Genomic DNA, 57,671 nt, shown 5'->3' with positions numbered 1-57,671 from the left:
CGCCGAACGCCGCCGCCACATCAACCTGATCCTGCTGCTGCGGATGACCTGCGAACTGACCGCCACCGTGCTGGTCACCGTCGACATCCTCCGCTGGATCCAGCCGCTGTGGCTCGCCATCGTCGTCGCCGCCGGCGTGATGGTCGTGGTGAGTTACGTGCTCATCGGGGTCGGCCCGCGCACCCTCGGCCGCCAGCACCCGTACCGGATCGGCCTGGTCGTCGCGGGCCCGGTCCGCATCCTCGGTTCGGTACTCGGCCCGCTCAGCAGGCTGCTGATCGTCTTCGGTAACGCCATCACCCCCGGCCGTGGCTTCCGCGAAGGCCCCTTCACCTCCGAAGTCGAACTCCGCGAACTGGTCGACCTCGCCCAGGAACGCGGCGTCGTCGAGGAATCCGAACGCGAGATGATCCACTCGGTGTTCGAACTCGGTGACACCGTCGCGCGCGAGGTCATGGTGCCGCGGACGGAGATCGTCTGGATCGAGCACGACAAGACCGTGCGCCAGGCGCTCGCGCTGGCCCTGCGCACCGGGTTCACCCGGCTGCCGGTGATCGGCGAATCCGTCGACGACGTCGCGGGCGTGGTCAACATCAAGGACCTCATGCCCGCGTACATGGCCGAGGGCGGCCCGCAGCGGCGCGTCGAGGAGCTGATGAACCCGGCGAGCTTCGTGCCGGACTCGAAGCGGCTCGACGACCTGCTCAAGGAGATGCAGGTGTCGCACAATCACATGGCGATCGCGGTCGACGAGTACGGCGGCACCGCGGGCCTGCTCACCATCGAGGACGTCCTCGAGGAGATCGTCGGCGAGATCACCGACGAATCCGACACCGACGAACGCCCCGAGGTGGAGGAACTCGATAGTGGCGCGGTCCGCGTCTCGTCCCGGCTTTCGATCGACGACCTTGGCGAACTGTTCGGGATCGACCTCGAAGGCCACGACGTGGAGACCGTGGGCGGGCTGCTCGCGGAGCGACTGGGTAGGGTCCCGCTGCCGGGGGCCGAAGCCGAGGTCGCCGGACTTCGGCTGTTCGCCGAAGGCGGTAAGGACCGGCGCGGGCGGATGCGGATCACCTCGGTGGTCGTCCACCCCGCCGACGCGGACGCGGTGAACGACGCGGCACAGGGCAGGCGTCGTACCCGGGTCCCGCAGCCCGATGAAAGTGACAGGAGTGTCGAACATGCCTGAGCTGGACGCCGAGGACGAGAAGCTGGTGACGCTGGCCAGGTCCGCGCGAGCCCGCACCCAGGCCGAGGAAGGCGCCGCGCTCCGCGACACCGACGGCCGCACCTACGCGGCGGGCACGGTCGACCAGCCGTCGTTCAAGCTCACCGCGTTGCAGGCCGCCGTCGCCGCCGCCGTTTCGAGTGGGGCCGAAGGAATCGAGGCGGCCGTCGTGGTCACCGCCGAAGGCCTGCTCAAGGAGGCGTCCGTGCACGCGGTACGCGACATCGCCGAAAAGGCGCCCATTTATCTCGCCGATCCCAGTGGCAAGGTGCGGAACTGATGGCCGAACCGCATCGCTCGGGCTTCGCCTGTTTCGTCGGACGGCCGAACGCGGGCAAGTCCACGCTGACGAACGCGCTCGTCGGCAGCAAGGTGGCGATCACCTCCAGCAAACCGCAGACCACCCGGCACGCCATCCGCGGCATCGTCCACCGCGACGACGCCCAGCTGGTGATCATCGACACGCCGGGGCTGCACCGGCCGAGGACTCTGCTCGGCGAGCGGCTCAACGACATCGTCCACTCGACATGGTCCGAAGTGGACGTCGTCGGGCTTTGCGTGCCCGCCAACGAAAAGGTCGGTCCCGGTGACCGGTTCATCGCCGCCGAACTCAAGAAGATCGCCAAGCGCACACCCGTGATCGGGGTCGTCACCAAGACGGATCTGGTGAAACCCGAACAGGTCGCCGAGCAGCTGCTCGCCCTGCAAGAGGTCATGGAGTTCACCGATCTCATCCCGGTGTCCGCTGTGGACGGTTTCCAGGTCGGTTCGCTCGCGGACCTGCTGGTGCGGCACCTTCCGGAAGGCCCGCAGCTGTATCCGGGCGGGGAACTCACCGACGAGCCCGAGCAGACCCTGGTCGCCGAGCTGATCCGCGAGGCCGCGCTGGAGGGTGTCCGGGACGAACTCCCGCACTCGATCGCCGTCACCGTCGAGGAAATGCTGCCGCACGAGGGCAGGGACGACATGATCGACGTGCACGCGTTCCTTTATGTGGAACGACCGAGCCAGAAGGGCATCATCCTCGGGCACAAGGGTGAGCGCCTCAAGGACGTCGGCGCGCGCGCCCGGCAGCAGATCGAGGGGCTCCTCGGCACGAAGGTCTACCTCGACCTGCACATCAAGGTTGCCAAGGAGTGGCAGCGCGACCCCCGTCAGTTGCGACGGCTGGGCTTCTGACTGCTTTTGCCTGAACGGAATGTCTCGATTCGGTCGCGGAGACCGGTTGATGATGTGGAACCGGACGGGTGACCCTAGAGTCTCACTCCTCGACTCCGGTGATCGCCGATCGGGCGGCGCGTCCGAGTCCTGTTCGACATTTCATTCGTGAAGGGAAAGCGGTAAATGACCGACAACCAGGGCCTGCCCAACTACTCCGGCGACCCTCAGGGCGGTGGCGGCTTCAACAACCCGGGCCCGCCGCCCAACAACAACCTGGTGTGGGCGATCCTCACCACGATCCTGTGCTGCCTGCCCTTCGGTATCGTCTCGATCGTCAAAGCGAACCAGGTGAACACCCTCTGGGCACAGGGCCAGCCCGCCGCCGCGCAGGAAGCGGCCGACGCCGCCAAGAAGTGGGCCATCATCGCCGCCATCGTCGGCGTCGTGGTCGGCATCCTCTACTTCGTCCTGGTGGTCGCCCTCGGCGTCTTCTCGGCCGATATGAACAACTACCGCTGATCAGGGCGATAGAGGGGGAGATTTCATGACCGACCAGTACCCGAACTACCCGCCTCCTGGCGGGCCTCCGCCGCAGCAGCCGTATTACGGTGGCATGCCGAACTACGGTCCGCCGCCGGACAACAACCTGGTGTGGGCCATTCTCTGCACCGTGCTGTGCTGCTTGCCGCTGGGTATCGTGGCGATCGTGAAGTCGAGCCAGGTGCAGACGTTGTGGTCACAGGGTTTCCACGCGGAAGCCCAGAAGGCCGCCGACGACGCGAAGAAGTGGTCCATGTGGGGCGCGATCGCCACCGGCGGTCTCTTCCTGCTGTACATCATCTTCATCGTGGTGATGGTCATCATCGGCGCGTCGGCGGGAAGCTTCACGCCGTGACGACGTCCGTCTACACGGGATTCCCGGCGCGCGGGTTCAAAGCACGGGCCCGCGCGCTGGGGCCGCCCCTGGCCATCGCCGCCGGCGCCGGTCTCGGCTGCGTCGTCCTCTGGCTTGGCGATCCCACCACTCCCGGCGGGCCGCTTCCGGTCTGTCCCACCAAGTCACTGCTGGGCATCGCCTGCCCGGGCTGCGGTGGCATGCGCATGGTCTACAGCGCGCTGCACGGGGACATCCCCGCCGCGCTGCACTACAACGCGGTGTCCTTTGTGGTCGTTCTCCTGCTGATCTGGAGCACCGCGGCCTGGACGGTCGGCAGGCTCCGCGGCCGGGCGGTCGACAGCTGGCTGCACTGGCGCTGGACGCCGCTCGCGTTCGGCGTCGTGTTCGTCGTCTGGTTCGTCATCCGTAACCTGCCTTTTGCCCCGTTCACCTCGCTGTACGTCTGAGTGCCGGGCCGAACCCCGGATCGTCGGTGGTACCGAGTACGCTCCCGCGCACCGGTCTGCTCGGCGTGTACCCATGCCGTACATTCAGCCCGGGTCGCCGCACGAGGCCCGTGCGGCAGGGGCGAGGAACCAGCGAGGGGATTTCGATGACCACTCCCTACGGCCAGCAGCCGCCGGGACAGCAGCCGTCGGGTGACCAGCCTTCGCCGTTCGGCCAGCAGCCCCCGCCGCCTCCCCAGGGTGACCAGCCTTCGCCATTCGGCCAGCAAGCGCCTGGTGAACAGCAGTCCTCGCCCTTCGGGCAGCAGCCACCGGCCCAGCAGCAGTCGCCTTTCGGTCAGCAGCCGCAGCAGCCGCAGCAGCCGTTCGGCGCGCAGCAGCAATCACCGTTCGGTCAGCAACAACAGCAGCAGTCGTCGCCGTTCGGGCAGCCGCAGCCCGGCCAGCCTTCCCCGTTCGGCCAGCAGCCCGGCCAGCAGGCACCGTTCGGCCAGGCGACCCAGTTCGGTCCGCAGCAGGATTACGCCCACTGGGGTCTGCGAGCGGGCGCGACCCTCATCGACTTCGGGCCGATCGTCGTGCTCCCGATCATCGGCACCATCATCTCCGCGACGGGGTCGTACACCGTCGGCATGATCATCGCCGGTCTCGGGTACCTCGCGGGACTCGGCTGGACCATCTACAACCGGTGGATCCAAATGGGGACCACGGGCCAGTCCCTCGGCAAGAAGGTCCTGAAGATCAAGCTCGTCCGCGATGCCGACGGGCAGCCGATCGGCCCGCTGATGGCCTTCGTCCGGGACCTGTGCCACAACCTGGACGGCTGGGTCTGCGGTCTCGGTTACCTCTGGCCACTGTGGGACCAGAAGAAGCAGACGTTCGCCGACAAGATCCTCAGCACCGTCGTCGTCCCGGCGGAAGCCGCCGCGCCCGCGTCGGCGCCGTTCGGTCAGGCCCAGGGGTTCCCCGCGCAGCCCTCGCCGTTCGGCCAGCCGCAGCCGCCGCAGCAGCCGTTCGGAGCGCCGCCGCAGCCGCAGTCGCCGTTCGGCCAGCCGCCTCAGCAACCCCAGCAGTCGCAGCCGTTCGGTCAGCAGCCGCCCCAGCCGTTCGGCCAGCCGCAGGGAACCGCGGCGCCGTCCCCGGAGTCCCAGACTGAACCGGGCTTCGGCGAGGCCGAGCCGACACAGGTTCTCCACCCTGGCCAGCAGCCCCAGCAGGCGCCGTCCGGGTTCGACGAAGCCGAGCCGACGCAGAAGATCACGCCGGAACAGCTGAGGCAGCAGCTGCCCGGCGCGGACGGGCCGAACGGGCCCGGAACACCGCAGCAGTAAGGAATGACCGGCGGGATCCACCCGCCGGGAAGCACGACAAAAGTGGGGAACCCGATGACGAACCCGTACGGCCAGCAGCCCGGCTACGGCCAGCAGCAGCCCTATGGCCAGCAGCCTCAGCCCGGATACGGACCGCCGTCGGGCGCGACGCCCGCGCCGTACGGCCAGCCGTCCGGCGCCACGCCCGCACCTTATGGTCAGCCTTCGGGGGCGAACCCGATGCCGTACGGCCAGCCTTCGCCGTACGGTCAGCCTTCGCCGTATGGCCAGCCCGCGCCCTACGGCGCTCCGGGCGGCATGCCCGGTGGCGGTGACATCAACTCGATCCCCGACTACAAGGGCTGGGCGATCGGCTGCATCTTCCTCTGTTGGATCATCGCGATCTTCGCGATCATGAAGTCCAACGAGGTCAACACGTACAAGATGCAGGGGAACTACGCCGCGGCCATGGACGCGTCGAAGTCGACGAAGACCATGTGCATGATCGCTTCGATCATCGGTGGCGTCGGCTGCCTGTTCTCCCTGCTGTGGATCATCGTGGTCGCTGCGTCGTTCTAAACCGGAAAACAAACGAGGAAACACTTCACATGACCAACCCTTACGGCCAGCAACAGCCCTACGGCCAGCAGCAGCCTGGCTACGGACCCCCGTCCGGTGGCATGCCCGCTCCCTACGGCCAGCCGGCCCCGTACGGCCAGCCCGCTCCTTACGGCGCTCCGGGCGGTATGCCCCCCGGTGGCGACATCAACGCCATCAAGGACTACAAGGGCTGGGCGATCGGCTGCATCTTCCTCTTCTGGATTCTCGCGATCTTCGCGATCATGAAGTCCAACGAGGTCAACACGTACAAGATGCAGGGCAACTACGCCGCGGCCATGGACGCGTCGAAGTCGACGAAGACCATGTGCCTGATCGCCACCATCATCGGTGGCGTCGGCTGCCTGCTTTCGATCGTGTGGATCATCTTCGCCGTCGTCCTGGCGACGAGCGCGTCGACCTACAGCTGCTACGGCAGCTACTGCTGATTCCAGGGCGCACCACCCCGATGTCGGTCCCAGGTGGGACGATGTCGGGGTGGTGAACCTTTATCGCGACACCGGAGTGGTGTTGCGGACGCACAAACTGGGTGAGGCCGACCGGATCATCACCCTGCTCACGCGGCGGCACGGCAAGGTCCGTGCGGTCGCGAAAGGCGTGCGTCGGACGTCGTCGCGCTTCGGGGCACGCCTGGAGCCATTCGGGCACGTCGACGTCCAGTTCTACACCGGCCGGTCCCTCGACGTGATCACCCAGGTCGAGACGGTCGATGCCTTCGCGTTGCCGCTGGTGGCCGACTACCAGCGCTACACCGCCGCGAGCGCCATCGCCGAGACGGCGGACCGGTTGTCCGCCGAAGAGGGCGAGCCGGTGCTCAAACTCTACATGCTCGTCGTCGGGGCCCTGCGCGCGCTGGCCGGCGGTGAACGCGACAGTTCCCTCATCCTCGACGCCTTCTTCCTGCGGGCCATGGCCTACGCGGGGTGGGCGCCCGCGATCACCGAATGCGCCCGGTGCGGTCTGCCGGGGCCGCACAAGGCGTTCAGCGTGTCGGCGGGCGGCTCGATGTGCCCGGATTGCCGGGTTCCCGGCTGTGTCCACCCCTCCCATGAGGTGCTGACCCTGCTCGCGGCGCTCCTGCACGGGGAGTGGCCGGTGGCCGAAGCGTCGCAGCCGGTGCCGAGGCGGGACGCGTCCGGCCTGGTCGCGGCGCATCTCCAGTGGCATCTGGAGCGTCAGTTGCGGTCGCTGCCGCTGGTCGAGAGGCGTGCGCGGGAGGGCGTCACTCCGGCGCAGTAGGGTCGCAGGCACAGGTTCACTCGATCAGGAGGCTCGAAGGTGCTGCGCAGGGGACGCGAGAACAAGGCGTCACAATTCGAACTTCGCGCGCCGGAGCCGCATCCGTCCGGTGCCCGGCCGCCGGAGATCCCCAAGGAACTCCTCCCGAAGCATGTGGCGCTGGTGATGGACGGCAACGGTCGCTGGGCGAACCAGCGGGGACTGCCCCGGATCGAGGGCCACAAGCGCGGGGAAGCGGTGATGATCGACGTCGCCAGCGGTGCCGTGGAACTGGGCGTCAAATGGCTGTCGGTGTACGCGTTCTCCACCGAGAACTGGAAGCGGAGCCCGGAAGAGGTCCGCTTCCTGATGGGCTTCAACCGCGACACCATCCGCCGCCAGGTCGACTACCTCGGCTCGATCGGCGTCCGCATCCGCTGGGCTGGCCGTCGCCCGAAGCTGTGGGCGAGCGTCATCAAGGAACTGCAGGTCGCCGAAGAGAAGACCAAGAACAACACGGCGCTGAACATGACCATGTGCGTCAACTACGGCGGCCGTGCCGAACTCGGTGACGCGATGCGCCGGATCGCGCAGGACGTGGCCGACGGGAAGCTGAACCCGGACAAGGTCACCGAGAAGACCATCGGGAAGTACCTGTACCAGCCCGACATGCCGGATGTGGACCTGTTCCTGCGGCCGTCCGGGGAGCAGCGGACGTCGAACTTCCTGCTCTGGCAGTCGGCCTATGCCGAGATGGTTTACCAGGACACGCTCTTCCCGGACTTCGACCGCACCCACCTCTGGCGGGCGTGCCTCGAGTTCGCGAAACGGGACCGCCGCTTCGGCGGCGCCATCGACAAGGCTTCCGAAGGGACCGCATGACCACCGAAGCAGCGGATACGGCGGCCTTGCTGACGTCCGCACGGGAAGCCCTCGAGCGCTACCTCGAAGTCCACGTCGACGACGACGGCGCGCTGACCTTCTCGCACGCCGACGTCCCCTGCGTCATCCAGGCGACCCGACTGGCCGAAGGGCTGACCGTGCTGAGCCTGACCTGCGTCGTCGCCTGGGATCTGCCGGACGATCCGGCGATCGCGGCTTCGGCGGCGGAACGCGCCGGGCAGGGGCTGTTCGGGACGCTCGGCGTGGTGCGCTCGGAGAAGGGCATCGACATCACGCTGAGGTACGCGTTCCCGGCCGAGGGCATGGACGCTTCGCCGCTCGGGACGCTGCTCATGCTGGTCGTGTCGACCGCTTCGCAGCTGCGAAGCGATCTGCTGGGCCCAGTCCCCGGGGACTGACCTCCTCCACACAGGGTCACCTGGCATCATTCCGCGCATGGAAACCATTTCCAGGAGCGCCCCGGAGAAGAAGCCGGCCCGGCGGTTCAAGATCACCTCGATCGAGGTGCTCTGTGCGATCCTGCTGATCGCGATCCTCGGGCAGACCTGGCTCCAGCAGGTGTTCGACGTGCCCGCGCTGCGGACCGGCTCGACGGTGTTCGTCGCAGTCTGCGTGCAGGCCCTCCCGTTCCTGGTGCTCGGGGTGCTGATCAGCGGCGCGATCGCGGCGTTCGTCCCCGCGCGGGTGCTGGAAAAGGTCCTCCCTCGCCGAGCCGGCGCGGCCGTCGGCGTCGCGGGGCTGGCCGGTGTCGCCCTGCCGGGCTGTGAATGTGCTTCGGTACCGGTGGCGCGACGGCTGATCGGCCAGGGTGTCGCACCCGCGGCCGCGCTGACGTTCCTGCTCGCCGCGCCCGCGGTGAACCCGGTGGTGCTGGTCGCCACGGCGGTGGCGTTCCCCGGGAACCCGGAGATGGTGTTCGCCCGGTTCGCCGGTTCGCTCGCCACCGCGATGGTGATGGGCTGGCTGTGGGCGAAGTGGGGCAAGCTCGACTGGATCGCGGAGCGCGCACGGCGGCGGCTGCCCGAAGTCCAGCACGGTTCACGCTGGAGGACTTTCGCCGAGACGGCGCGCGGGGACCTGGTCGAGGCAGGTGGGTTCCTCGTGCTCGGTGCGATGATCGCCGCCGCGATGAACGTGCTGGTGCCCGCCAAATGGTTCGGTGTGCTGGGGGAGCAGATCGTGCTCGGGGTACTGGTGATGGCCGTGCTCGCCGTCGTGCTGGCGCTGTGCAGTGAGGCCGACGCCTTCGTCGCCGCGTCGCTGACCGCGATGCCGCTGCTGCCGAAACTGGTGTTCCTCGTGGTCGGCCCGGCCATCGACGTCAAGCTGTTCGCCTTGCAGACCGGCACCTTCGGCAAATCCTTCGCGCTGCGGTTCGCGCCGGTGACGTTCGTCGTCGCGCTGTCCTGCGCCGTCGTCTCGGGCGTGCTCATCCTCGGAGGTGGGGCGTGAAACGCGAGACCCAGAACATCCTTCTGATCCTGCTCGGCGGGGCACTGCTCAAGATCACGATCAACGGTGACTACCTGCGCTACGTCAAACCCGCGCAGCAGCCGTGGATCATCGCGGGCGGCGCGGTGATGGTCGCGCTGGGCGCGGTCGCGATCGTCCGCGACCTGCTGGCCGCGCGGGCCGCCGCCGCTGTCTCGGGCGACGTCCACGCGCACGACCACAACACACGTTCGGCGTGGCTGCTGATGCTGCCGGTACTGGCCGTCTTCCTGGTCGCGCCGCCCGCGCTCGGCGCCGACTCGGTGACCCGGACCGAGGCCAGAGCGCCGCAAAGCGCCTCGGCGAGCAACGCGGCCGCCTTCCCGCCCCTGCCGGCCGGGGACGTGGTGCCGCTGGAGGTCAACGACTTCGTCAGCCGCGCGGGCTGGGACAAGAGCGGGACCCTGAACGGGCGGACGGTGCGGCTGTCCGGGTTCGTCGTGCACAACGAGGGCAACACGATGCTGGCCAGGATGGTCATCGGCTGCTGTGCCGCCGACGCCTTCCCGATCACCGTGCGGCTGGTGGGCGAGGGCGCGTCGGGCTTCGGCGACGACACCTGGCTGGAGGTGACCGGGACGGTCGTGCCGGGGACGGCGGTGCGGGAGAACAGCTACATGCCGGACTTGACGCTGGCCTCGGTGCGGCAGGTGCCGGCGCCGAAGGACCCTTACGAGTACTGAGCCGGATGAGATGAACGGGACTTTCATTGCAAAATTTGCAATGAAAGTCCCGTTCATAACACGACTGATCAGTGGTTCGAGCCCGCGGCCACGTGACCGAAGTTCCGCCAGCGGACGCCGACGCCGGTTCGCGTGAAGGCCCCCTTCCCTCGGCTCAGCCGAGGGAAGGGGGCCTTCACGCGAGAAACCGGATGTCAGTGGTTCGAGCAGGTCCCGACGATCTCCACGGTGTGGCTGATGTCGGAGAAGCCGTGCTCCGAAGCGATCTTCTCGGCCCAGCGCTCGACGGCCGGTCCCTCCACCTCGACGGTGCTGCCGCAGAGACGGCACACCAGGTGATGGTGGTGGTGCGACGAGCAGCGCCGGTAGATGGCCTCGCCGGTATCGGTGCGCAGGACGTCGATCTCGCCCGCCTCCGACAGCGACTGCAACGTCCGGTACACCGTGGTGAGCCCGATGCCGTCACCGCGTTTGCGCAGCTCGTCGTGCAGTTCCTGGGCGGAACGGAAGTCGTCGATCTCCTTGAGCAGGTCGACGACGGCGGCCCGCTGTTTCGTCGACCGGCGTCCCGGCACCGGCGCGGAACTGTTGGCCGTCGTGGGACTCATGCTCACTTCCCCTCCTGAACGTGGGCTACGGCGTCCACCACGATATGCGCAAGGTGATCGTCGACCAGCCGGTACACCACCTCACGGCCGCGTCGCTCACCCTGTACGACACCCGCCGTCTTCAGTACCCGCAGGTGCTGGCTGATCAGCGGCTGCGCGACATCGAGGGTGTCCACCAGTTCGTGCACGCACCGGTCCGCGTTACGCAACTGCAGGACGATGGCGATCCGCACCGGCGCGGCGAGCGCCCTGAGCAGGTCGCCGGCGTCCGCGAGCGCGGCGGCCGAGGCCGACGTGGCGGGTTCGGCGGGGGGACGGGCCGCCGAATGCGGTCCGGGGTCCTCCGTGAAGCCCGGGGCGGCCGAGTCCGGGGTCACCGTAGCCATCGCCGCCTCCATCAATCATGATTTCCGAAGTCATTGCCAGTAACAGTCCAGCCCATCTTAGTGTTCCCCGTCCCCGGTGGTCTGTTCGCCGACCGGGCGACCGGTCGGCGGCGCCGTTACTGCTCCATTCGGGTGGCTTCGCAAAGAAATGACCATTCCACTTCGCATGTGGTCGCTAACGGTGCAAGGTTGTCGCGGAGCGTTTCGTCGCTTCTCGTACGCTGACGACCGCGCTCGGAGGGCCCGGAGAGGCAGTGGGGAGACATGACTCGTTTCGTGACGAAGCTGGCCGCCGCGACGGCGGCCTTCGCTTTGGCGTCGGTTCCGGGGCTCGCCTCGGCGCAGACGACGCAGGCCGTCGACGAGAAGACCGGCCCCGTGTCGTTCGCGAACGTGGCGTCGGTGCGCATCGGGAACCCGGGGTCGCTGATCACCGAGACCCAGCGTTCGCCGCTGACGCCCGGCCAGTCGAAACTCTCCCCGGATCGCACCGTCGTCCCCCGCGACGATGGCGAGCGGACCACCTTCGGCAAGAAATGGGACATCAACCTGGGTCGCTACGGGGCGCAGAGCCCGTACCCGGCAGGCATCGCCAGCCGCGACCACAACGTGCTCGCCGCGCTGCAGCAGACCACGGTCCCGACAGCGGTCGCGGAGAGCAACTACGCCCTGATCGACAACGGGCACGGCGGCGCGAAGCCCGCCGACAACACCGTGCTGGTGCTCGAAGGCGCGAAGAGTGCCGTCGACTGCTCCTCGCCGAGCAAGGCGACGTCGTCGACGAGCGTGGCCAAGATCTGGGTGCGGGACGAAACCGGTGCGCTGAAACCGTCCGGCGCTTCGGGCGTCGACGTCAAGGGGCTCAAGCTCGGCCCGCCGTCGATCGTCCAGAACGAGAACGTCAGCAAGGACAAGACCACCTCCGACCTGACCGTGTCCCGCGTGACCGCCTTCGACCAGCTCATCCGACAGGACGGCTGGCGCAGCGGTGACGTGACCAAGGCGGCGGGCTGGAAACTGGACATCGTCACGCACGTGCGTGACGCGGCGGGCAAGGACCTGCGCGAGGCCCGCACGTCGATCGTGCTCGGCGGCGTGAGCTGCGCGATCCCGAGGAACTTCGTGGCGAAGCCCGCCGGCGGCACGGGACCGGGCGCGGCGCCCGAGCAGCCGTCGGTGCCGGGGACGGTGCCCGCGGGCGGTATCCCGCCGCAGGCCGCCGACTCGACGCGGACCGTGGTCGGGCTCGGACTGCTGGGCGGCGGCATCGTGATCGGCGCCGCGGCCATGCTGCTCTACCGCCGTCGCAAGCCCGTTCCGGTGCGGGAGAAGTAGCGGTCCCGTGCGGACCTGGCTGGCGGGACTTTCCGCCGTCGTCTCCGCGCTCGCCATCTCAGCGGGCGTGATCGTGCTGACCTGGATCCCGCCGGAACCGGCGGTCTCGTTCGCGGAACCCGCGGTCATGCCGGGCGAAGACGGCGCTCCGTTGGCGTTGCCCGCGGACAGTTCGACGCGCGGGCAGCGGCCCGGCACCATCCGCCTGCCCGAGGGTGGATCGGCGAAGCTCGTCCGGTCCGAGGTCAACTCCGACGGCGTCCTCCCGATCCCGCGTGGTCTCGGTGACGCGGCGTGGTGGGGCGCGCGGCTCGGCGCCGAAGCCGGCACGGCGCTGATCTCCGGGCACGTCAACTGGGGCGGTGCCAAGGGGCCGTTCGACGAACTGTGGCGGATGCGGGACGGCCAGGAGGTGGCCGTCAGCGACGCGGCCGGCGGGATCTGGGTCTATCGCGTGCGTGAGGTCGTCACCGTGCACAAGGACGACCTGCCCGCGCAGGCGGCGAAGCTGTTCGCGCAGAGCGGGCCGCATCGGCTGGTCCTGGTCACCTGCGGCGGCGACTACCTCGGCGGGACCGATGGCTATCGGGACAACCGGGTCGTCGTCGCGACCCCCGTCTCCGGCCCGCCCGCCTGACTCGTGCCTGACCCCTGCCGCATTTCGTCACCTACTTGCGTTCCTTGGGCGTGCGACTCCCGCGACTAGGTGACTAATTGCGGGGAAGTCGATGCAACCGACGTCAGCTCGCGTCGCGTGTCTAGCGACACCGGCCGCTTCGGCGGCTTGACGCGAGCAAGGAGTAATACCCGATGGTGGGACAGTTCGACGACGGGGCGGCGGGCGAGGAGCAGCCGAAAAAGCGCTCAGCCCTGGGATGGATCCTCGCCTGCGCCGGGATCTTCGTGGTGGCGGCCGTGGTCGCGGTGTTCGTCTTCACTGGAAAGAGTGACTCTGGCGTCGCGGCGGCTCAGGACCAGGCGAGCACGTCGGCGGTGCAGCAGCAGTCCGAGGTCGCGGCGGACACGGGCCAGGCGCCCGGAACGGTCAAACTGCCCGGTGGCGGCACGGCGAAACTGATCCGCAAGGAACTGACCGCCGACGGGACCCTCCCCATCCCCGAGGGTCTCGACGAAGCCACCTGGTGGGGCTCGAAACTGGGCGCCGACCAGGGCGCGTCCCTGCTTTCCGGGCACGTGAACTGGAAGGGCAAGAAGGGCCCGTTCGACGAACTGTGGCGGCTCAAGACCGGCCAGGAGGTCAACGTCGTCGACACCGACGGCGGCAAGTGGGTCTACAAGATCGGCGAGGTCGTCACCGTGCACAAGACGAAGCTGGCCGAGCAGGCGGAGAAGCTGTTCGGACCGGACGGTCCGCACCGGCTGGTGCTGGTCACCTGTGGTGGCGAGTACGTCGGCGGGACCGACGGCTACGAGGACAACCGCATCGTCACCGCCTCCTTGGTCAGCCGCCCCTGACCCGTTCCAACCTCGCCGGAGGTCGTGCGGGGACGGGCGGTTAGTCTTGTCGTTCTAGTCCGATACCCGTCCCCGCATGCTTCGGAGCGTGGAGTGCCCGCCAACACCATTGAGACCGTCGTCAGCCTGTGTAAGCGTCGAGGCTTCGTTTTCCCGTGTGGAGAGATCTACGGCGGTACCAAGTCGGCGTGGGACTACGGGCCCCTCGGTGTCGAACTCAAGGACAACATCAAGCGCCAGTGGTGGAAGACCGTCGTGCAGAGCCGGGACGACGTCGTCGGCCTCGACTCCTCGGTGATCCTGCCGCGCCAGGTCTGGGTCGCGTCGGGTCACCTCGACGTCTTCACCGACCCGCTGATCGAATGTCTCTCCTGTCACAAGCGTTTCCGCGCCGACCAGCTCGCCGAGGACTTCTCCGCGCGTACGGGCAAGGAGGTGACCGAGGACGACCTGTCCGAGGTCCCGTGCCCGAACTGCGGCACCCGGGGCGAGTACACCGCGCCGCGTGACTTCAACATGATGCTGAAGACCTACCTCGGCCCGGTCGAGTCCGAGGAGGGCGTGCACTACCTCCGTCCGGAGACCGCGCAGGGCATCTTCATCAACTTCCTCAACGTGCAGACCACCGCGCGGAAGAAGCCGCCGTTCGGCATCGGCCAGATCGGCAAGTCGTTCCGGAACGAGATCACCCCGGGCAACTTCATCTTCCGCACGCGCGAATTCGAGCAGATGGAGATGGAGTTCTTCGTCGAGCCGGGCGAGGACGAGACCTGGCACCAGTACTGGATCGACGCGCGCACCGACTGGTACAAGGACCTCGGCATCAAGCCGGAGAACCTGCGCCTTTACGAGCACCCGAAGGAAAAGCTCTCCCACTACTCGAAGCGCACCGTCGACATCGAGTACCGGTTCGCGTTCAACGCGGGCCAGGAGTGGGGCGAGCTCGAGGGCATCGCGAACCGCACCGACTACGACCTGACGACGCACTCGAACCACTCCGGCGTCGACCTGTCGTTCTTCGACCAGGCCTCGAAGCAGCGGTTCCGCCCGTTCGTCATCGAACCCGCGGCCGGTGTCGGCCGCTCGATGATGGCGTTCCTGGTCGACGCGTACCACGAGGACGAGGTCCCCAACGCCAAGGGCGGCGTCGACAAACGCGCCGTGCTGAAACTGGACTACCGCCTCGCGCCCTACAAGGTCGCCGTGCTTCCGTTGTCCCGCAACGCCGATCTCACGCCGAAGGCGCGCGACGTCGCGGCGACCCTGCGGAAGCACTGGAACGTCGACTTCGACGACGCCGGCTCGATCGGCAAACGCTACCGGCGCCAGGAAGAGATCGGGACGCCGTTCTGCGTCACCGTCGACTTCGACACGCTCGACGACCTCGCGGTGACCGTGCGGGAGCGCGACACCATGGCGCAGGAGCGGGTCGCGATCGACAAGCTGGAGGCTTACCTGGCGGGGCGCCTGATCGGCTGCTGACCCCGCTCGCAGATGTTATGAACGGTCCGTTCATTACAAAATTTTGTAATGAACGGACCGTTCATAACATTGGGGGCGGGTGTTGTGAGCGGTGGGCGCGGATCTCGCCAAGAGTGTTCCCAATGTCGCATTTGAGACGCTGAAGGTCTCAAATGCGACATTGGGAACACTCTTGGCGTCGAAGCGGGGAGCGCACCACCTGGAACGTCACCTTTGGCCTCAGCCACCCCATCAGCCACAAAGACGGCGCGTGAAGGACCCCTTCCCTCGGCTCAGCCGAAGAAACTCGGCCTTCACACCTGCCCAAGTACAGGAAGGCCCCCTTCCTTGCGCCAGGCGCAAGGAAGGGGGCCTTCCTGTACTTGGCCGCGACCCACCCCTGACAACTGTCACCCCCAGGTCGTGACGCGCGGCCCAAGTCCGGAACGTCCACGCGCGACAAGCTCTGGGCATGGGAGAACAAGACATCACCGCGGGGGCGGCAGTACGACTTTCCGGCCTGCGTAAGCATTACGGCGACGTCCACGCCGTCGACGGCCTCGACCTCACGATCGCGCCGGGTGAGGTGGTCGCGCTGCTCGGCCCCAACGGCGCGGGCAAGTCCACCACGGTCGACATGATCCTGGGCCTCACCGTGCCCGGCAGCGGCACCGTGACCGTCTTCGGGCGCGAGCCGGGGGACGCGGTCGGCGACGGGATGATCGGCGCGATGCTCCAGGGTGGGGCGCTCGTCGAGGATCTCACGGTCGCCGAGACCGTCGGCATGGTCGCGGCACTGCATCGCAAGCCGATGCCGGTGCGGGAGGCGTTGCGCCGGGCCGGGGTGGAGGATATCGCGAATCGGCGTTCCACCAAGCTTTCCGGCGGCCAGAAGCAGCGCGTGCGGTTCGCGGTCGCGCTGGTGAGTGACCCCGATCTGCTGATCCTCGACGAGCCGACCGCCGCGATGGACGTCGGCACGCGCCGCGAGTTCTGGAAGTCCATGTACGAGTTCACGAACTCCGGCCGCACGGTCCTGTTCGCGACCCATTATCTCGAAGAGGCCGAAGAGTTCGCCGACCGTGTCGTGCTGATGCGGTCGGGGCGGATCGTCGCGGACGGTTCGGTCGCGCAGGTCCGTGCGCTGGCAGGGGGACGCACGGTCCGCGCGGCGGTGCCCGCGGCGGCGGAGCCGGTGATCGCGGGGCTGCCCGCGGTCACCGGTTTCGAACTCCGCGGCGGCCGTGTCGCCATCTCCAGTTCCGATTCCGACGCCACGCTGCGGGCCCTACTGACCTACGTGCCCGAAGCGCACGACATCGAGATCAACGCCGTCGGCCTCGAAGGCGCCTTCCTTTCCCTGACGACCGACAACACCGAGGAAGCCATCCGATGAACCCGACCTTTCTCAAGACCGAGATCGTCCGCACCTTCCGTTCGACGCGGTTCGTGCTCTTCGCGGTCGCTTTCCCGGTGCTAATGTTCCTGTTACAGGCCAACGTTTTTGCCTCCGGCAACGCGAACATCTCCGGCGTGATCATGGTCAACATGATGGCCTTCGGCACCTTCTCCGCCGCGATGACGAGCGGCGCGAAATTGGCCATCGAGCGGTCCACGGGCTGGCAGCGCCAGCTGCGGCTGACCCCGTTGACCGGCGCCGGTTACCTCGGCGGCAAGGCGCTCTCGGCGATGCTCGTCGCGCTTCCGTCGCTGCTCGTCGTCCCGCTGGTCGGCGTCCTGTTCCAGGGAGTGCACCTGGACGCCGCGGGCTGGCTGCGGCTGGTGCTCGGCATCTGGCTCGGCGCGATCCCGCTGGTGCTGCTCGGCCTGCTGCTGGGCCAGTTCGGCACGCCGGAGTCGATGCAGCCGATGAATATGATCGTCATGATGGGCATGGGTTTCCTGGGTGGCCTGTGGATCCCGATCGACGGCATGCCGTCGTGGATGGCCGACCTCGCCCAGGTGACGCCGACGTACTGGCTGATCCAGCTGGTCCGCCCGGTCGTCACCGACCATCTCACGGTGAGCCTCCCCGCCGCGCTCGGTGTGCTGGCGGCGTGGACCGCGGTCCTCGGGGTGCTGGTGATCAGGCGTTACCGTAAAGACAGTGCGCGGGTCTGAGAAAAGGGTGAACCGGTGAACGACTACCCGGGCAGGGTCAAGACGGGCTTGAACAGCCGTGAGAACTGGTGGTCGGACATGCCACCGCGGACCGGCCGGGGACCCCGGCCGAGACGGTGGGCCGTACTCGGCCTCGCCTTCATCCTGCCCACCCTCGTCCCCGCGGCGGTGGACCTGTGCACCGACGGGGTGACCGGGAAAGAGCTGGTGATCGCCGCTCTCCTGATCTTCTACGGCGCCTGCTACGTACTGTTCCCGCTCAGCCTGCGGTCTTCCCGGCGGAAGACGACCTACGTCTTCTCGGTGCTGATGCTGCTCATCGGCCTCGCCCTGGTGTTCCTGCACGACAACAATCCGTACGTTCTGATCTACGCGACGGCGGTGCTGGCCTTCACCCTGCCGCCGGCGTGGGCGCTGATCCTGGACGGCGGGGCGCTGCTGCTGGTGCTGGGCGTTCACCTGATCGTCGGGAGGGACGATTTCGGTGACCTCATCGCCGTCACCTCGATCACGGCGGCGATGTTCTTCATGGCGAACCTGGTCCGAGCGGTGCGGAAACTGGAGGCGGCGAACCGGGAGATCGCGACACTCGCGGTGGCGGGCGAACGCGAGCGCCTGGCGCGCGATCTGCACGACATCCTCGGCCACAGCCTCACCACCATCACGGTCAAGGCCGGGCTTGCCCGCCGGATCCTGGAGAGCGGCAAGGACGACAGCCGCGCGCTGCGGGAGATCAGCGAGGTCGAGAGCCTGACCCGCAGCGCGCTGTCGGACATCCGCGCCACGGTCTCCGAGTATCGCGAGGTATCGCTCTCGGCGGAGGTCGCCGGGGCGCGGGCGGCGCTGCGGGCGGCCGAGATCGACGCGGATCTGCCGCACGCGGTGGACAACGTCGACCCCGCCCTGCAACGGACCTTCGGCTATGTGCTGCGGGAGGCGGTCACCAACGTCCTCCGGCATTCCGAGGCGAAGCGGGTCAAAGTCCGCTTCGGCAAGACCTGGCTCGAAGTCGAGGACGACGGCGAAGGCGGCGAGGTGACGGTGGGGAACGGCCTGCGGGGACTCACCGAACGGCTGGACGCGGTCGGCGGGACCTTGACCGCCACGGCGCCTTCTGCGGGAGGATGGCTCGTCCGCGCGGAGGTACCGGAATCCGCCGTGCGGGGTGGCGCGCGTGCGCCGCTCACCGAACCCGCTGGAGGCTGCGCGTGATCCGGGTCCTGCTCGCCGACGACCAGGCCATGGTGCGTGGGGCGCTGGCCACCGTGCTCGGCCTCGAAACCGACATCGAGGTGGTTGCCCAGGTCGGTTCGGGCGATGAGGTGCTCCAGCGGGCGAAGGAAACCGCCCCGGACGTCGCGCTGCTCGACGTCCAGATGCCGGGCAAGGACGGCCTGGAAGCCGCCGCCGAGCTGCACGGCGCGCTGCCGTCGTGCCGGATCATCATCTGCACCACCTTCGGCAGACCCGGTTACCTCGCGCGGGCGATGGCGGCGGGCGCCGCGGGTTTCGTGGTCAAGGACGCTCCGCCGGAGCAGCTCGTCGACGCCGTCCGCCGTGTCCACAGTGGACTCCGGGTGGTCGATCCCGCGCTCGCCGCCGAATCGCTCGCCACCGGCGCGAGCCCGCTCACTGGACGCGAGCACGACGTCCTCAAAGCGGCCGAGGACGGCAGCACGGTGGCCGACATCGCCCGTGCACTGCACCTTTCCGAAGGCACCGTCCGCAACCATCTTTCGGCCGCGATGGGCAAGACCGGCGCGAGGACGAGGGCCGAAGCGGTGCGGCTCGCGGAAGAACGCGGCTGGCTCTGAGACCCGGGCGCCGCTCTGCGAGAATCACCCCCGTGAGTACCGCCGAACGGACCAAACCCACTCGCGCGAACTGGGTGCGCCGGATCGTGGCCGGTGCGCTGCTGGTCGTCGTCGCGGTGATCGGCGGGACGGCGTTCCGGGTCTGGCAGGTCGCCAGGGAAGACGTGCGCGATCAGGCCGACGTCATCGTGGTGCTCGGCGCGGCCCAGTACAACGGCAGGCCGTCGGAGATCTTCCAGGCCCGGCTGGCCAAGGCGAAGGCGCTCTACGACCAGGGCGTCGCCAAGACGATCGTCACCGCGGGCGGCAAGAAGGCGGACGACAACTACACCGAGGCCCACGCGGGCGCCCAGTGGCTGCGCAAACGCGGTGTGCCCGCGTCGGCGACGCTGCCGGTCGGGGAGGGCAGCGACACCCTGCGCAGCCTCCGCGCGGTCGCCGAGCAGGTGCAGAAGCGGGGCTGGAAGACCGCGGTGCTGGTCAGCGACCCGTGGCACTCGTTCCGCGCCAGGGTCATGGCCGACGACCTCGGCCTGGAGTCCTGGACCTCGCCCACCCACCACGGCCCGGTCGTGCAGACCCGCGAGACGCAGGCGCGCTACATCGTCCGCGAGACCGGCGCGCTGCTGTATTACCGCCTAACGAAGTCCCCGGTCGATGCTTTGTAAGTGGCATTACCGGCTCACGAAGTCCCCGGTCGACGCCCTGTAAGTGTCGGTGGTCGGAACTAAGCTGGGCTGGTGAGCGACACCTACACCGCGGCCGACACGGCGCGCCTGCTGCCCGAGCGGCCCAAAGGCGCGGCGCTGGAAGGCGCCGAAGACGGGCGGACCGCTTTCGCCCGTGATCGAGCGCGGGTGCTGCACTCGGCGGCCCTGCGGCGGCTTGCCGGGAAGACCCAGGTGGTCGGCCCCGGCGAAGGTGCCGAGGTCAGCGGTGTGCCGCGCACCCGGCTGACGCATTCGCTGGAGGTCGCGCAGATCGGCAGGGGGATCGCGGACGAACTGGGCGCCGATCCCGATCTGGTGGACACCGCCGGGCTCGCGCACGACATCGGGCATCCCCCGTTCGGGCACAACGGTGAGCGCGCGCTGAACGAGGTCTCGCAGCCGTGCGGAGGCTTCGAGGGCAACGCGCAGACGTTGCGGATCCTGACCAGGCTGGAGCCCAAGGTCCTGCTCGAAGACGGGTCCGTCGGCGGGCTGAACCTCACCCGCGCCTGCCTCGACGCCTCGACGAAGTACCCGTGGCAGCGTGAAGAGGGCAATCCGAAGTACGGCGTCTACGACGACGACGCCGAGGTGTTCGCGTGGATCCGCGCGGGGGCGCCGGACCGCCGCACCTGCCTGGAAGCGCAGATCATGGACTGGTCCGACGACGTCGCGTACTCCGTGCACGACGTCGAAGACGGCGTCCTCGCGGGCCGGATCTCCTTGCGGGTACTGGCCGATGCCGAGGAACGCGCGGCGGTCGCCGAGGCGGCACGGCGGTTCTCGGACCAGTCGCAGTCCACTTTGGAGGGTGCGGCGAAAGAACTGCTCGACCTGCCCGTGGTCGCGGAACTCACCGGGGAGAGGCTCGACGGATCGCTCAAGGCGCAGGTCGCGTTGAAACGGCTGACGAGCGAACTGGTCGGCCGGTTCGCGACGGCGGTCGTCGGCGCGACGCGGGCGGTGTACGGAGAGGGCCCGCTGAACCGCTACACCGCGCAACTGGTCGTCCCGGAGCAGGTCGCGGCCGAGGTCGCGTTGTTCAAGGCGCTCGCGCTGCGGTACGTGATGAGCGACAGGCGGCGCCTCGCGATGCAGGACGGCCAGCGCCAGACGGTCGCCGAACTGGTCGGGGCGCTGTGCCGCCGCGCGCCGGACGCGCTGGACGGGTTGTTCCTGCCCGCCTGGGAGGCCGCCCCGGACGACGCGGCCCGCCTGCGCGTGGTCGTCGACCAGGTGGCGTCGCTCACGGACGCGCAGGCCTACGCGTGGCATGCCTGGCACACCGGCCGCCACGGCTGAGTCGTGGGTGGCGGCCCCGATCGGTGTCGCGAAAGCCACTTTCGGGACATCAGAGGTCGCGAAAGTGGCTTTCGCGACACGCGACCCGTGCCCACCTCCCGGACAAGGCGGAACTTTCGGACAGGAGACGGACGGGGCCGTCCACGGTACGGTCTGCGGCATGGGCGCTGTCGAAAGCCACCTCCGGTTTGGTCTGGACCTCTACCGAGTGCTGGCGAGCCGCGCGGAGAACGCGTGCTTCTCGCCGTACTCGATCGCGAGCGCGCTCGGCCTGGTGACGCAGGCCGCCAAGGGGAAGACCAGAGAAGAACTGATCGCGCTGCTCGGTGACCCGGACGAGCTCGCCGACCTGCTGGGCAAGGCCTCGTCGCTGCTCGACGACGGCCCCGAACTCGCGGTCGCGAACACGCTCTGGGCCTGGGACCAGCTCCCGATCGAGGACTCCTTCCGCGAGGAACTGGCGACGTGGCCTGGCGGCAAGGTCGCGAGCGCCCCGTTCCGCGCCGATCCGGAGGCCGCGCGGCAGCTGATCAACGCCGACGTCGCCGAGGCCACCCGGAACCTGATCCCCGAACTGCTGAAGCCCGGGACTGTCGCATCGGACACCGTCGCCGCGATCGTCAACGCGCTGTATCTCAAAACCGCGTGGACCAACCCGTTCTCGCGTGACAACACCGCGCCCGCGGACTTCCACGCGCCGTCCGGTACCCGTACGGTGCCGACGATGTGGCTCGAAAAACAGCTCGACCACACCCACGAGGACGGCTGGCAGGTCGTCCGCCTCGGCGCCGAGGGCGGGGTGGAGGCGATCGTCCTGCTGCCCGACGGCGACCTCGACGAGGCCGAACTCGACGCGGACAAGCTGGCGCACCTGGTGGAGAACGCCCGCTCGAAGACGCTCAGTCTGTCGTTGCCCAAGCTGAAGCTCGACGTCGCCAGCCCGCTGACGGAGAAACTCCAGGAACTCGGTGTGCGGACGATGTTCACCGGCGCCGCCGATCTCACCGGGCTCGCCGACGACGACCGGCTCGAAGTGTCGGAGGTCGTCCACCAGTCCGTGCTCCGCATCGACGAACAGGGCCTCGAAGGCGCCGCCGCGACAGCGGTGCTGATGCGGCTGACGTCGCTCATCGTCGACGAACCCCTCGAGGTCGCCGTCGATCGCCCGTTCCTTCTACTCGTGAGGCACGCCTCGACGGGTGTGATCTACTTTCTCGCCCGCGTTGTCGAGCCGTGAGGATGGTCAGTGAGTCTTTTCCAGGCTGAGGCGGCGGCCGTGAAGGCCGAGGAGACTCCCACGAGACCCCGCCGGTTCGCCGCCGCCGACGCCGCCATCATGGGCGGCTTCCTGCTGTTCGCTTTCCTGCTCTACAACGGGTTGTGGCTCGACCTGAAAGAGGGCTACCTCTGGAACAGCGCGTCGGACCAGAACCTGTGGGAGTGGTTCTTCTCCGTCACCGCGGACAACGTGCTGCACCTGAACAACCCGCTCACCTCGCACTTCCAGAACCACCCGCTCGGTGTGAACCTGATGGCCAATACGGCCATGCTCGGCATCGGCATCCCGCTGGCGCCGGTCACTCTCACCTTCGGCCCGACGGTCACTTGGGCCATCGCGCTCACCGGCGGTCTCGCCGGCACGGCCGCGGCCTGGTACTGGGTCTTCTCGCGGCATCTGGTCACCAATCGGGTGGGCGCGGCCATCGGCGGCGCGTTCGTCGGGTTCGCCCCGCCGATGATCTCGCACGGCAACGCGCATCCGAACTTCGTCGCGTGGTTCGTCCTGCCGTTCATCGCGCTGCTGGTCTTCAAGATCGCGCGCGGCGAACGGCCGGTCCGCAACGGGATCTTCCTCGGCCTGCTCGCGGCGTATCAGATCTTCCTCGGTGAAGAGCCGCTGCTGATCTTCGCGATGGCGTTCGCGATCTTCGCCATCGCCTACTTCGCGACGAACTACCGCGAGTTCCCGCCGATGGCGAAGCCACTGGGGATCGGGGTCGGCATCGGCGTCCTCGTGGCGCTGGTGCTGTGCGCTTTCCCGCTGTGGTGGCAGTTCTTCGGCCCGCAGAGCTATCAGGCGATCGAACACGGCCCCGTCGGCAACGACACGGCCGCGTTCACCCGGTTCGCCACGCAGTCGGTCGCCGGGCAGCCGCAGGCCGCGGCGGACGTGTCGATGAACCGCACCGAGGAGAACGCCTTCTTCGGCTGGCCGCTGATCGTGCTGATGGTCGTCATCACCGTGTGGCTGTGGCGCGAGGTGTTCGCGCGGGCGCTGGCGATCTCGATGTTCGTGATGGCCTGGCTTTCCCTTGGTGTGCAACTCATCGTGGTGCACGAGGAGACCGGTATCCCCGGCCCGTGGAAGCTGCTGTCGGAACTGCCGCTGTTCGAATCGCTGCTGGAATCGCGGCTCGCGATGGGCTGCATCCCGCTCATCGGCGCCCTGCTGGCGCTGGCGACCGAGCGCGTCTGCACGGTCGCGTCGAAACTGCCCGAAGTGCCGGGAGAGCGGCGATTCCCGTTGCGGCTGGTGTGGATCGGCGTCGTCATCGCGGTCCTGCTGCCGATCGCGCCGACGCAACTGATCGTGAAGGACCGGCCGCCGACACCGAAGTTCCTCGCCGACGGCACCTGGCGGAGCTACGTCGCGCCCGGTGGCACCGTGGTGCCCGTGCCGTTGCCGAGTTCCGGCGAATCCGAGCCGCTGCACTGGCAGATCGACGCCGGACTCGGCTACTCGATGCCGGAGGGCTACTTCGTCGGCCCGAGCGGCCCGGACGACAAACGCGGCCGCTACGGCGCCATCCAGCGGCCGACGTCGATCATCTTCGACCAGATCAAGCAGACCGGTATCCCGGCGACCGTCACCGAGTCGCAACGGGTGCAGGCGCTGGAGGATCTGCGGTACTGGAACGCCGACGTGCTCGTGCTGATCCCGCGTGAACACCAGGACGCGTTCCGGGCGACGGTGGACCTGCTGCTGCGGAAGCCAGCCGAGTTCGTCGACGGCGTCTGGGTGTGGGACGTGCGGACGATCACCCCCTGACTCTCCTGCGCAACCAGGGGACTAATTGCGGGGGCGGTGCACGACGAACGGTTCCGTGTTGCCCTCGATGCCCCAAGAGCCGCCCAGCCCGCCCAGCCCGCTCTGCCGCGAGCCCGCGAAGGGCTTGCCGAAAGGCAGAGCCAGATGCTCGTTGACCCATACCGTCCCGCATTCGAGCCGCCTCGCGACTTCGGCGGCGCGCTCCTCGTCGGTGCTCCACACCGACCCGCGCGAACCCGGCGACCGGTCGTTCGCCAGTCCGACGGCTTCGTCCACTGTGGAGCATCGGACGATCGGCAGCACCGGGCCGAACTGTTCCTCGCTCACCACTCGCATCCCGTCGTGCGCCTCGGCGAGGATCGCCGGGGCGAAGAAGTACCCGGGCCCGTCGAGCCGTCCGCCGGTGACGACCCGCGCGCCGTCCGCCCGCGCTTCCTCGGTGAGAGCGATGACGTGGTCGTACCGTGGCTTGTTGTTCACCGGGCCCAGTTGCGTTCCGGGTGTCCGCCCGTCGGCCACCACGACCTTCTCCGCCAAGTCCGCGAGTGCCTCGACGACGCCGTCATACGCGGACCCGACGGCGTAGACCCGTTTGACCGCCATGCCGATCTGCCCGCAGTTGGCGAACGCGCTCCAGAACAGGCTTTTCGCGATCACCGCGGGATCGGTGCCGGGAAGGACGATCGCGGGACCGTTGCCGCCCAGCTCCAGTGTCAGCCGTTTCAAGGCGGCCGCGGCAGCGGTGGCCACCTGCCTCCCGGCGGGGACCGAGCCGGTGAAGGTGATCTGCCGGATCCCGGGGTGCGAGACCAGATACTCGCCGAGGGGGTCCTGTCCGGTGAGCACGGTCAGCACGCCCGGTGGCAGCACCTCCGCCAGCATCCTGCCCAGATGCAGGGTGGTGAGCGGGGTGCGCGGCGACGGCTTGAGCACCACCGTGTTCCCCGCGGCGAGGGCTGGCGCGAGTTTCGCGGCGGCCAGCTGTACGGGGAGATGCCATGGCGTGATCGCGGCGACCGGGCCCAGCGGGCGGCGGTGCACCTCGACCCGGCCGTCGCCCGCGACCTGAGGTTCGAGCCTCAGCCGGGCGAAGTACCGGAACCGCGCCGCGGCCTTCGCGAATTCGGCTTCGGCTTCCCGAAGCGGTTTCCCCTGCTCCTCGGTCAGCACAGGGGCCAGCACCGCCGCGGCCTCCTCGACGACGACCGCGCACGACATCAGCGCCGTGTGCCGGTCCGTGGTGCGCCAGGCGGGCCAGGCGACGGCGGCGGCGCGTACCGCTTTGTCGACATCGGCGGGCCCGGCGTCCGGGACGCTCGTGATCCGTTGCCCGGTCGCGGGATCCTCGACGGCGAGCATCAGCCGGCGCCGATGACGAGATGGTCCATGTGTTTCCTCCGGTGGGGGAGTGCGGAGGGATCGCCGAAGAGACCGATGTGTCGGCATCGGTTGGTGCGGAAGGAATTACGGAGAGCCAGTTTACCCTCGATGATCGAATGAGGGTTCCGGCGAAAAGGCTAATCGATTCCTGTCGTGTGGCTCGCGTCACCGGAGCGGCTGTCACGTCCGCGCGGGCCGCCTCGTCCACCTTCTGATCGCAACCGCACGAGGAGGACGTCATGCCGCGCATTCCCGCCGTCAAAACCGCCGAAGCCGGTTTTCTGCTGAACCTGGCCTACAAGTTCGCCGGTAAACGCTTCGGTGCCGTGCCCGAGCCGATGGCGGTCGCCGCGCACCACCCGGCGCTGTTCCGCGCCAGCGGACTGCACGAAGTGCTGGTCGAGAAGGCCAGCAAGGTGCTGCCGCCGAACGTGCGCGAGCTGGCCGTGTACCGGGTCGCGACCCAGCTGGGCTGCGCGTGGTGCATCGACTTCGGGACCATGTTGCAGGTGCACGAAGGGCTCGACATCGAACGGCTGAAGAAGATCGACGACTACGCGAAGTCGCCCGCCTTCACCGGCCAGGAGCAGCTCGCGCTCGCGTACGCCGACGCGATGACCGCGAGCCCGGTGACCGTCACCGACGAGCAGGTCGCCGAACTGGAACGCGAGTTCGGCCGCAAGGGCGTCATCGAGCTGACCTACCAGATCGCGCTCGAGAACATGCGTGCCCGGATGAACAGCGCGCTCGACATCACCGCGCAGGGCTTCACTTCGGGCGACGCCTGCCGGATCCCGCTTCCCTAACCCGCGCGTTCCCTGACCCTCGCAATTCGTCACCTGCTTGCGGTGCTCGAACCACCGCAAGCAGGTGACGAATTGCGTCAGGCGTCGACGCGGGAGCGGGCGGAGGTGAGCTTGTCCGGGTTCGCCATGTCGTAGATCGCGACGATCTTCCCGTCGCGGATGACGAACGCGTCGACGTGCTCGTCGAGCGCCCGGTACCCCTCCGAGGCGGCCTGCGGCGGGATGTAGAACCCGAGGTCGCCGTTGACCAGCGCGATCCTGGCCTTCTCGATCCCCGCCGGGTCGTACATCCGCATGAGCCCCTGGAACAGCCGGGTGACCTTGTCGAACCCGCTGACCGTGTGCACCGCCGTGCGCGCCTTGCCGCCGCCGTCGCCGACGAGGACGACGTCCGGGTGCAGGACCTCGGCCACCGCCTTGATGTCGCCGGTGAGCATCGCGGTCATGAACTTCTCGATGATCCGCTGCTGCTCGGCCAGTGCCGTCCTCGGCGGCGGGTCGGCGTCGACGAGCGCGCGGCGGCCGCGGGAACCGTGCTGGCGCGCGGCCTCCGTGGTGCAGCCCAGGATCTCGGCGATCTCGCCGAACGGCACCGAAAACGCGTCGTGCAGGACGAACGCGACGCGCTGCTCTGGCGTCAACCGGTCGAGGACAACCATGGCCGCCATCCGCATCCCGTCGTCGCGGACGGCGACGGCCAGCGGGTCCTCCGACGACGGCGTGCCCAGCGGGCCGAGGACCGGCTCGGGCAGCCATTCCCCGACGTACCGTTCGCGGCGCACCACCGCCGACCGCAGGCGGTCAAGACAGATCCGGCTGACGACGGTGGTCAGCCAGCCCTTGTGGTCCTCGATGGCCGACCGGCGGCTCTCGTCCAGGCCGCTCAGCCGCAGCCAGGACTCCTGGACCGCGTCCTCGGCGTCGGACAGCGCGCCGGTGAGCCGGTAGGCCACCGACACCAGATGGGGGCGCAGCACGGCGAACTTCCCGGCGAGTTCATCCAGGGCGATGCTCATTCCCCGAGTGTGCCGCACAGCGCTCCGCGAGCGGGAACTAGACTGAGGATGTGGCAGGACGGATTCGGGATAGCGACATCGCGGAAGTACGCGACCGCAACCGGATCGACGAGGTCATCGGCGATTACGTGGCCCTCCGCAGCGCCGGCGGCGGCAGCCTGAAAGGGCTTTGCCCGTTCCACAACGAGAAGACCCCGTCGTTCAACGTGCGTCCCAGCCACGGCACCTTCCACTGCTTCGGCTGTGGCGAGGGCGGCGACGTGATCAAGTTCATCCAGAAGATGGACCTGATCTCCTTCGTGGAGGCCGTCGAGCGGCTCGCGGATCGCGCGGGGTTCCGGCTGACCTACGAAGGCGGCGGCGGGAGCGTCCAGCGCGATCGCGGCACCCGCGCCCGGCTGATCGAAGCGCATCGCGCGGCTCAGGAGTTCTACGCCGAGCAGCTGCTCACCCCGGACGCGCGCACGGCGCGGGACTTCCTGTCCGAGCGAGGCTTCGACGCCGCCGCCGCGCAGACGTTCGGCTGCGGGTACGCGCCGGCGGGCTGGGACAAACTCACCAAGCACCTGCTCACCCGCGGGTTCGAGGTCAAGGAACTGCTCACGGCCGGGCTGGCCAAGGAAGGGCAGCGCGGGCCGATGGACCGGTTCAACCGGCGGCTGCTCTGGCCCATCCGCGACGTCGGCAACGAGGTCGTCGGGTTCGGCGCGCGGCGCCTGTACGACGACGACCGCGTTTCGGCGAAGTACCTGAACACCGCGGAATCGCCGATCTACAAGAAGTCGCAGGTGATGTTCGGCCTCGATCTGGCCAAACGCGAGATCGCGAAACGACACCAGGTCGTCGTGGTCGAGGGCTACACCGACGTGATGGCGATGCACGCCGCCGGGGTGCCGACGGCCGTCGCGTCGTCGGGGACGGCGTTCGGCGAGGACCACATGAAGGTCCTCCGGCGGCTGATGATGGACGACGACGCCTTCCGCGGTGAAGTGATCTTCACTTTCGATGGCGACGAAGCCGGTCAGAAGGCGGCGCTGAAGGCTTTCGAGGGCGACCAGACCTTCGCCGGGCAGACGTACATCGCGGTCGCCCCCGACGGCATGGACCCTTGTGAACTGCGGCTCGCGAAGGGCGACACCGCGGTGCGCGATCTGGTCGCGCGGCGGATCCCGCTGTTCGAGTTCGCGATCAAGAGCATGCTCAAGGGCTTCGACCTCGACTCCGTCGACGGTCAGGTCGCGGCGCTGCAGAAGACCGTCCCGATGGTCGCGGGCATCAAGGACCGTGCCAGCCGCGACGGCTACGCGTCGAAACTCGCCTGGTGGGTCGGCTGGCAGGACGCGGCGCAGGTGGTGAACCGGGTCCGCGGCAGCGCGGGCGCCTCGGCGAAACGCTCCGCCACCGTCGAAGCCCGGCGGCCCGCCGCGACGGCCACCGCCACCGTGGAGGACGACCTGCCGAGGCCCGCGCCCGGAGATCAGCGGTTCATGGCGCAGCGGGAAGCGCTCAAGGCGGCGCTGCAACAGCCGATGCTCGCCGGGCCGGAGTACGACGCGCTCCCCGAGGACGCGTTCACCCATCCGGTTTACATCGCCATCCACAAGGCGCTGCTGTCCGCCGGGGGAGCGGGTTCCGGCCTGACCGGGCCGGCCCTGCTCGACGCCGCCACCCCGCACTGTCCACAGGGGACGGTGCGGCGAGTGCTCAGCGAACTTTCGGTGGAACCGTTGCGTGCCAAGGGCGAGGTCGACTCGCGCTACATCTCCGCGCAGCTCGCGGCGGTGCAGGAGAGCCTGGTCGGCCGCCAGATCAACGAGATCAAGTCGAAGCTCCAGCGGCTTTCCCCGGTCGAGGCGCCGGACGACTATCGCGCGCTGTTCGGCGACCTCGTCGCGCTCGAGCAGTACCGGAAGGCGCTGAAGGAACAGGCCATCGGCGGATTGGACTGAGCATGGGCTGGCTGCGTCACCTGCTGGGTGACCGTGTCCCGGCGGATTTCGCAGGCACGCTGGACGACGGCGAGCACGTCGTCGGGAGCGCTCCGGTCGAGGGCGGCGGGTATCTGCTCGTCACGCAACTCGGCCTGTGGATCCCCGCCGAAGGAGGGCCGCGCCGGGTCGGCTGGCATCTGGTCGGCAAGGCGGCGTGGGCCGACGGGGTGATCACCCTGACCGAATCCGAGGAGACCGGGACCGCGGGGAAGGCCGTGCTGCTGGCCGACAAGGCCCCGGTCCGGTTCAAGCTCGCGCGGCCGGGCAAGGTCCCGATCCTGCTGCGGCAGCGTGTCGACGGTTCGGTGCGGGGACGGCATCGCAAGGACCTCGGCACCGGGGGAGCGTGGTTCGTCGAGCGCAAGATCCCCGGCCGGGACGGCACGGTGCTGCAGGTGCGGCCCGATCCGGGCACCGAGGTCGACGTGATCAAGGCGATCGCCGAGGAAGCGGCGGAGAAACTGGCCAAGCCCCACGGCTAGCAGTACGCTCGTACTGTATCGCTGGGAGGCGCCATGTGGGATCCGGTCAAATACCTCGACTACGCCGGCCTGCGGGCCCGGCCGTTCCACGACCTCGTCGGGCGGATACCGGCCGCGAAGCCCCGCCGGGTCGCCGACCTCGGCTGCGGACCCGGGAACCTGACCGCCGGCCTGGCGGAACGCTGGCCGGACGCGATCATCGAGGCGAGCGACAGCTCCCCGGAGATGGTCGAGGCCGCTCGCGCACGAGGTGTCGACGCGCGGGTCCTGGACGTCAACGACTGGGTGCCCGAGCCGGACACCGACGTGGTCATCTCCAACGCCGTGCTCCAGTGGGTCCCCGAGCACCGTGTCCTGCTCCGCCGCTGGGTGGACCGCCTGCCGTCCGGGGCGACGCTCGCGTTCCAGGTCCCCGGCAACTTCGACTCCCCGTCGCACGCCCTGGTCCGCGCCCTCGCGCGCACCGAGGAGTGGGCTCCGCGCCTCGCCGACGTCGTCCTGCGGGAGAACGAGGCCGTCGACAGTCCGCTCGGCTACGGGAACCTGCTCGCCGACGAGGGATGCGCCGTCGACGCCTGGGAGACGACGTATCTCCAGCGGCTGACCGGGGAGGACGCGGTGCTCGAATGGATCACCGGCACCTCGCTGCGGCCGGTCAAGGAGGCGCTGCCGGGCGCCGATTGGGATCACTTCCGGGCCCAGATCGCCCGAAAACTGGATGAGGCCTACCCGCCGCGCTCCGATGGGACCACCTGGTTCGAGTTCCGGCGCGTCTTCGTGGTCGCCGTCGTCCCCTGAACGAGCTGAAGGGGACTTTCCCAGCGTCAGACGTGGTGAAGGGTCCCTTCGCCGCGTGAGATACGGCGAAGGGAGCCTTCAGCTCGGTTCGGGTCAGCGCTGGGGCCGCCCGAACCTCTCACCGACCTTGGCGCGAGCGACCCCGGCGGCGCCCTGCACCATGGGGTGGTCAGCGATCTTGCGGTAGGTCCGCACGATCTGCTCGTACCGTCCCCGGCCGGCCTTCGCGCCCAATACATAGCCCGCGGCCGCACCCAGCAGGAACATCTTCATCCGAGTCAACGCCTCCCGTTCGATCTTGCTCCGGCTGTCATTGTCCCTCAAAACGCGAGCTTGACGAGGTGACGGCCGAAAGTGGGGGGTGGGTGAGCGGCCGCCGGGGCCCGTGGGCTAAAGTTCTCTCATCGGTCGGAGCGATCCGGCCGGTACGGAGCACGATCCCCTGTAGCTCAACTGGCAGAGCATTCGGCTGTTAACCGGAGGGTTCTTGGTTCGAGTCCAAGCGGGGGAGCACAAGCCCAGGCCACGCGGCCTGGGCTTCTTCGTGTTTGGGCTCTTGGGGCGATCTAGTGTCGATTTGACGCTCGTCCAGTGTGCGGCCGTCGCACCGCTTGCGTGACTTCTCGGCGCCCAATGTCGCGCTCCTGACCTTGGCGGCACGTCCGCCTGTCTAACACTTCGGGCCAAGACGTGTCACAGTGGACATGGGGCCTGACACGGTTTGACGGCGGGCGGTCATCGCAACGTCCTTTTGCCGATGCTCGCGGGCGCCGATCGGCCGACGTCTTGTCGTCCTCCCCGCATCTCCTCGTATGCCACAGCCGGTTCTGGCCGGTCCGACTCACTCCACAGGAGATCCTCCATCAGCGTTCCAGTCGTTCTACCGCACGCCGTCAGCGCTCCTCGTTCTCTCACCGATGTGTACGGTCCGGACATCGCCATGTGCGCGCGGCCCGAACTCGACGCCGCCCAGCCGGCGAACAGGCACCGCCGCAGCCGCGACGTGGTTTCCGCGCGACCGATCGCTGTCGCGGCCGACATGCCGGTGATCTGCAGTGCTGGTGGCACGGACCCGGATTTGCTGGCACACCTGCGTGACAGCGGCCTGCCGGTCGGCACGGACCTGCGCGAGTTCCGAAGCGAAAGGGAATTCGCCGCCCGCGTGGCCGAAGCGCTGTCCGAGGGCCTGCTGATGTCGATGGAGTACCCGCAGCCGACCACGCTGTGCCCGGACGAACGCGCGCTCAAAAGCGCGCAACTCGTCGGCTACTTGAACAACAAAGCCAGCATCACCACGTTGGTCGATCCACGTTTCCAAGCGCACCGCAGCGTCGTGACCCGCGGGCAACTCGCGGAGGCGGCGCCGACGGAGAAGTCGTGGGTGCTCAAAGCCGCGACCAACGACGCGCACGGCGGCAGCCTCGATGTGTATCTGCACCGGGCCCACGAGCAGATCACGCTGCCGGCGTTCACCGAGGTGCTCACCGAGTTCGTCGTCGAGGAGTACCTGCAGATCCTGCGTAACTGGGGCCTGCAGTTCTACGTGGGAGCGGACGCACGGGCCCGCCTGCTGGCAGTGACCGAACAGCGCGTCGACGCGATCGGGGTCTATGCCGGCGGGAGATTCGGCGCGGTCACCACTCCTCCCGCCGAACTGCTCGCCGAATGCCTGGCGATCACCCAGCGCGCCGCCGATGTCGGCTACCGCGGCCTGTGCAGCCTTGACTGCGCCCAAACCCAGGACGGCCAGCAGGTCGTGCTCGACCTGAACTTCCGGATCACCAGTGGCTCGATCCCGTTGCTGGCGATGCAGTCCGTCCGCCCCGACGCCCTCGACCGCCCCGCCGAGTCCGTGACGCTCACCTTCGCCGGCGCACTCACCGACCTGCTCGCCGAGGTACGCCCGGCCTTGGCCGCCGGTGGCCTGCTCATCGTGGCCGGTCATGACACCGGCCACACGGACAATCCGATCAGGCAAAGCAGTTTGCAACTGCTGGTCCTCGGGGACGACCCCGACGAGGTGGCCGCTCGACGTCGTACGCTGGAAGAGAAAAACGGCCGCTGACCTGGAACCGCTCAGTGTCGCCGTGTTTCAGGTAGCGGGTGAGTCTTGGGCGGATAGCTCTTCGGCCAGTTCCATACAGCGCAGGCGGGCTGGGGAGAAGTCGTAGGGCATCTTGCCGACGGCCTCGAGCACGCTCATGGAGTCGGCCTCGTCATCGGCGGTAGCAGGGTGCAAAGTGTCCCAGGCGTCGAAGAGGGAATCGTCGTCCTTATCCAGGCCGGACTCCTCGATGACGGCATGCAGGGCGCTTTCGAAGGCGTGGCGCTCGGCGGCCACTTGAGCCACCCGCGGATCATCGACGGCGACGCTGTCATCGAGTGCCTCCTCGGCGTCGTCGATGCGGTCGGATTCCTTCCGCAGAGTGGGATGCGTGGCCAGGACGATGAAGCGGGTGGCCTGGACGGCCGCGCCGAGCGGGCCGAAGATCCGCTCAGTGACCAGCAGACTGTCCAGGTCCGCCTGACGCAGGGAGCCCTCAGGCAGGCTCTCGAGGCGTTCGGTGACGAAGCCGGAGAGCAGCCCCATCCGGCTGCCTTCGGTGCGCATCCGCTGCACGGCGGTCCGTTGCCGCCGCAATTCCGTCTCCTGCTCGGCGAGGGTTTTCTCCAACCGCTCCAGGATGCCCGCGATTTCGTCTCCGCTGTCCGCACCGGCTGAAGCCGTGCCGGTGGTGAAGGCGTCACGGATGTCGTCCAGGGCGATCCCGGCGTCGGCCATCTTGCGAATCCACAGCAGACGGATCATGTCCTCGTACCCGTAGCGGCGGCGCCCATCGCCGCCCCGTTCAGGCTCGGGGAGCAGGCCGATCTCGTGGTAATGGCGGATCGCCCGTGGCGTGCTGCCGGCGAAGGCCGCCGCGTCACCGATCTTGACCTGGCGGGGCGGTATGAAATGCATGAGCAGGGACCTTCCTCAAGGATCGGGACGTAGGTCCACCAGACCACATGCCGCTACGGAAGGTGCAACCCTATGGGTCCGTGAAGGCCTCCTTGAGGGACCCAGGGTCCCTCAAGGAGGCCTTCACGGCGACGTTGTCTTACCCCCCCCCAATAGATGGATCAGTACGGCAGGACGTACGCATGGCTCATGTCGGAGTCGTGCGTGGTTGTCGAGCCGCGTGAGTCAGTGAGCCCGACGGCCGTGCCCTGGATGCCGGCGGTCTCGCCGCCGAGCCATTCAGCTTTGACGTAGGCGTTGAACCGGGGGACGCAGCCCGGCGCCTTGCTCACGGTGAAGTCCGCCTTGTTGAGTGGCACGTATTTGTGGTGCACCCAGTACGGCACGTCGTGCGTGGCCTGGATGCTGCTGTCGGTTTTACAGAGTGTGCCGTCGGACTTCCATTGGTTGACGAAGAGGGTGAACTTCACCTGCGCCGTCTTGTATTTGTCACATGGCGTGTTCGGCCAGCAGATCATCAGCTCGACATCGCCGACCACGTTGAGGCCCTGCACGGTCGAAGGGAGGGTGAAATAGTCGAGCGCGGGTAGCCGCACCACCGGGGCGCCGGAGTTGAGGCCATGCACTCCCGCGCTGACGCTGGATTGCACCGGTTGGCCGTCGGTGGCGTTGGTGACCGAGGTGTCGGCGAACGTGATGTACCCGCTGTCCAGCCGGTAGGTGGCGTCGTTGGCGTTGAGCGAGTTGCCCCGCACGTTCGCGGTGCAGGTGACCGTGCCGGCGACACCGGGGTGGACGAGGAAGCGGGTGTAGAGCGTCACGTCCTGCTCGGGAGAGCCCGAGTTCTTGTCGTAGACGTTCTGCCCGATCACCATGTTCTTGCTCCAGCCGCCCGGACCCCGGCAGACGACCTCATTGTCGAAAAGGCTGCGGATGGTGGCGTTGTTGACCCGCATCTTCGAGACCACGTACGCCGTCTGCGTGGCGGTCATGTTCAGCGAGATGGTGCCTACGGGAGTGACGTTCTGGTCGACCCCGCCACCAGCCGGAAGCCCGGGCGCCAGGATCGTTTGCGGGGTGAAGGTAACGGATGTCGCCGCCTGCGCGGGTGTGGCGGCCAGCAGACAGGCGATCAGTGCGAGCACCGCCGTCGTGGCCAGGGAGCGTGCTTTCAAGTCGGACTCCTCAGTGACAATTTCTCCTGCGGACCGGCCGATGCGCTGCCAGAGCACGCCGGTTCCCTTTCCTTGTCGATACGGCCTCACCGACATTTGCGGGTGATCGACCGGAACCGCGGCAGCTCATGCGCTTCCCCGAAAGCGCACAAAGGATCGCGAAAGCCCCCTAGTGACGCCCGAGGGTCAGGCGGTCACTCCATACTGGGTGGTGTCCTATTACCGAACTATCCGCCGTTCGGGTGGGATAGGAACCGGTCAGCCGCGATAGCAGGCAAAGTATTCAAGGCCGTCGTAGGGGTCTCCGCTGGTCATCCAGACATTGACCCCGTTGGCGCCGCCGTCGACGCCGACCGCGGCCACGGCCGCACCGACCTTTCTCGCTCGGCTCTTCGCCTCGTTGTGTCCTTCAGTGTCACCATGACGATCACTCCCGGGTTCATCGAGTAAGGGGGTGCACGAGCGACGTATTACCGCGGGCGGAGGCGACCGCCTCAGATTCGGCGGTGAACGTTGCCGCCGTTGTTCGGCATCACCACTCAACCGCGTGCGGGCCTTGCGCCGGAAAGGATTCGAGCTCGCTCGAATCCGCCGGGACACTGTTACCGTGGGCGTGGTGCTCACGTTGCGGGTAGACGCAGACACGGTGTCCAGGACGCGGTTGTCGCCTTCCCCCGCTTCGGAGTCCATGGCGTGGCTGAAACTCACCGCCGCGTCGGGGCGGCACCCGGTGTTCGGAGATCCCGGACCACTCGCGCGAGCGTCACTTGCCCATCCTGACGTCGCCCTGCTCGCGGACCTGTTGCCGCGGAACGGCGACACCTACACGCCCGATTTGCTCACCCCGCAACCAGGGACGGGCGGGCGGCGCCGTGACCTGCTCGATGAGCAGATCGCGCAGATCGAGGCGGCAGCGCAGGACGACCTCGAAAACCAGGTCTTCACCTACACCCGGACCCACTGGAGCAGGCCGCTGCGGGACACGACCCGCCGGATCGCGGAGTCGGGGCGGATGCAGCGACGTCTCGCCAACGGTCTCGCCCGGTTCTGGCGGGACACCCTTTCCGACGGCTGGCCCGAACTGCGCTCGATCATCGATCAGGACATCGCCCATCGCGCGACGGCCATCGCCACCCATGGCGTCGGCCGGATGCTCGGAACACTCCACCCTGACATCGAGTGGGCAGGCGACGCGGTCACCATCGCCAAGCCGTGGGACGGCGAGATCGATGTCATCGGCCGGGATCTGGTCCTCGCCCCCAGCGTGCTCAGTTGGCCCGACGTCATCATCCAGGTCGATACGCCCGGGCAGTTCGTCCTCTATCACCCCGCGCAGCGGGTCGGAGCCGGCCGGGGCCAGCGGGCCGGAAGCATCGCGCAAGTCGTTGGCAACGCCCGAGCGGCCCTGCTGGCGGACCTCGAAACCGCCAGGTCCACCGCGGAACTCGCCACCAGGATCGGATACGCCCCTGGCACCGTCTCCTACCACCTCAGCGCACTGCACCGCGCAGGCCTCGTCACCAAAGTCAGGGCCGGACGCTCCGTGCTGTACCGGCGGACCGCACAGGCGGCAAGCCTGCTGGAAGAAGCGCATATCGCGCATTGATCGGAAACAGAATATGTGCGAGTTGATCAATCGTGTGTGCGTATTCTAGTGGCGAGCATCAACGAAGACTACTTCCGTTATGCTCGGTTGGCGACGGGATGGATAGGCCGCACCGCGTAGATGTTATCACCCGATCGGCGCAGTCTCTCTCAGCCGATCGGCGGTTGCCCTGCCGCCGAATGGAGGGGTTGTCGGGTTTGGAAGATTGTTAGTGTGTTATTGTCTTAATACGTAGGGTAATAGGCTTGCGGTGACCATTGCCGCCCTCAATGACGCCTGATATGTTGGCGACAGCTATTGCTGTAGGGGTCAGGGGGCTGGGGGCAATGGACGAACGATCGGAGCAAGTCGTCGAGCGTGTCATCGTGTCGATGCAGGAAAATCTCGGCGAACATCTTACGGTAACCGACATGGCGCGGTGTGCCATGTTCAGTAAATTCCACTTTACCAGAGTTTTCCGGCGTGTTACCGGCGTTTCGCCGGGACGCTTTTTGTCGGCTATGCGTATCCAGGAAGCGAAACGATTACTGGTTTCCACGACATCCACTGTGGCTGACATCAGTTACCTGGTCGGCTATAACAGTCCTGGAACCTTCAGTTCGCGGTTCAAGGAGAGCGTGGGGGTTTCCCCGATTGTTTACCGTCAGTTGCGTGGTCATGCGCCTGTTCTGACTCGGCGGCATGGTTCGGATTTCGAGCGCCCGGTAGCGACGCTTCGGGGCACTATGCGGATACTTGGCGAGGGGCAGCGCGGCCTGACCTTTGTCGGCTTGTTTCGGGACCCTATTCCGCAAGGAAGCCCGGTCAGTTGCAGTGTGCTGTCCGCGCCGGGGAGTTTTTTGCTGGAGAAGGTGCCGGAAGGGACATGGCACCTGCTCGCCCAGTCGGTCGCGCCGGGTGCCGAAGCGACCGTGACCGGTTCGATCGGTCCGGATGACGCACCGTTCGTCGGTTCGTTCGGCCCGGTCGTCGTGCGCCAGGACGTCCCGGTGATCGACGTGGACCTGGACCTGCGGCCGGCCAGGGCGCTGGACCCGCCGGTGCTGCTCGCGCTGCTCGACGTGCGTACCGCCGCACTGCAAGAACGTACCGGTTGATCTCCCTGCCGCTCACCTCGGTGCCTCGCGGACAATTCAGCGCGACAACTTGGGCGGCGCTCATCGAAGGGAACCCAGTGTCGATATTTGACAGGTCCGTTTCATGAGCCCGCGCAAGTCGGACCCGAAGGCGAAGTGGGCGTTGCTGGAAATCGGGGCGAGGCTCCTGGCGGAGGAAGGGCCGGGAGCGTTATCGGCCCGCCGTTTGGCCGCCGAGGCGGGAAGTTCGACAATGGGGGTCTACACCCATTTCGGCGGTATGAGTGGCCTTGTCCGTGAGATCGTTTACGAGGGCTTCGCCCGGTTGCAGCGACATATGACGAGTGTGCGCAAAAGTGCCGACCCGGTGGCCGATATGGCTCTGCTCGGCCGCGCCTACCGGTATAACGCCTTGGCGAATCCGCATCTGTACGCGGTGATGTTCGGCGGTGCCTCGCTCGCCGGTTTCACGTTGTCCGAAAAAGATCGGCAACATGGCCGGTATACTTTGTCGAACGTTGTCGAATGCGCGAGCAGATGCGTTTCCGCCGGCCGCTTCTGCCCGGCTGACGCGGGTTTGGTCGCGCATCAGATGTGGATTGCCACACATGGGTTGGTGACTCTCGAACTCGGCGATTATCTGGTCGGCCCGTGGGACGCGGATAATTGTTTCGAGGTGCAGCTCGTTGGTTTGATGGTCGGCGCCGGTGACGGTAAGGAAGAGGCGACTCGATCCGTTGCCGGATCACGGGTGCGCATGCAGAACGAGTTCCCGGCGTGGACGGGATCGGGGTCGAGCAGAGCGAGCGCCGCGGCCGCGCCGACGCTCACCGGTTGTCTCTGCGGCACCTGACACGGGCAGCGGCTACAGCGGGATGTTGCCGTGCTTGCGCCGAGCCGGTTGCCGCTGCTTGTCTTTCAGCATCTCCAGTCCCGCGGCCACGGCGGCCCTGGTCCGCGCTGGATCGATGACGTCGTCCACCAGGCCGCGCTCGGCCGCGTAATAGGGGTGGACCAGCTCGCCAAGGTACTCGTCCATCAAGGTCGTGCGCAGTGCCGCCGGGTCGGCGGAGGCGGCGAGCTCCTTGCGGAACAAGACGTTCACCGCTCCCTCCGCCCCCATCACCGCGATCTCGTTGGTCGGCCACGCCAGCGACAGATCGGTACCGATGGACCGCGAGTCCATCACGATGTACGCGCCGCCGTAGGCCTTGCGCAGGATGACCTGGATCCGTGGCACAGTCGCCTCGCAGTAGGCGTAGAGCAGCTTCGCGCCGTGCCGGATCACCCCGGCGTGCTCCTGGTCGGTGCCGGGCAGGAAACCCGGTACGTCGACCAGCGTGACCAGCGGGATCCCGAACGTGTCGCAGAACCGGACGAACCGGGCGGCCTTCTGGGCCGCCTCGATGTCCAGTACCCCGGCCAGCACCAGGGGCTGGTTGCCGACCAGCCCGACGACCCCGCCGTCGATGCGGGCGAACACGCAGACGATGTTGGCCGCCCAGCTCTCGTGCAGTTCCAGGAACTCGCCGTCGTCGACCAGCTCGGTGATCACCGACCGTATGTCGTAGGGCTTGTTGGGCTCGGCCGGGACGATTTCGGCCAGTCGCGGGCGGACATCGTGCCGCGCGTCCCGCGGCTGGGCGCGGGGCGGCAGGTCGAGATTGTTGGCTGGCAGCATCGACACCAGATACCGCACGTCGTCCAGGCAACTCTCCTCGTCGTCGTGGACGAAGGTGGCCACACCGGAGCGCTTTCCGTGCACCTCGGCGCCGCCGAGCTCGTCATGGCCGACCCGCTCGCCGGTCACCGCCTCGACCACGTCCGGGCCGGTGAGATAGAGCTTCGCGGTGTCGCGGACCATGAACGTGAAGTCGGCCAGCGCGGGGGAGTAGGCCGCGCCGCCGGCACACGGCCCGAGCACCACGTTGATCTGCGGGATGATCCCCGAGGCGGCCACCTGCCTGCGGAAGATCCCGCCGTATCCGTCGAGCGCCAGCACGCCTTCCTGGATTCGTGCGCCGCCGCTGTCGTTGATCCCGATGATCGGCGAGCCGGTCGACAGGGCGAGATCCATCACCTTGTGGATCTTCGCGGCGTGCGCGGCGCCGAGCGAGCCGCCGAAGATCGTGAAGTCCTGGGCGTACACGAACACCCGCCGACCGTCGATGGTGCCCGAACCCGCGACCACACCGTCGGTATGCGGCCGGTTCTCGCCGATCCTGAAACCTCTCGCGTGATTACGCCGGTAGGGCTCGATCTCGGTGAACGACCCGGGGTCGAGCAGCAGGTCGAGCCGTTCGCGTGCGGTGCCCTTACCGAGGGCGTGCTGCCGGTCCACGCCCTTGTCATCGCCCGCTGTCGTCCGCTCGTGGAGTGCGTCGCGCTGCTCGCGCAGCAGGCTCATGGTCCGTTCGGGAAGCGGAGCCGCGGCAGGGGCGGGCTGGGCGCGGCGGTGCCCGTTGACCGGGCGAGGTGGATGGGGCACGGGGACGAAGTCGAACTCCGCGGTACTCATGCCACCGCCTTCGCGATCCGGCCGGACTGCCGGTCGGCGAGCAGACCACGCTCGTGGAGCCAGCGCACCGTGTCGCGCAGGGAATCGGCCGCCGGCCGCGCGGTCACGCCCCCGGTGTGCTCCTCGGGCGCCACCCTGGTGGCACACCCGCACAGGTAGATCGCGCCGTACTCGGCCGGGATGTGCCACGGCCACACGCGCTGGAGCGCGCTGGTCAGGCGCCCCACCGGCGTCATCGCCGGTGCGGGCAGGAAGATCGCGGGCAGGGCCCGATCGGTCACCTCGCGCAGGAACCGGACATAGTCCCGGGTGGACAAATAGGTGCCAGGGCCGAAGAAACGGTTTCCCGGGAGGACGCCGTCGTCCATCAAACGCGCGTGCAGCTTCGCTGTGTCACGGACATCTCCCATCGGAAACCCGCCGGAGGGCCAGATCGGCATGAGCCCGCGTAACGCGTTGCGCAGGCGGGCGTTCTGGTCGCCGAGATAGGGATCGTGGGGTCCGATGAGCGCGGGCGGATAGGTGATCACGACGGGCGCTCCTTCCGCCTGGTGACGCCGCGCGATCCTCTCGGCGGCGGCTTTGCTCGCGAGATACGGCTCGCGTGCGGTACCGACCGGCGAGTCCGCCCGCAGGATGTCGCCCGCGGCGGGCAGCATGGCCGCGACAGTGGACACATGCACGATCCGGCTCACGCCCGCTCGCCGTGCGGCCCCGAGGACGACCTCGGTGCCGATCTCGTTGGTGCGCCGCATGATCCGTCTTTTCCTGCTGTCGAAGGAGTACACGGCAGCCGCGTGCAGCACGGCGTCGGCGCCGCGCACCAGCGCCGCGACACCGCGTTCGTCGGTCACGTCCCCGGTGATCACCTCGACCGCGCTCGCGTCGATGCCGAGCGGTGTCAGCGATCTGTCCACAGTAGACTCGTCGCGGACGAGGAGGCGCACGGTGTGGCCTGCCATGGCGATCGCGGCCACCGAGTGGGAGCCGAGGAATCCGGTCCCGCCGGTCACGCTTACCAACATCGAGCGTCTCCGTTTCTCCGGTCAGGCCACGTGATGAAAGGCGCCGCCGTAGAACACCAGCGCCTTCTGGTCGGGTATCCGTCGCGAATCCAGCACCCGGCCGAGGAAAATGGAGTGATCGCCGCCGTCGTAGGACTCGGTCAGCTCGCATTCCAGCCAGGCGAGCGAACCGGACAACAGCGGAGCACCCGTGCGCGGGCCCGGCACCCAGTCCACCGTGTCGAACTGGGCCACCCCGTCCGGACGGCGCCGGTCGGCGAAGTACCGGGCCAGATGTTCCTGATCGGCGCCCAGCATGGACACCGCGAACGTGCGTGCGGACACGATCGCGGAATGCATCCGAGCCGTGCGGCTGATACAGCACAGCACCAGTGGCGGCTCGAGCGACACCGAACTGAACGCGTTGGCGGTCATCCCGTGGCAGCGCTCGCCGGGAGCGGTCACGACGGTGAGCCCGGTGGCGAACTGGGCCATCGCCTCTCGCAACGACACCGGCGTCGGATCGGCTGCCGGCCGGAGACCGGCGGTTGGCATCGGCGCTGACTGCCCGTTGCTGGTCATGTCATCCTCCCGCGGCTGTCATGAGCGCCGTGCGAGCGACGGCCGACGATTCGGCGTACGGGGCCAGTGCGGCCCGCAGCTCTTCCGGCACTCTGGCCGGGCTGGTGTTGGCGTTGGGTCCACGCATGCAGGCGACCCGCTGCCGTCCCTTGGCCACCACCGACTCGACGCCGTCCTTGAGGTGCACGTAGTCGAAGCTGAACTGGATCTGGGTCTGGGTCAGTTCTTCGAGCCGCATGCGCACCGACAGGTCGTCGAACGCGGTGATCTCGGCGTAGAACTCGCACTCGACTTTGAGCGTGAACAGCTTCAGGTCGTCCTGGAGTTCGGCGAGCACGCCCGGCGCCCGGTCCCGCAGGAACATCTCCCGGCAACGGCCCTGCCAGCTGAGGTAGTTGACGTAGTACACGTTTCCGACGATGTTCGTCTCCTCGAACCCGACGGTGTGCCGGATCTCGTAGTAGCCGGGCATCAGCGCCCCTCCTTGCCAGTCAGTGCCGCGAACACGACCGGATCGGGTGAGCCCTCGAGCCGGGTCACCCACGTGGCGATCACCGCGTCTCCGGTGGACAGCGACACCCACCGGTCGGCGTGGATTTTGTCGACGGTGAGCGCCTGGGTCGTCGCGCCCGCCTTGCGCAGGCATTCCAGCGCGGCCCAGATCCGGGTACCCGCCACGGCGTTCTCGTCGCCGAGCAGGTCCATGGCCGCCAGTTGCCGCTCGCCGAGCAGATCGGCCCAGTCCTGCCTGGAACGGGGGAGTGCCACCTCGACGTCACAGCTGAGCCTGCCGGTGCCCGCCAGGGCAAGCGTGAGGCCCGCGCCGTGCGACGCGGATACCGCGGCGCCCTCGACCTCGGGCTTGCCGTCGGGTCGGTAGCGCACGGTGACCGGCCTGTTCAGCGCCCTGCTCAGGGCGAGCGCGGTCTGCGCGCGCCGCTCGGGCGCCGTCCCAGAGGGGTCGGGTTCGACCACGACCGCCCTGCTGCCGCCGAGCACCCGCTCCAAGGAACGCTCCAGATACCCGCTCAGCATGGGCGCGACCCACGGCCCGGCGCCGTCGTTCTTGCGGACCGCCCGCAGGGTCAGGCCTTCCCAGCGCTCCAGCAGCGTGCCGTCGGGTGTGGACAGATCGATGTCGTAGATGTAGCTGTCGCCGTCCTGCGTGCGCTCCTTCGCGTCGAGCACGACATAGTCGGGCACCTCGTCCGGCGGCGCGAGGTGGAGCCGCTCGATCCGTTCGGGCAGCAAGGTGGCGTCCGGGACGCAACATTGCAGCGCGTGCATCGCCGTGTCCCGCGTCCCCGGATCGGCGAGCAGCAGCTCCTGCGGCAGGAACGTGCCGAACCAACCGGCCTGACGACGGGCGTCGATCTCCGCCACGGCGTGCCGCGCGCCGGCCCGTCGGTAGGCGAGCAGTCGCTGGAAACGCTTGCCCTGGAACATGATCCCGCCGTAGAGCTCGGCGGCGGGATCCACCGGGACCGCGGGCAACCCGGTCGCGGCGGCCACCGGTTCACCGGACAGGTCCGGACGCGGCCAGCGCAGTGTCGCGCGGAAGTGGTCGGCGCCGAAGCCGGTCTCCTCGCTGCGGATCACCACGTCGACGGTGTCGCCGTCGATGGCGAGCGCGGCGAGGCGGACCGTGGTCGAACTGTCCGGTCGCACCACGATCGGCCGGAGGAACTCGACGTTCTCCAGCACCGGCGGCCCGTCGTTCCTGGAGAGGACGCTGGCGGCCTGTGCCATCGCCTCCATTCCGATCACCGCAGGGAACAGCAGGTCACCGTCGAGCAGGTGGTCGGCGAGGTAGGGGTCGCTGCCCCCGGACAGGTCGGCCTCGGTGATCAGCTCGATGCCCGGGTAGTGCACCAGAGCGCGGTCCAGGAAGCGTCGCAGTGGAAGTGCCGGACGTTGCAGGGCCAGCGTCGGCAGCCCACCGGTACGTCCGCTCACCACCACCACCGGACCCAGCTCCGGGTCGCCGAGCACCTGGCGCAGCACCGCGAGGCCGTTCTCCGTGGAGATGGCGGTGATGCCGTCCCGCTGGAGCGCTTCGACCACACCCAGCCGTTCGCCCATGCCCGCACCGGACCAGACCGACCACTCCAGTGCGACCGCCCGCGCCCCTGGGTGGTCCGCCTGGAAGCGGACGGCCAGCTCGGTCATCCAGTCATTGGCGGTGGCGTAGTGCGCTTCGCCGCGCAGTCCTGCCCGGCCGATGATGCTGCCGAACGTGACGAGCAGCTTGATCCGGTCCTGATCGACGGCGGCCAGCACCGTGCGCAGCCCCTCGACCTTGGGTGCCAGTGTCGCGCGGAACTTCTCCTCGGTGAGGCTGTACAGCGAGTCCGGTTCGTTGCGGCCCGCGCCGTGCAGGATCGCGGTCACCGGGCCCAGTTCCGCCTCGGCGGCCACCACCGCGGCGGTGACCTGGTCGGCGGAGGTGACGTCGGCGCGTTGATAGGAGTACCGCACGCCGGCGGTCTCGAACCGCTCCAGATTGGCCGCGAGCTCACGGTCTTCCGCCGGATCGCCGCGACCGAGCAGAGCGAGCCCCGCGCCCGTGTCCTTGGCGATGGCCAGCGCGCTCTCCGCGGTGATTCCCTTGCCACCACCGGTCACCAGCAGGACGTCGGTGTCGCCAAGGACCGAGGGCTCGGGGGCGAGTGGGGGCTTCGGCCGCATCACCGGGACCAATCGCGTGCCGCTCGCGTCGTAGCGCACCTCTGCGAAATCGGTCGTGCCCGCGGCTTCGGACACCACCCGCGCCACCGCCAGCCGCACCTCGTCCGGGTCGATCGGCAGGACGTCGGCGAGCTCCACGATCGTGGTCGGTGCCGAGGGGTCCTCCAGATGCAGCGTCTTGGCCAAGCCGGAGGCGCCGAGCCCCTGCTGGACGACGACGAACCGGGTGCCGTTCTGCCGGGATATCGCGGCGCGGCCCGCCTCCAGGAACAACCCGACCTGGTGCTCGTCGCAGTCCGGCGGCAGGCACAGCAGCACCCCCTCGCCGATGCCCGCGGTGGCCAGTGCCGCCCGCAGCGGCTCCGCCAGCGGATGCCCATCGGGTGCGAACACCGCCCAGTCACTGGTCGTAGTGCCGGCGTACGGGTCGGCGACGGCGCGCGGATGCTCGGTCCAGGTGACCGTGAACGGACGCACCCAGGACGCCACTCCCGGGGCCTCGCCCGGTGACTGGCCGCCGTCGTGCGCGGTGTCCGCGAGCTGGTCGATGATCTCGGCCAGTTCACCGAACCGTGCCGTGGCGAAGTTCGGTGTCGCGGTGAGCGGCGGCCTGCCGAGCTCCCGGGTGACCTCGTTGACGATCTGGCCGACGGTGATCGAACTCAGGTGCAGGTCGTCGAGCGGATGGGTTTCCGGGCCGATGGCGTCCAGCGGCAACTCGACCCGGTCGGCCGCCAGCCTTCGCAGCAACTCCAGGGTGGAGGCCCGCGTGTCCGCGCCATCGGTGACGGTGCCCGCCGGATGCTGCCCGTTGACGGCGTCGGCGGCGGCGAGCAGGTCCGCACTGAGGTCCGGGGCCGTTTCGCAAGGGCTGGCCAGGAAGCCGAACTCGGTGTCCGGCGGCAACGGTTTCACCCCGCGTCCGGCGAACAGGACGGTGGTGTCGATCGAGGCGCCCGCCGTGTACGCGGCACCGACCACGGCCAGCAGTGGAGCCAGCGAGGTGTTGTCGGTGTCCATCGACAACACCGGGGTGTCCGGGGAGATCCGGTCCAGAAGGCCGGCGAGTACCCGGCCGGGCCCGACCTCGATCGCGAGATCCGCGCCCTCGACGGCCTTGGCGGCGGCGGCATGGAACCGCACCGGCTCGAGCACCTGCTCGCGGAGCAGCTTTCGCAGGTCGGCGTCCGGGGCGAGGACGTCGCCGGTCACCGTGGACACGACGTTCCCGGTCAGCGGGCGGAAGCTCATCTCGGCGAGCCGTTCGGCCATGGCGCCGGCCGCCGGGGTGACGAACGGCGAGTGGAACGCGTGGGAGACGTTGATCCTGGTCGCGTTGATGCCCTCGCTGACAGCCTTCTTGCAGACCAGCTCGACCGACTCCACCGCGCCCGAGATGACCGTCTGGTCCGGGCCGTTGTATCCGGCGATGACCACTCCGAGCCCGTTGGCGAGTTGCAGTGCCTTCTCCGGGCCGGTGCCGAGCCCCGCCATCGTGCCGCCACCACGGCTGGCACCGGCCATGACCTTGCCGCGGATCGCCGCGAGCTTGAGCAGCTTCGCCGCATCCATCGCCCCGCCCCAGGACAGCGCGGTGAGTTCACCGAGGCTGTGCCCGACGGCGGCGCTCGCCACGATGCCGAGGCTGTCCAGTACCCGTAGTGCGGCGACCGATCCGGCCACGATCCGGGGCTGTGCGACCTCGGTGGCCACCTGGTCGCCGTCGGCAGGCACGTCGGCCTCGCGGAAGACGCCTTCGGCGATCGGGAACCGGCGCCGGATCGCGCCGATCGCGCCGCGACCGGAACCCTGACCGGGGAACAGGAAAGTGATCTTCGGTGCGATAGTGCTCCGCACCGCGAAGATCCCGTCGGCGGCGTCGAAGATCTCGGTCTCTCCCGAGCCGATCAGTTTGCCGAGTTTGGCCAGTTTCCGGGTCGCTTCCTCCGGTCCGGTGGCGACGAGCGCCGCACGCATGGGCCTGCCGGACAATGACCCGGCGAGCGTGAAGGCCAGATCGGACAGTTCGGCGTAGGACAGCTTCGCGATCAGCTCCTCGAGACCCGCGACCTTGTCACGCAGTCCGTCCGCGTCGTCCGCGTCCAGCAGCAGCACCTCGGCGTCCTGCCTGCCGCCGACCAGGTTCGTGGCGCGTTGCGACAGCCTGGTGCGGCGCTGCACACCGGGCGCCTGCTCGATCGCGATATGCGTGTTGATCCCGCCGAAGCCCATGGCCGAGACACCGGCGCGGATGCGCTGGTCCCGCGGCCACAGGCCCGCATCGGTGGGAAAGTACATCGTCGCCTCGTCCTCGAGCAGCAACGGATGCGGATCACGCTGGCCGGTGCCCGGCGGGATGACCTGGTTGTGCACCGAGAGGGCGGCCTTGATCAGCCCCGCGACTCCGGCCGCGGCCTTGGTGTGCCCGAAGTTGCCCTTGACCGAGCTGAGCGCGGCCTTGGGGGACAAGGGGTCGGCGTCACGGCGTGCCGAGGACAGCGCGGTGATCTCGGTGGCGTCACCCAGCGCGGTCCCGGTGCCGTGGCCCTCGAAGTAGGACACCGACCCGACGCCGTAGCCCGCCCGGTCGTAGGCGCGGGAGACGGCCAGCCGGTGCCCGCTCGCCTCCGGGCGGGTGATGCCGCCCTTGCCGTCCGAAGAGACACCCCAGCCGGTGATCGACGCGTAGATCTTCTTGCCGCGGGCGAGCGCGTCCTTCTCGCGCATGAGCACCACTGCGCCGGAGCCCTCACCCGGCCAGAAACCGTTGGAGTCCCGGTCGTACACCTTCATCTCACCGGTCGCCAGCGCGCCGGTCTTGGCGAAACCGATCACCTCGAACGGGTCGATCGAGAGGTCCACGCCACCGGCGAGAGCGACGTCCAGATCACCTTCGATGAGGGATCGCGCCGCTGTGACAACGGAAAGCAGCGAGGAGGAGCATGCGCCGTCGACGGTGTACCCGCCACCGGCGAGGTCGAAGTAGTTGCAGATCCGGCCGGCGATGGTGTTGGCGAGCCCGCCGGCGAGGCTGTCCTCGTCGATCGGCGGGAACGGTGCCTTGTACTTCGGTTCGAGGCTTTGAAGGAACTCGGCGACCGAGCCGTCGTCCCAGCCTTTCTCGGCCAGCGCGGCGGCCACCGTTCGGCGCACGTAGGGCCATCGCAACCTCATCAGGTTGGCCCGGGAGAACTCACCGGTGAGGCTGTTGCCGATGACGACACCGGTGGACTGCTTCGGCAGTCCCGCACCGCCAGGGAAGCCGGCGTCGGCGAGCGCTTGGGCCGCGACGTCGAGAGCGAGCCAGTGCGTCAGGTCGGTCGACCGGAACGTGCTGCCGGCGACCTTGTACTTCACCCGGTCGAACTCGAAATCACGCAGAACGGCGGCTTTGCTGGAGTAGAAGCGATCCGGCGCCGCCGGGTCGGCCGAGAAGTAGTCAGCGTGGTTCATCCGTTCGTCGGGGAGCCGTCGAAACGCCCTGCGACCTGCGAGAACATTGTCCCACAATTCTCCCGGCGAACTCGCGTCCGGATAGCGCAGGCCAATACCGACGATTGCAATTCGCGTGTTGCTAGTCATTCTTCGAGCCCTCCGGGGCGATGTCGATAAACAGAAGTGCACCCGCCGAATTCAGTACATGTTTTCGGTGAAAAGATAAACTCGCCAACCTTGCACTCGAGGCTGCCTGGTGCCGCCTCCCGGGGCATCTTCGAATGTGCTTTCAGCTGGCCTGTGAGCAGCTGAAACGGCATAACGGCGTGATTCATAAGAGCCGTGTTCAATTCCATGGAAGCGTTATGAATTGGCGGCTCCCGGCGGGCTGGCCAGGCGATTGCGCCGGTGTCTCGCGGTGCGTCCCGGCAGGTGCGGGGGCCGCGCCCGCGCCGAGTCCGGTCGGCACCCTCGCGTGTCGAGCACGATCACGAATACCTTGTTGAAATGTGCGGTCATCGTCTTCGGTGGTGCTTCGTGGAGCATATGTCGATTACCTTGTCCGAAGCACAGGCCCTCGGTTGAGGAGACGCGGATGGTGCGGCAAAATGTGGAAACGGCCGATGTAGATCACTCGCGCGCTTCGTCGGCCTTCGGCGGATTTCTGCTGACGGTCGTCTGGTCCGCGGAGTTCGTCGACAGGATCATCGGCGACAATGTCGCCGGCGCCCTGCTCGGTCACGATGCGAACGAAACCCCCGTCACCGGAGTCGCCGCGGCTATCGTGTTCGCGCTGGTTTCCGGGTACCCCGTCGCCCCGTGGGGCTGAGGAGCAGACCATGCCCACCGCACTCGGATCGGTCCGCAGGTACGTCCTGACCCCGCGTCTGCGCGACGTGACCTTCGCCAAGCGCGGCTTCCCGGCGGCGGCGGCGCCCGCGGCCGGCACCCTCGAAGCGATCCCGCAGGCGGTGATCTGCGGGTTCGAGTGGGGGATCGACACCCGGGATCAGTGGGAGTTGGAGCGCAGGCTCGAACTGGTCCTGCCCGAGCAGCGCGGCTTCGCCTATGAGGGCGCGACCATGGCCTGCACCGTGCTGGACGCCATGCGCGGTGGCCGGGGCAAGCGAACACGCGATCTGCTCGAAGGCCCGGGGGCGCCGCATATCTTCCTCGCCTACATCGGGATCGGCTTCGCCATGGCCCGGCTGCCAAGGACACTGTGGAGCAAGGTGATCCCGGAGCTGAGTTCGTCGCCCTATCACCCGACGATGAGCTGGCTCGCGGTCGACGGCTACGGCTTCGACCGCGCCTACTTCGACACCAGGCGGTGGGTGCACGAGCAGAAGCGTCCGAAGCCGTACCCGTGGCAGGGCAGCCCGGCGTACTTCCCGCGAGCGATCGACCAGGGGATCGGGCGGGCGCTGTGGTTCATCCACGGCGCCGTGCCCGAGGCCGTCGCCGAAGCGGTGGGACGTTTCGACGAGTCACGCCGGCCGGACTTGTGGAGCGGGGTGGGGCTTGCGGCGACATTTGCCGGCGGGTGCCCGCCCGCCGGGCTGGCGGTCCTTCGCCGGGAAGCCGGGCGCTATCGGCCCGAGCTCGCGCTGGGCATGGTGTTCGCCGCCAAGGCCAGGACTCATGCGGGGTTCGTTCCGGAACACAGCGAGCAGGCCGTCGGTGTGCTCGGAGATCTGTCCCTCGACGCGGCGGTGCGGCTGGCCGACGGCACGGCCGTGCACGACGGGGGAAGCCCCGCCGAGCCGCCTTACGAGCTGTGGCGGCAGAAGATCCGCGCGCATTTCGACTAGCGTCGCGTGACTGGACGGAGATCACGCGTGATCAGGCGGCGGTTACGCGTGATCAGGCGGAGATCACGCGCGATCTCCGCCTGATCACGCGAGATCTCCGTCCAGTCACGGGTAAGACCCGCAGGATCACGCGACACTGGTGTCCTGAGTGATCCGGGTGAAATGATCAGATAAGTCGAATAAATATCCGTCTCTATCCACTGTCCACTTCGGACAGTGGGTTTGTCGATGCTATGCCGATTCATTACGTGGCGGGGGAACCAGAGCACCTTCGAAGTGGTCGGCGCCACAGGGACCTGTGAAGCTCTTGTTGAGATGAATCGCCGGGCGACGGACTGACGGAGGCGGATCACATTGGGGACTGGTTGGCGTGCGATGCGACGCCGTGTATTGACACCAAATGTTTCGGCGACGTCACTGGACGTTCGTGGCTTTCACAAGAAGAGTGCGGCTGCCCAAGAAATGCTGGAGAGCGTCGGTAAGACGTTCCTCGAGGGGTATGGGTATGCCGCCGAAGCGCGCACCGTCGATGAGGCCGCGGAGAATCTGGAAACCGTCCCGGTGCGCTTCCGCGGGTTCGCTTATGAGGGTGCCGCGATGGGATTCACCGTCCGGGACAGGTTGCCGCTCGGCCCGAGCGGGCTCACCGAGAAATTCCTGGCCGGACCGGGCGCGCCGCATATCTACATGATCTATGTCGGAATCGGCTGGGCGATGGCGCGGCTGCCGAGGTTCCGGTGGCCGAAGAGCGCGACCACCGACCCGCTGCTGCGCTGGCTCGTGCTGGATGGGTACGGGTTCCACCAGGCCTATTTCCACACCGCGCGCTATGTGCACGAGCACTACCAGGAGCCGGACTTCCCGTGGCCGGCGCAGGGTCCGGCGGCGTATGCCACCAACGCCATCGACCAGGGGATAGGTCGTGCGATGTGGTTCGTCGGCGGTACCGATGCCGAACGTGTCGCGTCCATGATCGACAAGTTCCCCGCGTCGCGCCGGGCCGATCTGTACAGCGGGGCCGGGCTCGCCGCGACTTATGCCGGTGGAGCCGATGAGCAAGAGCTCCGCGTCTTCGCCGACCGGGCGGGCCGATTCCGCTCCCAGGTCGCACAGGGCAGCGCGTTCGGGGCCGAGGCGCGAATCCGAGCCGGATTGCTCGTGCCGCACACCGAAATGGCCACTCGGGTCTTATGTGGTTTCTCCGCCGAGAAGGCGGCGCGGATCACCCAGGACCTCCGCCCCGACAAAGTCGTCGACGGTGAGTCGCCCGCCTTCGAGGTATGGCGGCAGCGTATCGCCGGGGAATTCGTCTCTCTTGGAGGTGTCAGTCAGTGAAGTCTGTAGCCGGCTGGTTGCGCAAGCAACTACCAGGCGTGGTCGCGCTGGTATTGATGGCGGCCATGTTCGTGGTCGCCGAGAAGCCTGAGACCTCCGCCGCCGAGACGGCAAGTATTGCCGGGAAATTCGGTTTCACTCCGATTTCGATCGCGATGCCGAGTGGTTTTCCGCAACAGGAGATCCGCAAGGTCAACAAGGATTATCAGCATATCGACGCGTGGATCTCTTCGGTGGGCGCCGCCATCGCGATGAACGATGTCGACGGTGACGGCCTGGCCAACGATCTCTGTGTCACCGATCCGCGAATCGACCAGGTGGTCGTCACCCCGACGCCGGGGGCGAAGGCGGGACGATATGCGCCGTTCGCGCTGTCGACGAGCCCACTGCCGATGAACGACCACATCGCGCCGATGGGCTGCCTGCCTGGCGACTTCAACGAAGACGGCCGCACCGACCTGCTGGTCTACTACTGGGGACGCACTCCGATCGTGTTCCTCGCCAAGCCGGACGCGACCGCGCTCACCCCCGCCGCGTTCCTCCCGACCGAACTGGTCGCGGGCAACGGCGGCGGCGAATACACCGGGCCGCAATGGAACACCAACGCGGTCGCCTTCGACGACTTCGACGGCGACGGGCACGGCGACATCCTGATCACGAACTATTTCCCGCACGGACCGGTGCTCGACGACCGGGTGTCCGGCGGTGTCGAGATGAACGACTCCATGTCGGCGGCCTACAACGGTGGCGAGGACTACTTCTTCCGCTGGACCGGCGCGACGGCGGGCGCGAGCCCGGCGGTGAGCTACCAGCGCGTCGACGGCGCGCTGCCGGTCGACGTGTCGAAGGGATGGGAGCTCGGCGCCGCGGCCAACGACCTCGACGGCGACGGCCTTCCGGAGCTCTACCTCGCCAACGACTTCGGGCCGGACAACCTCCTGTACAACCAATCCACTCCGGGCAACCTGAAGTTCTCCTTGGTCAAGGACGTGCGCTCGCCGGTCATCCCCAAGTCCAAACAGGTCGGCATCGACTCGTTCAAGGGCATGGGTGTCGACTTCGGCGATCTCGACGGCGACGGCCTGTACGACATGTTCGTCAGCAACATCACCACCTCGTGGGGTATCGAGGAGAGCAACTTCCAGTTCATGAACACGGCCAAGGACCAGGCCGACGTGAAGGCCAAGCTCGCCGAGGGCACTCCGCCGTTCGCCGACACCAGCGGGCCCTCGCGCACCGCGTGGTCCGGGTGGGGCTGGGATGTCAAGACGGGTGACTTCGACAATGACGGCGTCCTGGAGATCGCCCAGACGACCGGGTTCGTCAAGGGCCAGGTGAACCGGTGGCCGCAGCTGCAGGAGCTGGCCACGGCCAACGACGGGATCCTGTCCAACCCCACCGCGTGGCCGAACGTCAACCACGGCGACGACATCGCGGGTAGCCAGCGCCTCGCCTTCTACGCCCGTGGCGCCGACGGAACCTACGGCAACGTCTCCGGGGCGCTGAAGCTCGACGTGCCGGTGCCCACCCGGGGCATCGCGACCGGTGACTCCGACGGTGACGGCAAGCTCGACTTCGCCGTGGCCCGGCAGTGGGACCAGCCGGTCTTCTACCACAACGTCGCCAAGGACGCGGGTGCCTATCTCGGGCTGCGCCTGTGCCACGACGCCGCACCCGGGCAGGCTGCCGGCACGCCGGCGGTCGGCACGCAGGTGACGGTGACGACCCCGGACGGGCGCAAGCACGTCGGCCGCGTCGACGGCGGCAGTGGTCACTCCGGCAAGCGCAGCAACGAGGTGCACATCGGCCTCGGCGACAAGATCCACGGCCCGGTCCAGGTGCACCTGAAATGGCGTGACCGAAGCGGGCGGATCCACGAACAGGACCTGAAGTTGACCCCTGGCTGGCACACCCTGCTGCTAGGCGCCGAGGCCAAGGAGAAGTGATCGGCATGGCTGACAACGCGACAAGCACCGCGGCGCCGCCGCGGCACGACCCCAAGGTCACCATCGCACTGCGCAACTTCGCGATGTCGATCTCGGTGTTCAACATCCTCGGCTACGCGTTGCTGGGTTTCGAGCAGCCGTGGGTCTGGCCGTTCATCGCGCTGCTCACCGGTTATACCGTGGAGATCGGCCTGGAGACACTCGCCGCCCGAATCGACCACAGGGCGCCGCGCTACGCGGGCCAGGGCGTTCGCGGGATGGTGGAATTCCTCTACCCGGCGCATATCACCAGTCTCGCCATGAACATGCTGATCTACGTCAACGACCAGGTCTGGGTGCTGATCTTCGGAGTGGTGGTCGCGGTCGGCACGAAGTGGGTCCTCCGCGCCCCGGTGCGGGGCAGGCTGAGGCACTACATGAACCCGTCGAACTTCGGCATCACGGTCCTGCTGTTGTTGTTCTCCTGGGTGAACATCGCGCCGCCGTACCACTTCACCGAGCATGTCTCGGGATTCGTGGACTGGCTGGTGCCGGCGATCATCATCCTCGGCGGCACCATGCTCAACGGGAAGCTCACCGGCCGGATGTGGCTGATCGGCGCCTGGCTGATCACCTTCGCTTTGCAGGCGGTCATCCGTGGCATCTTCTTCGACACGTCCATACCCGCCGCACTGGGCATGATGACCGGTGTCGCCTTCATCCTGTTCACCAACTACATGGTGACCGACCCTGGAACCAGTCCGTCGAAACCGGCCTCACAGATCGCGTTCGGCTCCGGCGTGGCGATCATCTACGGCTTCCTGATGGTCGCGCACATCGCTTATGGCATCTTCCTCGCGACGGCGATCGTCTGTCTCATCCGCGGCCTGTTCCTGTGGGGCCTGCACTTCTCCAACAAGGCCCGCGAGGAATTCGAGGCGAAGCAACGGGCCGACGCGGCCGCACCGGAGACCAACGGTGAGGGCAAGGTGACCGCCTCGCTGACCCCCGCGCCGCCCGCGACCCTGGACGGTTCGGACGGGGACAAGAGAGCGGTGCGGACATGACCATCGCGCCACAGCGGACCCGGCCGCTGCCCGGCCCGCCGCGTACCCGGACGCTCGGTCTGCTCAGGAAACTCGTCGGTGACCGGCTCGCCCTGATGCAATCGGCCGCCGACACCTACGGGGACGCGTCCAGGATAGCCATCGGACCGAAGACGCTCTATTTCTTCAACCATCCGGAATACGCGAAGCACGTGCTGGCCGACAACAGTGGGAATTACCACAAGGGAATCGGCCTCGCCCAGGCGAAACGCGCGCTCGGCGACGGTTTGCTGACCAGTGAGGGCGAGCTGTGGCGCAAACAGCGGAAAACCATCCAACCGGTGTTCCAGCACAAACGCATCGCCGCGCAGGCGGGGATCGTCGCCGAAGAGGCCGCCAAACTCGTCGGCAGACTCAGGGCACACGCGGGCGGTGGCCCCGTCGATGTCGTCGAGGAGATGACGGGGCTCACCCTCGGCGTGCTCGGGCGCACACTGCTCGACGCGGATCTGGGCGCGTTCGACTCGATCGGGCATTCGTTCGAGGCGGTGCAGGACCAGGCCATGTTCGAGATGGTCTCGCTGAGCATGGTGCCGACGTGGATCCCGCTGCCGAAGCAGTTGCGGTTTCGAAAGGCACGTAAGGATCTCGACCGGATCGTCGACGCATTGGTGGTCGAGCGCAAGGCCGACCCGCGTGCCGACGGCGACGACGTGCTGACCCGGCTGATCAGTTCGACCCGGGAGGAGCCTCTGCCGGAGGTCGCCAGGCGGCGGATGCGGGACGAGCTGGTCACCTTGCTGCTCGCGGGCCACGAGACGACCGCCAGCACGCTGGGCTGGACCTTTCACCTGGTGGACCGGCATCCGGAAGTGTTCGAGCTGTTGCACGCCGAGGCGGTGGAGGTGCTCGGCGACCGGCCGCCGGCCTACGAGGACTTGCACCGGCTGACCTACACGACCATGGTGGTCGAGGAGGTCATGCGGCTGTATCCGCCGGTGTGGATCCTCACCAGGCAGGCCCAGCAGGCCGACGAGATCGGCGGCTACCCGGTCCCGGCAGGCGCCGACGTCGTGGTCTGTCCCTACACGCTGCACCGCAATCCGGAGTTCTGGGACGATCCCGAGCGCTTCGAGCCGGAACGTTTTTCCGCGGAGAACAGCGGAAGTCGTCCGCGGTATGCCTACCTCCCGTTCGGGGCCGGTCCTCGATTCTGTGTCGGTAGCAACCTCGGCATGATGGAAGCGGTATTCGTGATCGCGATGATCAGCCGTGAGCTGCGGTTGAAAAAGCAGCCTGGATATGAAGTGGTCGCGGAACCGATGCTGTCGTTGCGCGTTCGTGGCGGATTGCCCATGACCGTCCATTCGGCGGATGACGAGGGTATCGGAAATGGATGACTACCAGCTTCAGACGATGACGATAGAAGCGTTCGCGGACACCATCATCCCCGGAGGGAAACGATCGCCGGACGACCGGGCGATCGCGGGTGTGTCGGAGGGAGGCGGCGCGGTCGCCGCCGGTGCCATCGAACTGCTCGAGTGGAACGCCACGGGTGTCTCGGAAGGCCTCGGCCCGCTGTCGGCCGCGCTCAACGGGCACGCGAAAGCCTATGCGCACGAACTCGGTCTCACCCTGGACGAGTCCGTTCCGCCCTTCGTGGCCTTGGCGTTCCCCGATCGGACCCGGCTGGTGGAGCGGCTCACCACACCGGGCCATCCGGAGAAGGACGGGTGGGTCCTGCTCGCCCTGTTCAGCAACATGGCCTACGACAGCGCCGCGCACATGAGCCTCACCGACGCCATCGAACAAGGACACCCCGGCCTGCTCGCGATGGGTTTCGCCAAGCCGGACACCGACGGCTTGTGGCGATTCCCGAAGTATTCGTACGGCCGGGTGCTGGCGAAATCGCATCCGGACACCACTGAGTCAGGGAGCTTGGCGTGAGCGCGACCGAGAAGACGGATGTCGTTGTCGTCGGCAGCGGTTTCGGTGGTGCCATCGCCGCCTATCATCTGGCCGCGGGCGGGGCGAACGTCGTCGTTCTCGAACGCGGGCCATGGCTTTCCGGTGAGGATTTCGACCACGATTATCTTCTCGGTAAGTCGTACACCCGGGTATTCGATTTCGTGGCGGGCGACGGTATGAGCGTGCTCGGCGGAAACTGCGTCGGCGGGGGCAGCGTGGTGTATTTCGCCGCGCTGCCGAGGGCGCCGGGGTTCGTCTTCGACCGGCACGGCAGTATCGGGCGCCGCATGTGGCCCGCGGCCATCAGCCGCGACACGCTGGACCCGTGGTACGACCGCGTCTCGGAAGTGGTGCCGGTTCGCAAGCAGGACTGGAGCGAGGTCACCTACGCCGGCGGGCTGTGGGCCGCGGCGTGCAACCACTCCGGCCGGACCGCCAACCCCGTTCCGGTCGGGATCGACGCCGCGAAGTGCACCAACTGCAACTGGATGATGGCAGGCTGCCGGTTCGACGCCAAGCAGTCGCTGCTGTTCAACTACATCCCCGGCGCGGTCAGCCACGGCGCGGACATCCGCCCGCTCCACGAGGTCCAGCGGATCACCAAGAACGACGACGGCGACTACCGGATCCACTACACCCTCGTCGACGAGGTGGACTACCGGATCCAGCGTCCCGGCGGCGCCATCGACGCCAAGATCGTCGTCCTCGCCGCGGGCGCCGCGGCCACGCCCGTCATCCTGCAACGCTCCGAGCCCGAGCTCGGGCCGATGCCCCAAGCGGTCGGCCGGTACTTCTCCGGAAACGGCGAGCGACTCAACACCGCGCTCATCAACGAAGACCGTGTCAGCGAAGTGCTCGGCCTGTCCCGCGAGGACGGGCAGGCCTACGCCGCGAACCAGATCGGCAAGGGTCCGGTGGTGGCGAACTGGGACAAGCTCGACGGCTCGCGGCCGGAGTACACCCGCTTCTCTCTCGAACAGTTGTACTTCCCGCCGGGGCTCGGCACGATCCTGGCCCAGGCGCCCGACGCCGACGGCCCGGCCTGGTTCGGCCTCGACAAGAAGGAGATGCTCAGCCGATGGCGTTCCTGGCTGACCATCTTCCTGATGACCGAGGACGACAACGAGGGCGTTTTCGGCCCGCCGCCGCCGACCGGCAACGCCTACCGGATATCCCAGCAGATGCTGGGCCGCGGGTCGCTGCGTTACGACCCGACGCCGAACACCCTGCGCGGCTGGGCGATGGCGGACGCCGAGGTCAAGTCGATCCTGGAGCGCGACGGGCTGGCCAAGGTCATGCCGTGGACCAATGACGTGGTCGGCGCCTACACGGTGCACCCTCTCGCGTCCTGCCGGATCGGCGACGACCCCGAGACCTCTGCCCTAGACGACCGGCATGAACTGCGCGACCATCCCGGAATCTTCGTCACCGACGGCTCCGCGGTTCCCGGCGCGCTCACCGTGAACCCGGCGTTGACGATCGCCGCGCTGGCCGAGCGCGCCATTCCCGGCATCGTCGAGGCGGCGCGGCAGCGCGGGGTGCGGGTCGAGTACGGCGCTCCGCTGCCGGTCAGGGTGACGACAGCACCCGTGACGGCTACCGGGGTGGGGGTATGACGACAGGAACTTGGTGAGGGGTAAGGCGAAGGTGGTGTCTTAAGTGCTCGCCCGGGTGCTGGTCTGGGTGTCGCGAAAGCCACTTTCGGGACGTCTGATGTCCCGAAAGTGGCTTTCGCGACATGTTCGGTCCGCATTAGGCATTAGTGATCGTATTCATCCCGATGGTGACGTTTCGGGGCACGATGGGACATGACAGCGCACGGCTATTACGGCCACGCTGTGTCCAG

General features: G+C 67.9%; 54 protein-coding genes and 1 tRNA gene (1 of these 55 cut by a window edge). 43 read left to right on the top strand and 12 right to left on the bottom strand.

The window, feature by feature from the left end; translation table 11 throughout:
* From ACLARN_RS30170 to ACLARN_RS30105, 14 genes are all read left to right on the top strand, one after another.
* Nucleotides 1–1,192 carry the 3' portion of a hemolysin family protein gene (locus tag ACLARN_RS30170; protein WP_409494861.1) on the top strand. It extends 161 nt beyond the left edge of the window, so 1,192 of the gene's 1,353 nt are visible here — the last part of the coding sequence; its start codon lies beyond the left edge, outside the window; the stop codon is at nt 1,190–1,192.
* The gene (locus ACLARN_RS30165; RefSeq protein ID WP_409494860.1) at nt 1,185–1,511 is read left to right on the top strand and encodes a cytidine deaminase; all 327 of its coding nucleotides are present in this window, start codon (nt 1,185–1,187) and stop codon (nt 1,509–1,511) included. The genes ACLARN_RS30170 and ACLARN_RS30165 overlap by 8 nt, the downstream gene beginning before the upstream one ends.
* Nucleotides 1,511–2,410: a GTPase Era gene (gene era, locus ACLARN_RS30160; protein WP_409494859.1), complete on the top strand. Its 900-nt coding sequence runs from the start codon at nt 1,511–1,513 to the stop codon at nt 2,408–2,410. Before ACLARN_RS30165 ends, era begins: the two co-directional genes overlap by 1 nt.
* A gap of 165 nt (nt 2,411–2,575) precedes the next feature.
* A complete protein-coding gene (locus ACLARN_RS30155) occupies nt 2,576–2,911 on the top strand; it encodes a CD225/dispanin family protein (protein WP_409494858.1) in 336 nt (111 codons plus the stop codon).
* A gap of 25 nt (nt 2,912–2,936) precedes the next feature.
* Nucleotides 2,937–3,287, top strand: coding sequence for a CD225/dispanin family protein (locus ACLARN_RS30150; protein WP_007034859.1), 351 nt, complete (start codon nt 2,937–2,939; stop codon nt 3,285–3,287).
* The gene (locus ACLARN_RS30145) at nt 3,284–3,736 is read left to right on the top strand and encodes a DUF2752 domain-containing protein (RefSeq protein WP_409494857.1); all 453 of its coding nucleotides are present in this window, start codon (nt 3,284–3,286) and stop codon (nt 3,734–3,736) included. Before ACLARN_RS30150 ends, ACLARN_RS30145 begins: the two co-directional genes overlap by 4 nt.
* 146 nt (nt 3,737–3,882) lie before the next feature.
* Nucleotides 3,883–5,067: an RDD family protein gene (locus ACLARN_RS30140; protein ID WP_409494856.1), complete on the top strand. Its 1,185-nt coding sequence runs from the start codon at nt 3,883–3,885 to the stop codon at nt 5,065–5,067.
* A gap of 54 nt (nt 5,068–5,121) precedes the next feature.
* On the top strand, nt 5,122–5,625 hold the full coding sequence (locus ACLARN_RS30135) for a CD225/dispanin family protein (RefSeq protein ID WP_409494855.1): 504 nt from the start codon (nt 5,122–5,124) through the stop codon (nt 5,623–5,625).
* Between the two features lie 29 nt (nt 5,626–5,654).
* A complete protein-coding gene (locus tag ACLARN_RS30130; RefSeq protein WP_409494854.1) occupies nt 5,655–6,092 on the top strand; it encodes a CD225/dispanin family protein in 438 nt (145 codons plus the stop codon).
* 49 nt (nt 6,093–6,141) lie between these two features.
* A complete protein-coding gene (gene recO, locus ACLARN_RS30125; protein ID WP_409494853.1) occupies nt 6,142–6,903 on the top strand; it encodes a DNA repair protein RecO in 762 nt (253 codons plus the stop codon).
* 39 nt (nt 6,904–6,942) lie between these two features.
* Nucleotides 6,943–7,764 carry an isoprenyl transferase gene (locus tag ACLARN_RS30120; RefSeq protein ID WP_409494852.1) on the top strand — a complete coding sequence of 274 codons (822 nt, stop codon included), beginning with the start codon at nt 6,943–6,945 and terminating at the stop codon, nt 7,762–7,764.
* Complete coding sequence (locus ACLARN_RS30115) at nt 7,761–8,183, top strand: hypothetical protein (protein ID WP_409494851.1); 423 nt, start codon at nt 7,761–7,763, stop codon at nt 8,181–8,183. Before ACLARN_RS30120 ends, ACLARN_RS30115 begins: the two co-directional genes overlap by 4 nt.
* A 37-nt stretch (nt 8,184–8,220) precedes the next feature.
* Nucleotides 8,221–9,237, top strand: coding sequence for a permease (locus tag ACLARN_RS30110; RefSeq protein ID WP_409494850.1), 1,017 nt, complete (start codon nt 8,221–8,223; stop codon nt 9,235–9,237).
* A complete protein-coding gene (locus tag ACLARN_RS30105) occupies nt 9,234–9,959 on the top strand; it encodes a TIGR03943 family putative permease subunit (protein ID WP_409494849.1) in 726 nt (241 codons plus the stop codon). Before ACLARN_RS30110 ends, ACLARN_RS30105 begins: the two co-directional genes overlap by 4 nt.
* Before the next feature lie 194 nt (nt 9,960–10,153).
* On the opposite strand, the gene ACLARN_RS30100 is transcribed toward ACLARN_RS30105, so the two are convergent.
* Nucleotides 10,154–10,567, bottom strand: a complete 414-nt coding sequence (locus ACLARN_RS30100; RefSeq protein WP_409494848.1) for a Fur family transcriptional regulator — start codon at nt 10,565–10,567, stop codon at nt 10,154–10,156.
* Nucleotides 10,568–10,569: 2 nt separating this feature from the next.
* On the bottom strand, nt 10,570–10,953 hold the full coding sequence (locus ACLARN_RS30095; RefSeq protein ID WP_409494847.1) for an ArsR/SmtB family transcription factor: 384 nt from the start codon (nt 10,951–10,953) through the stop codon (nt 10,570–10,572).
* Nucleotides 10,954–11,217: 264 nt separating this feature from the next.
* Between ACLARN_RS30095 and ACLARN_RS30090 the strand changes: the two genes are divergently transcribed.
* From ACLARN_RS30090 to ACLARN_RS30035, 12 genes are all read left to right on the top strand, one after another.
* The gene (locus ACLARN_RS30090) at nt 11,218–12,288 is read left to right on the top strand and encodes a hypothetical protein (protein WP_409494846.1); all 1,071 of its coding nucleotides are present in this window, start codon (nt 11,218–11,220) and stop codon (nt 12,286–12,288) included.
* A 7-nt stretch (nt 12,289–12,295) separates the two neighbouring features.
* Complete coding sequence (locus ACLARN_RS30085; protein ID WP_409494845.1) at nt 12,296–12,925, top strand: class F sortase; 630 nt, start codon at nt 12,296–12,298, stop codon at nt 12,923–12,925.
* Between the two features lie 173 nt (nt 12,926–13,098).
* The gene (locus ACLARN_RS30080) at nt 13,099–13,764 is read left to right on the top strand and encodes a class F sortase (protein ID WP_409494844.1); all 666 of its coding nucleotides are present in this window, start codon (nt 13,099–13,101) and stop codon (nt 13,762–13,764) included.
* Nucleotides 13,765–13,857: 93 nt separating this feature from the next.
* On the top strand, nt 13,858–15,246 hold the full coding sequence (locus ACLARN_RS30075; RefSeq protein ID WP_409494843.1) for a glycine--tRNA ligase: 1,389 nt from the start codon (nt 13,858–13,860) through the stop codon (nt 15,244–15,246).
* A gap of 451 nt (nt 15,247–15,697) precedes the next feature.
* Nucleotides 15,698–16,621, top strand: coding sequence for an ABC transporter ATP-binding protein (locus ACLARN_RS30070; RefSeq protein WP_409494842.1), 924 nt, complete (start codon nt 15,698–15,700; stop codon nt 16,619–16,621).
* On the top strand, nt 16,618–17,346 hold the full coding sequence (locus ACLARN_RS30065; RefSeq protein ID WP_409494841.1) for an ABC transporter permease: 729 nt from the start codon (nt 16,618–16,620) through the stop codon (nt 17,344–17,346). Before ACLARN_RS30070 ends, ACLARN_RS30065 begins: the two co-directional genes overlap by 4 nt.
* 15 nt (nt 17,347–17,361) lie before the next feature.
* Complete coding sequence (locus ACLARN_RS30060) at nt 17,362–18,558, top strand: sensor histidine kinase (RefSeq protein WP_409494840.1); 1,197 nt, start codon at nt 17,362–17,364, stop codon at nt 18,556–18,558.
* Nucleotides 18,555–19,160, top strand: coding sequence for a DNA-binding response regulator (locus ACLARN_RS30055; RefSeq protein ID WP_409494839.1), 606 nt, complete (start codon nt 18,555–18,557; stop codon nt 19,158–19,160). Before ACLARN_RS30060 ends, ACLARN_RS30055 begins: the two co-directional genes overlap by 4 nt.
* 32 nt (nt 19,161–19,192) lie before the next feature.
* Nucleotides 19,193–19,828, top strand: coding sequence for a YdcF family protein (locus tag ACLARN_RS30050; protein ID WP_409494838.1), 636 nt, complete (start codon nt 19,193–19,195; stop codon nt 19,826–19,828).
* 72 nt (nt 19,829–19,900) lie between these two features.
* A complete protein-coding gene (locus ACLARN_RS30045) occupies nt 19,901–21,172 on the top strand; it encodes a deoxyguanosinetriphosphate triphosphohydrolase (RefSeq protein ID WP_409494837.1) in 1,272 nt (423 codons plus the stop codon).
* Nucleotides 21,173–21,332: 160 nt separating this feature from the next.
* Nucleotides 21,333–22,409 carry a serpin family protein gene (locus ACLARN_RS30040; RefSeq protein ID WP_409494836.1) on the top strand — a complete coding sequence of 359 codons (1,077 nt, stop codon included), beginning with the start codon at nt 21,333–21,335 and terminating at the stop codon, nt 22,407–22,409.
* Nucleotides 22,410–22,418: 9 nt separating this feature from the next.
* Entirely contained in the window at nt 22,419–24,221 is a 1,803-nt protein-coding gene (locus tag ACLARN_RS30035; protein WP_409494835.1) for a glycosyl transferase, read from the top strand.
* Between the two features lie 21 nt (nt 24,222–24,242).
* Here ACLARN_RS30035 and ACLARN_RS30030 read toward each other — a convergent pair whose 3' ends face one another.
* A complete protein-coding gene (locus tag ACLARN_RS30030) occupies nt 24,243–25,580 on the bottom strand; it encodes an aldehyde dehydrogenase family protein (protein WP_409494834.1) in 1,338 nt (445 codons plus the stop codon).
* Between the two features lie 260 nt (nt 25,581–25,840).
* Between ACLARN_RS30030 and ACLARN_RS30025 the strand changes: the two genes are divergently transcribed.
* Nucleotides 25,841–26,407, top strand: a complete 567-nt coding sequence (locus ACLARN_RS30025; protein ID WP_409494833.1) for a carboxymuconolactone decarboxylase family protein — start codon at nt 25,841–25,843, stop codon at nt 26,405–26,407.
* Between the two features lie 77 nt (nt 26,408–26,484).
* On the opposite strand, the gene ACLARN_RS30020 is transcribed toward ACLARN_RS30025, so the two are convergent.
* The gene (locus tag ACLARN_RS30020) at nt 26,485–27,423 is read right to left on the bottom strand and encodes a sigma-70 family RNA polymerase sigma factor (RefSeq protein WP_409494832.1); all 939 of its coding nucleotides are present in this window, start codon (nt 27,421–27,423) and stop codon (nt 26,485–26,487) included.
* Nucleotides 27,424–27,473: 50 nt separating this feature from the next.
* Here ACLARN_RS30020 and dnaG point away from each other — a divergent pair, with 50 nt between their 5' ends.
* Genes dnaG through ACLARN_RS30005 form a run of 3 tightly spaced genes read left to right on the top strand, consistent with a single transcriptional unit; the run spans nt 27,474 to nt 30,694 of the window.
* The gene (gene dnaG / locus ACLARN_RS30015; protein ID WP_409494831.1) at nt 27,474–29,372 is read left to right on the top strand and encodes a DNA primase; all 1,899 of its coding nucleotides are present in this window, start codon (nt 27,474–27,476) and stop codon (nt 29,370–29,372) included.
* 2 nt (nt 29,373–29,374) lie between these two features.
* Nucleotides 29,375–29,896 carry a hypothetical protein gene (locus ACLARN_RS30010; RefSeq protein ID WP_409494830.1) on the top strand — a complete coding sequence of 174 codons (522 nt, stop codon included), beginning with the start codon at nt 29,375–29,377 and terminating at the stop codon, nt 29,894–29,896.
* Between the two features lie 33 nt (nt 29,897–29,929).
* Entirely contained in the window at nt 29,930–30,694 is a 765-nt protein-coding gene (locus ACLARN_RS30005; RefSeq protein ID WP_409494829.1) for a trans-aconitate 2-methyltransferase, read from the top strand.
* A gap of 93 nt (nt 30,695–30,787) precedes the next feature.
* On the opposite strand, the gene ACLARN_RS30000 is transcribed toward ACLARN_RS30005, so the two are convergent.
* Nucleotides 30,788–31,018 (bottom strand): hypothetical protein, encoded by a 231-nt coding sequence (locus tag ACLARN_RS30000; RefSeq protein ID WP_409494828.1) that lies wholly within the window; start codon nt 31,016–31,018, stop codon nt 30,788–30,790.
* Between the two features lie 114 nt (nt 31,019–31,132).
* On the opposite strand from ACLARN_RS30000, the gene ACLARN_RS29995 reads away from it, so the two are divergent.
* Nucleotides 31,133–31,205, top strand: a tRNA-Asn gene (locus tag ACLARN_RS29995).
* Nucleotides 31,206–31,613: 408 nt separating this feature from the next.
* Entirely contained in the window at nt 31,614–32,759 is a 1,146-nt protein-coding gene (locus ACLARN_RS29990; protein ID WP_409494827.1) for a hypothetical protein, read from the top strand.
* A gap of 27 nt (nt 32,760–32,786) precedes the next feature.
* Here the strand turns inward: ACLARN_RS29990 and ACLARN_RS29985 are convergent, their stop codons facing one another.
* On the bottom strand, nt 32,787–33,656 hold the full coding sequence (locus tag ACLARN_RS29985; RefSeq protein WP_409494826.1) for a MerR family transcriptional regulator: 870 nt from the start codon (nt 33,654–33,656) through the stop codon (nt 32,787–32,789).
* A 161-nt stretch (nt 33,657–33,817) separates the two neighbouring features.
* Nucleotides 33,818–34,831: a hypothetical protein gene (locus ACLARN_RS29980; protein ID WP_409494825.1), complete on the bottom strand. Its 1,014-nt coding sequence runs from the start codon at nt 34,829–34,831 to the stop codon at nt 33,818–33,820.
* 607 nt (nt 34,832–35,438) lie between these two features.
* Between ACLARN_RS29980 and ACLARN_RS29975 the strand changes: the two genes are divergently transcribed.
* The 3 genes from ACLARN_RS29975 to ACLARN_RS29965 all read left to right on the top strand — a co-directional run bounded on the left by ACLARN_RS29975 (nt 35,439) and on the right by ACLARN_RS29965 (nt 38,366).
* On the top strand, nt 35,439–36,437 hold the full coding sequence (locus ACLARN_RS29975) for a helix-turn-helix domain-containing protein (RefSeq protein WP_409494824.1): 999 nt from the start codon (nt 35,439–35,441) through the stop codon (nt 36,435–36,437).
* A 326-nt stretch (nt 36,438–36,763) separates the two neighbouring features.
* Complete coding sequence (locus tag ACLARN_RS29970; protein ID WP_409494823.1) at nt 36,764–37,534, top strand: helix-turn-helix transcriptional regulator; 771 nt, start codon at nt 36,764–36,766, stop codon at nt 37,532–37,534.
* A 103-nt stretch (nt 37,535–37,637) separates the two neighbouring features.
* Nucleotides 37,638–38,366 carry a TetR/AcrR family transcriptional regulator gene (locus ACLARN_RS29965; protein WP_409494822.1) on the top strand — a complete coding sequence of 243 codons (729 nt, stop codon included), beginning with the start codon at nt 37,638–37,640 and terminating at the stop codon, nt 38,364–38,366.
* Nucleotides 38,367–38,378: 12 nt separating this feature from the next.
* Here the strand turns inward: ACLARN_RS29965 and ACLARN_RS29960 are convergent, their stop codons facing one another.
* From ACLARN_RS29960 to ACLARN_RS29940, 5 genes are read right to left on the bottom strand one after another with little or no spacing between them, the layout of a single operon-like run.
* A complete protein-coding gene (locus tag ACLARN_RS29960; RefSeq protein WP_409494821.1) occupies nt 38,379–40,031 on the bottom strand; it encodes an acyl-CoA carboxylase subunit beta in 1,653 nt (550 codons plus the stop codon).
* Entirely contained in the window at nt 40,028–41,056 is a 1,029-nt protein-coding gene (locus tag ACLARN_RS29955) for an NAD-dependent epimerase/dehydratase family protein (RefSeq protein ID WP_409494820.1), read from the bottom strand. The genes ACLARN_RS29960 and ACLARN_RS29955 overlap by 4 nt, the downstream gene beginning before the upstream one ends.
* 21 nt (nt 41,057–41,077) lie before the next feature.
* Nucleotides 41,078–41,617: a flavin reductase family protein gene (locus ACLARN_RS29950; protein WP_409494819.1), complete on the bottom strand. Its 540-nt coding sequence runs from the start codon at nt 41,615–41,617 to the stop codon at nt 41,078–41,080.
* Nucleotide 41,618: 1 nt separating this feature from the next.
* Complete coding sequence (locus ACLARN_RS29945) at nt 41,619–42,089, bottom strand: acyl-CoA thioesterase (RefSeq protein WP_409494818.1); 471 nt, start codon at nt 42,087–42,089, stop codon at nt 41,619–41,621.
* Entirely contained in the window at nt 42,089–47,887 is a 5,799-nt protein-coding gene (locus tag ACLARN_RS29940; protein WP_409494817.1) for an SDR family NAD(P)-dependent oxidoreductase, read from the bottom strand. Before ACLARN_RS29940 ends, ACLARN_RS29945 begins: the two co-directional genes overlap by 1 nt.
* A 328-nt stretch (nt 47,888–48,215) precedes the next feature.
* On the opposite strand from ACLARN_RS29940, the gene ACLARN_RS29935 reads away from it, so the two are divergent.
* From ACLARN_RS29935 to ACLARN_RS29900, 8 genes are all read left to right on the top strand, one after another.
* Complete coding sequence (locus ACLARN_RS29935) at nt 48,216–48,569, top strand: hypothetical protein (RefSeq protein ID WP_409494816.1); 354 nt, start codon at nt 48,216–48,218, stop codon at nt 48,567–48,569.
* Nucleotides 48,570–48,579: 10 nt separating this feature from the next.
* Complete coding sequence (locus ACLARN_RS29930; protein WP_409494815.1) at nt 48,580–49,551, top strand: DUF1702 family protein; 972 nt, start codon at nt 48,580–48,582, stop codon at nt 49,549–49,551.
* 375 nt (nt 49,552–49,926) lie between these two features.
* Nucleotides 49,927–50,886, top strand: coding sequence for a DUF1702 family protein (locus ACLARN_RS29925; RefSeq protein ID WP_409494814.1), 960 nt, complete (start codon nt 49,927–49,929; stop codon nt 50,884–50,886).
* Nucleotides 50,883–52,832, top strand: coding sequence for a CRTAC1 family protein (locus ACLARN_RS29920; protein ID WP_409494813.1), 1,950 nt, complete (start codon nt 50,883–50,885; stop codon nt 52,830–52,832). Before ACLARN_RS29925 ends, ACLARN_RS29920 begins: the two co-directional genes overlap by 4 nt.
* Nucleotides 52,833–52,837: 5 nt before the next feature.
* Nucleotides 52,838–53,878, top strand: a complete 1,041-nt coding sequence (locus ACLARN_RS29915) for an enediyne biosynthesis protein (protein WP_409494812.1) — start codon at nt 52,838–52,840, stop codon at nt 53,876–53,878.
* Nucleotides 53,875–55,257: a cytochrome P450 gene (locus ACLARN_RS29910; protein WP_409494811.1), complete on the top strand. Its 1,383-nt coding sequence runs from the start codon at nt 53,875–53,877 to the stop codon at nt 55,255–55,257. Before ACLARN_RS29915 ends, ACLARN_RS29910 begins: the two co-directional genes overlap by 4 nt.
* Entirely contained in the window at nt 55,250–55,804 is a 555-nt protein-coding gene (locus ACLARN_RS29905; RefSeq protein WP_409494810.1) for a DUF5987 family protein, read from the top strand. Before ACLARN_RS29910 ends, ACLARN_RS29905 begins: the two co-directional genes overlap by 8 nt.
* Nucleotides 55,801–57,441 (top strand): FAD-dependent oxidoreductase, encoded by a 1,641-nt coding sequence (locus ACLARN_RS29900; protein ID WP_409494809.1) that lies wholly within the window; start codon nt 55,801–55,803, stop codon nt 57,439–57,441. The genes ACLARN_RS29905 and ACLARN_RS29900 overlap by 4 nt, the downstream gene beginning before the upstream one ends.
* Nucleotides 57,442–57,671: the final 230 nt, after the last annotated feature.

The sequence above is a fragment of the Amycolatopsis sp. cmx-11-12 genome (assembly GCF_046269425.1).
In the GTDB taxonomy this organism is placed as follows: Bacteria; Actinomycetota; Actinomycetes; order Mycobacteriales; family Pseudonocardiaceae; genus Amycolatopsis.
The sequence above is the reverse complement of the archived record's forward strand: the minus strand, read 5'-3'. Positions and strand labels throughout refer to the sequence as shown.

Coding starts and splice junctions, on each gene's coding strand:
- ACLARN_RS29940 (WP_409494817.1), bottom strand. CDS start 47,887: ATGACTAGCAACACGCGAATTGCAATCGTCGGTATTGGCCTGCGCTAT.
- ACLARN_RS30135 (WP_409494855.1), top strand. CDS start 5,122: ATGACGAACCCGTACGGCCAGCAGCCCGGCTACGGCCAGCAGCAGCCC.
- ACLARN_RS30110 (WP_409494850.1), top strand. CDS start 8,221: ATGGAAACCATTTCCAGGAGCGCCCCGGAGAAGAAGCCGGCCCGGCGG.
- ACLARN_RS29965 (WP_409494822.1), top strand. CDS start 37,638: ATGAGCCCGCGCAAGTCGGACCCGAAGGCGAAGTGGGCGTTGCTGGAA.
- ACLARN_RS30150 (WP_007034859.1), top strand. CDS start 2,937: ATGACCGACCAGTACCCGAACTACCCGCCTCCTGGCGGGCCTCCGCCG.
- ACLARN_RS30130 (WP_409494854.1), top strand. CDS start 5,655: ATGACCAACCCTTACGGCCAGCAACAGCCCTACGGCCAGCAGCAGCCT.
- ACLARN_RS29960 (WP_409494821.1), bottom strand. CDS start 40,031: ATGAGTACCGCGGAGTTCGACTTCGTCCCCGTGCCCCATCCACCTCGC.
- ACLARN_RS29910 (WP_409494811.1), top strand. CDS start 53,875: ATGACCATCGCGCCACAGCGGACCCGGCCGCTGCCCGGCCCGCCGCGT.
- ACLARN_RS30080 (WP_409494844.1), top strand. CDS start 13,099: ATGGTGGGACAGTTCGACGACGGGGCGGCGGGCGAGGAGCAGCCGAAA.
- ACLARN_RS30010 (WP_409494830.1), top strand. CDS start 29,375: ATGGGCTGGCTGCGTCACCTGCTGGGTGACCGTGTCCCGGCGGATTTC.
- ACLARN_RS30065 (WP_409494841.1), top strand. CDS start 16,618: ATGAACCCGACCTTTCTCAAGACCGAGATCGTCCGCACCTTCCGTTCG.
- ACLARN_RS30020 (WP_409494832.1), bottom strand. CDS start 27,423: ATGAGCATCGCCCTGGATGAACTCGCCGGGAAGTTCGCCGTGCTGCGC.
- ACLARN_RS29915 (WP_409494812.1), top strand. CDS start 52,838: ATGGCTGACAACGCGACAAGCACCGCGGCGCCGCCGCGGCACGACCCC.
- ACLARN_RS30070 (WP_409494842.1), top strand. CDS start 15,698: ATGGGAGAACAAGACATCACCGCGGGGGCGGCAGTACGACTTTCCGGC.
- ACLARN_RS30115 (WP_409494851.1), top strand. CDS start 7,761: ATGACCACCGAAGCAGCGGATACGGCGGCCTTGCTGACGTCCGCACGG.
- ACLARN_RS30005 (WP_409494829.1), top strand. CDS start 29,930: ATGTGGGATCCGGTCAAATACCTCGACTACGCCGGCCTGCGGGCCCGG.
- ACLARN_RS29905 (WP_409494810.1), top strand. CDS start 55,250: ATGGATGACTACCAGCTTCAGACGATGACGATAGAAGCGTTCGCGGAC.
- ACLARN_RS30095 (WP_409494847.1), bottom strand. CDS start 10,953: ATGGCTACGGTGACCCCGGACTCGGCCGCCCCGGGCTTCACGGAGGAC.
- ACLARN_RS30165 (WP_409494860.1), top strand. CDS start 1,185: ATGCCTGAGCTGGACGCCGAGGACGAGAAGCTGGTGACGCTGGCCAGG.
- ACLARN_RS29970 (WP_409494823.1), top strand. CDS start 36,764: ATGGACGAACGATCGGAGCAAGTCGTCGAGCGTGTCATCGTGTCGATG.
- ACLARN_RS30155 (WP_409494858.1), top strand. CDS start 2,576: ATGACCGACAACCAGGGCCTGCCCAACTACTCCGGCGACCCTCAGGGC.
- ACLARN_RS30025 (WP_409494833.1), top strand. CDS start 25,841: ATGCCGCGCATTCCCGCCGTCAAAACCGCCGAAGCCGGTTTTCTGCTG.
- ACLARN_RS30140 (WP_409494856.1), top strand. CDS start 3,883: ATGACCACTCCCTACGGCCAGCAGCCGCCGGGACAGCAGCCGTCGGGT.
- ACLARN_RS30100 (WP_409494848.1), bottom strand. CDS start 10,567: ATGAGTCCCACGACGGCCAACAGTTCCGCGCCGGTGCCGGGACGCCGG.
- ACLARN_RS29985 (WP_409494826.1), bottom strand. CDS start 33,656: ATGCATTTCATACCGCCCCGCCAGGTCAAGATCGGTGACGCGGCGGCC.
- ACLARN_RS29950 (WP_409494819.1), bottom strand. CDS start 41,617: ATGACCAGCAACGGGCAGTCAGCGCCGATGCCAACCGCCGGTCTCCGG.
- ACLARN_RS29955 (WP_409494820.1), bottom strand. CDS start 41,056: ATGTTGGTAAGCGTGACCGGCGGGACCGGATTCCTCGGCTCCCACTCG.
- ACLARN_RS30040 (WP_409494836.1), top strand. CDS start 21,333: ATGGGCGCTGTCGAAAGCCACCTCCGGTTTGGTCTGGACCTCTACCGA.
- ACLARN_RS30030 (WP_409494834.1), bottom strand. CDS start 25,580: ATGCTCGCCGTCGAGGATCCCGCGACCGGGCAACGGATCACGAGCGTC.
- ACLARN_RS29925 (WP_409494814.1), top strand. CDS start 49,927: ATGCGACGCCGTGTATTGACACCAAATGTTTCGGCGACGTCACTGGAC.
- era (WP_409494859.1), top strand. CDS start 1,511: ATGGCCGAACCGCATCGCTCGGGCTTCGCCTGTTTCGTCGGACGGCCG.
- ACLARN_RS30090 (WP_409494846.1), top strand. CDS start 11,218: ATGACTCGTTTCGTGACGAAGCTGGCCGCCGCGACGGCGGCCTTCGCT.
- ACLARN_RS29930 (WP_409494815.1), top strand. CDS start 48,580: ATGCCCACCGCACTCGGATCGGTCCGCAGGTACGTCCTGACCCCGCGT.
- ACLARN_RS29945 (WP_409494818.1), bottom strand. CDS start 42,089: ATGCCCGGCTACTACGAGATCCGGCACACCGTCGGGTTCGAGGAGACG.